This window comes from Teredinibacter franksiae, assembly GCF_014218805.1.
GTDB lineage: Bacteria > Pseudomonadota > Gammaproteobacteria > Pseudomonadales > Cellvibrionaceae > Teredinibacter > Teredinibacter franksiae.
In genome coordinates this window covers 692,057-749,727 of record NZ_JACJUV010000001.1, presented here as the reverse complement: position 1 = coordinate 749,727, position 57,671 = coordinate 692,057, and the positions used below count along the sequence as shown (strand labels likewise).

52 protein-coding genes are annotated in these 57,671 nt (G+C 47.9%); 45 read left to right on the top strand and 7 right to left on the bottom strand.

The window, feature by feature from the left end; translation table 11 throughout:
- The first annotated feature begins 379 nt into the window (after nucleotides 1-379).
- From fliE to H5336_RS02945, 6 genes are read left to right on the top strand one after another with little or no spacing between them, the layout of a single operon-like run.
- Nucleotides 380-751, top strand: coding sequence for a flagellar hook-basal body complex protein FliE (fliE, locus tag H5336_RS02970; RefSeq protein WP_185231275.1), 372 nt, complete (start codon nucleotides 380-382; stop codon nucleotides 749-751).
- A gap of 42 nt (nucleotides 752-793) precedes the next feature.
- The gene (fliF, locus tag H5336_RS02965; protein ID WP_185231274.1) at nucleotides 794-2,467 is read left to right on the top strand and encodes a flagellar basal-body MS-ring/collar protein FliF; all 1,674 of its coding nucleotides are present in this window, start codon (nucleotides 794-796) and stop codon (nucleotides 2,465-2,467) included.
- A gap of 2 nt (nucleotides 2,468-2,469) precedes the next feature.
- Complete coding sequence (fliG, locus tag H5336_RS02960) at nucleotides 2,470-3,504, top strand: flagellar motor switch protein FliG (RefSeq protein WP_185231273.1); 1,035 nt, start codon at nucleotides 2,470-2,472, stop codon at nucleotides 3,502-3,504.
- The gene (locus H5336_RS22830; protein WP_185231271.1) at nucleotides 3,501-4,406 is read left to right on the top strand and encodes a flagellar assembly protein FliH; all 906 of its coding nucleotides are present in this window, start codon (nucleotides 3,501-3,503) and stop codon (nucleotides 4,404-4,406) included. The genes fliG and H5336_RS22830 overlap by 4 nt, the downstream gene beginning before the upstream one ends.
- Entirely contained in the window at nucleotides 4,403-5,884 is a 1,482-nt protein-coding gene (gene fliI, locus H5336_RS02950) for a flagellar protein export ATPase FliI (RefSeq protein ID WP_313555972.1), read from the top strand. Before H5336_RS22830 ends, fliI begins: the two co-directional genes overlap by 4 nt.
- A complete protein-coding gene (locus H5336_RS02945) occupies nucleotides 5,884-6,333 on the top strand; it encodes a flagellar export protein FliJ (RefSeq protein ID WP_185231269.1) in 450 nt (149 codons plus the stop codon). Before fliI ends, H5336_RS02945 begins: the two co-directional genes overlap by 1 nt.
- Here the strand turns inward: H5336_RS02945 and H5336_RS02940 are convergent.
- Entirely contained in the window at nucleotides 6,326-8,056 is a 1,731-nt protein-coding gene (locus H5336_RS02940; protein WP_185231267.1) for a substrate-binding domain-containing protein, read from the bottom strand. The two genes, H5336_RS02945 and H5336_RS02940, sit on opposite strands and share 8 nt — an antisense overlap.
- A gap of 786 nt (nucleotides 8,057-8,842) precedes the next feature.
- Between H5336_RS02940 and H5336_RS02935 the strand changes: the two genes are divergently transcribed.
- From H5336_RS02935 to flhB, 20 genes are all read left to right on the top strand, one after another.
- Nucleotides 8,843-9,127, top strand: coding sequence for an STAS domain-containing protein (locus H5336_RS02935; RefSeq protein WP_185231265.1), 285 nt, complete (start codon nucleotides 8,843-8,845; stop codon nucleotides 9,125-9,127).
- A 290-nt stretch (nucleotides 9,128-9,417) separates the two neighbouring features.
- Nucleotides 9,418-9,780, top strand: a complete 363-nt coding sequence (locus H5336_RS02930; protein ID WP_185231263.1) for a response regulator — start codon at nucleotides 9,418-9,420, stop codon at nucleotides 9,778-9,780.
- A 76-nt stretch (nucleotides 9,781-9,856) separates the two neighbouring features.
- Nucleotides 9,857-12,367, top strand: coding sequence for a chemotaxis protein CheA (locus H5336_RS02925; RefSeq protein ID WP_185231261.1), 2,511 nt, complete (start codon nucleotides 9,857-9,859; stop codon nucleotides 12,365-12,367).
- A gap of 8 nt (nucleotides 12,368-12,375) precedes the next feature.
- Nucleotides 12,376-12,942, top strand: coding sequence for a chemotaxis protein CheW (locus H5336_RS02920; RefSeq protein WP_185231259.1), 567 nt, complete (start codon nucleotides 12,376-12,378; stop codon nucleotides 12,940-12,942).
- A gap of 24 nt (nucleotides 12,943-12,966) precedes the next feature.
- Nucleotides 12,967-15,702 carry a methyl-accepting chemotaxis protein gene (locus H5336_RS23330; protein ID WP_185231257.1) on the top strand — a complete coding sequence of 912 codons (2,736 nt, stop codon included), beginning with the start codon at nucleotides 12,967-12,969 and terminating at the stop codon, nucleotides 15,700-15,702.
- A 44-nt stretch (nucleotides 15,703-15,746) separates the two neighbouring features.
- A complete protein-coding gene (locus H5336_RS02910; RefSeq protein WP_221627973.1) occupies nucleotides 15,747-16,592 on the top strand; it encodes a CheR family methyltransferase in 846 nt (281 codons plus the stop codon).
- A gap of 39 nt (nucleotides 16,593-16,631) precedes the next feature.
- Entirely contained in the window at nucleotides 16,632-17,276 is a 645-nt protein-coding gene (gene cheD, locus H5336_RS02905) for a chemoreceptor glutamine deamidase CheD (RefSeq protein ID WP_185231255.1), read from the top strand.
- A gap of 79 nt (nucleotides 17,277-17,355) precedes the next feature.
- A complete protein-coding gene (locus H5336_RS02900) occupies nucleotides 17,356-18,420 on the top strand; it encodes a protein-glutamate methylesterase/protein-glutamine glutaminase (protein ID WP_185231253.1) in 1,065 nt (354 codons plus the stop codon).
- Nucleotides 18,421-18,656: 236 nt separating this feature from the next.
- Nucleotides 18,657-18,965, top strand: a complete 309-nt coding sequence (locus tag H5336_RS02895; protein WP_185231251.1) for an STAS domain-containing protein — start codon at nucleotides 18,657-18,659, stop codon at nucleotides 18,963-18,965.
- Nucleotides 18,966-19,073: 108 nt separating this feature from the next.
- Nucleotides 19,074-20,816: an ATP-binding SpoIIE family protein phosphatase gene (locus H5336_RS02890; protein WP_185231249.1), complete on the top strand. Its 1,743-nt coding sequence runs from the start codon at nucleotides 19,074-19,076 to the stop codon at nucleotides 20,814-20,816.
- A gap of 21 nt (nucleotides 20,817-20,837) precedes the next feature.
- Entirely contained in the window at nucleotides 20,838-21,182 is a 345-nt protein-coding gene (locus H5336_RS02885) for an Hpt domain-containing protein (RefSeq protein ID WP_185231247.1), read from the top strand.
- Nucleotides 21,183-21,265: 83 nt separating this feature from the next.
- Nucleotides 21,266-22,741, top strand: coding sequence for a flagellar hook-length control protein FliK (locus H5336_RS02880; protein ID WP_246439008.1), 1,476 nt, complete (start codon nucleotides 21,266-21,268; stop codon nucleotides 22,739-22,741).
- Between the two features lie 254 nt (nucleotides 22,742-22,995).
- Nucleotides 22,996-23,532: a flagellar basal body-associated FliL family protein gene (locus H5336_RS02875; protein ID WP_185231245.1), complete on the top strand. Its 537-nt coding sequence runs from the start codon at nucleotides 22,996-22,998 to the stop codon at nucleotides 23,530-23,532.
- A gap of 8 nt (nucleotides 23,533-23,540) precedes the next feature.
- Nucleotides 23,541-24,539, top strand: coding sequence for a flagellar motor switch protein FliM (gene fliM / locus H5336_RS02870; protein ID WP_185231243.1), 999 nt, complete (start codon nucleotides 23,541-23,543; stop codon nucleotides 24,537-24,539).
- Nucleotides 24,532-24,939 carry a flagellar motor switch protein FliN gene (gene fliN, locus H5336_RS02865; RefSeq protein ID WP_185231241.1) on the top strand — a complete coding sequence of 136 codons (408 nt, stop codon included), beginning with the start codon at nucleotides 24,532-24,534 and terminating at the stop codon, nucleotides 24,937-24,939. Before fliM ends, fliN begins: the two co-directional genes overlap by 8 nt.
- A 13-nt stretch (nucleotides 24,940-24,952) precedes the next feature.
- Entirely contained in the window at nucleotides 24,953-25,552 is a 600-nt protein-coding gene (fliO, locus tag H5336_RS02860) for a flagellar biosynthetic protein FliO (protein WP_185231239.1), read from the top strand.
- A complete protein-coding gene (fliP, locus tag H5336_RS02855) occupies nucleotides 25,542-26,393 on the top strand; it encodes a flagellar type III secretion system pore protein FliP (protein WP_246439007.1) in 852 nt (283 codons plus the stop codon). The genes fliO and fliP overlap by 11 nt, the downstream gene beginning before the upstream one ends.
- Before the next feature lie 8 nt (nucleotides 26,394-26,401).
- Nucleotides 26,402-26,671, top strand: a complete 270-nt coding sequence (gene fliQ, locus H5336_RS02850; protein ID WP_185231237.1) for a flagellar biosynthesis protein FliQ — start codon at nucleotides 26,402-26,404, stop codon at nucleotides 26,669-26,671.
- On the top strand, nucleotides 26,671-27,444 hold the full coding sequence (gene fliR / locus H5336_RS02845; protein ID WP_185231235.1) for a flagellar biosynthetic protein FliR: 774 nt from the start codon (nucleotides 26,671-26,673) through the stop codon (nucleotides 27,442-27,444). Before fliQ ends, fliR begins: the two co-directional genes overlap by 1 nt.
- A gap of 12 nt (nucleotides 27,445-27,456) precedes the next feature.
- Nucleotides 27,457-28,587, top strand: coding sequence for a flagellar biosynthesis protein FlhB (flhB, locus tag H5336_RS02840; RefSeq protein ID WP_185231233.1), 1,131 nt, complete (start codon nucleotides 27,457-27,459; stop codon nucleotides 28,585-28,587).
- Nucleotides 28,588-28,685: 98 nt separating this feature from the next.
- On the opposite strand, the gene H5336_RS02835 is transcribed toward flhB, so the two are convergent.
- Nucleotides 28,686-29,573, bottom strand: coding sequence for a LysR family transcriptional regulator (locus H5336_RS02835; protein WP_185231232.1), 888 nt, complete (start codon nucleotides 29,571-29,573; stop codon nucleotides 28,686-28,688).
- A 190-nt stretch (nucleotides 29,574-29,763) separates the two neighbouring features.
- Between H5336_RS02835 and H5336_RS02830 the strand changes: the two genes are divergently transcribed.
- Nucleotides 29,764-31,257, top strand: a complete 1,494-nt coding sequence (locus tag H5336_RS02830) for a DUF3360 family protein (RefSeq protein ID WP_185231230.1) — start codon at nucleotides 29,764-29,766, stop codon at nucleotides 31,255-31,257.
- Nucleotides 31,258-31,664: 407 nt separating this feature from the next.
- Here the strand turns inward: H5336_RS02830 and H5336_RS02825 are convergent, their stop codons facing one another.
- Nucleotides 31,665-32,855, bottom strand: coding sequence for a transglutaminase-like domain-containing protein (locus tag H5336_RS02825; RefSeq protein ID WP_185231227.1), 1,191 nt, complete (start codon nucleotides 32,853-32,855; stop codon nucleotides 31,665-31,667).
- A 344-nt stretch (nucleotides 32,856-33,199) separates the two neighbouring features.
- Between H5336_RS02825 and flhA the strand changes: the two genes are divergently transcribed.
- The 17 genes from flhA to H5336_RS02740 all read left to right on the top strand — a co-directional run bounded on the left by flhA (nucleotide 33,200) and on the right by H5336_RS02740 (nucleotide 50,881).
- Nucleotides 33,200-35,428 (top strand): flagellar biosynthesis protein FlhA, encoded by a 2,229-nt coding sequence (gene flhA / locus H5336_RS02820; RefSeq protein WP_185231225.1) that lies wholly within the window; start codon nucleotides 33,200-33,202, stop codon nucleotides 35,426-35,428.
- 69 nt (nucleotides 35,429-35,497) lie between these two features.
- Nucleotides 35,498-37,003, top strand: a complete 1,506-nt coding sequence (gene flhF, locus H5336_RS02815; protein WP_185231223.1) for a flagellar biosynthesis GTPase FlhF — start codon at nucleotides 35,498-35,500, stop codon at nucleotides 37,001-37,003.
- 79 nt (nucleotides 37,004-37,082) lie between these two features.
- Nucleotides 37,083-37,907 carry a MinD/ParA family protein gene (locus tag H5336_RS02810; RefSeq protein WP_185231221.1) on the top strand — a complete coding sequence of 275 codons (825 nt, stop codon included), beginning with the start codon at nucleotides 37,083-37,085 and terminating at the stop codon, nucleotides 37,905-37,907.
- Between the two features lie 58 nt (nucleotides 37,908-37,965).
- Entirely contained in the window at nucleotides 37,966-38,685 is a 720-nt protein-coding gene (locus H5336_RS02805) for an RNA polymerase sigma factor FliA (protein ID WP_313557690.1), read from the top strand.
- 146 nt (nucleotides 38,686-38,831) lie between these two features.
- Entirely contained in the window at nucleotides 38,832-39,218 is a 387-nt protein-coding gene (gene cheY, locus H5336_RS02800; RefSeq protein ID WP_185231217.1) for a chemotaxis response regulator CheY, read from the top strand.
- 8 nt (nucleotides 39,219-39,226) lie between these two features.
- Nucleotides 39,227-40,015: a protein phosphatase CheZ gene (locus tag H5336_RS02795; protein WP_185231215.1), complete on the top strand. Its 789-nt coding sequence runs from the start codon at nucleotides 39,227-39,229 to the stop codon at nucleotides 40,013-40,015.
- A gap of 61 nt (nucleotides 40,016-40,076) precedes the next feature.
- A complete protein-coding gene (locus tag H5336_RS02790; protein ID WP_185231213.1) occupies nucleotides 40,077-42,320 on the top strand; it encodes a chemotaxis protein CheA in 2,244 nt (747 codons plus the stop codon).
- Nucleotides 42,321-42,340: 20 nt separating this feature from the next.
- Complete coding sequence (locus H5336_RS02785; RefSeq protein ID WP_185231211.1) at nucleotides 42,341-43,483, top strand: protein-glutamate methylesterase/protein-glutamine glutaminase; 1,143 nt, start codon at nucleotides 42,341-42,343, stop codon at nucleotides 43,481-43,483.
- Between the two features lie 11 nt (nucleotides 43,484-43,494).
- Nucleotides 43,495-44,235: a flagellar motor protein gene (locus H5336_RS02780; protein WP_185231209.1), complete on the top strand. Its 741-nt coding sequence runs from the start codon at nucleotides 43,495-43,497 to the stop codon at nucleotides 44,233-44,235.
- 23 nt (nucleotides 44,236-44,258) lie between these two features.
- Nucleotides 44,259-45,149 (top strand): flagellar motor protein MotB, encoded by an 891-nt coding sequence (locus H5336_RS23325; RefSeq protein ID WP_185231207.1) that lies wholly within the window; start codon nucleotides 44,259-44,261, stop codon nucleotides 45,147-45,149.
- Between the two features lie 122 nt (nucleotides 45,150-45,271).
- Nucleotides 45,272-46,078 carry a ParA family protein gene (locus H5336_RS02770; RefSeq protein WP_185231206.1) on the top strand — a complete coding sequence of 269 codons (807 nt, stop codon included), beginning with the start codon at nucleotides 45,272-45,274 and terminating at the stop codon, nucleotides 46,076-46,078.
- The gene (locus H5336_RS02765; RefSeq protein ID WP_185231205.1) at nucleotides 46,075-47,031 is read left to right on the top strand and encodes a chemotaxis protein CheW; all 957 of its coding nucleotides are present in this window, start codon (nucleotides 46,075-46,077) and stop codon (nucleotides 47,029-47,031) included. Before H5336_RS02770 ends, H5336_RS02765 begins: the two co-directional genes overlap by 4 nt.
- A gap of 135 nt (nucleotides 47,032-47,166) precedes the next feature.
- On the top strand, nucleotides 47,167-47,652 hold the full coding sequence (locus tag H5336_RS02760; protein ID WP_185231204.1) for a chemotaxis protein CheW: 486 nt from the start codon (nucleotides 47,167-47,169) through the stop codon (nucleotides 47,650-47,652).
- Nucleotides 47,653-47,654: 2 nt separating this feature from the next.
- On the top strand, nucleotides 47,655-48,080 hold the full coding sequence (locus H5336_RS02755) for a DUF2802 domain-containing protein (protein WP_185231203.1): 426 nt from the start codon (nucleotides 47,655-47,657) through the stop codon (nucleotides 48,078-48,080).
- Entirely contained in the window at nucleotides 48,070-48,690 is a 621-nt protein-coding gene (locus H5336_RS02750; RefSeq protein WP_185231202.1) for a hypothetical protein, read from the top strand. Before H5336_RS02755 ends, H5336_RS02750 begins: the two co-directional genes overlap by 11 nt.
- Before the next feature lie 326 nt (nucleotides 48,691-49,016).
- A complete protein-coding gene (locus H5336_RS02745; RefSeq protein WP_185231201.1) occupies nucleotides 49,017-50,540 on the top strand; it encodes a methyl-accepting chemotaxis protein in 1,524 nt (507 codons plus the stop codon).
- Between the two features lie 23 nt (nucleotides 50,541-50,563).
- Nucleotides 50,564-50,881, top strand: coding sequence for a hypothetical protein (locus H5336_RS02740; RefSeq protein WP_246439006.1), 318 nt, complete (start codon nucleotides 50,564-50,566; stop codon nucleotides 50,879-50,881).
- Between the two features lie 139 nt (nucleotides 50,882-51,020).
- On the opposite strand, the gene H5336_RS02735 is transcribed toward H5336_RS02740, so the two are convergent.
- The 4 genes from H5336_RS02735 to H5336_RS02720 are packed head-to-tail and all read right to left on the bottom strand — an operon-like array spanning nucleotide 51,021 to nucleotide 54,524.
- A complete protein-coding gene (locus tag H5336_RS02735; protein ID WP_185231200.1) occupies nucleotides 51,021-51,785 on the bottom strand; it encodes a YciK family oxidoreductase in 765 nt (254 codons plus the stop codon).
- Nucleotides 51,786-51,808: 23 nt separating this feature from the next.
- Entirely contained in the window at nucleotides 51,809-52,471 is a 663-nt protein-coding gene (locus H5336_RS02730; protein ID WP_185231199.1) for an HAD family hydrolase, read from the bottom strand.
- Nucleotides 52,468-53,223: a bifunctional 2-polyprenyl-6-hydroxyphenol methylase/3-demethylubiquinol 3-O-methyltransferase UbiG gene (gene ubiG / locus H5336_RS02725; RefSeq protein ID WP_376766512.1), complete on the bottom strand. Its 756-nt coding sequence runs from the start codon at nucleotides 53,221-53,223 to the stop codon at nucleotides 52,468-52,470. The genes H5336_RS02730 and ubiG overlap by 4 nt, the downstream gene beginning before the upstream one ends.
- On the bottom strand, nucleotides 53,181-54,524 hold the full coding sequence (locus tag H5336_RS02720) for a TRZ/ATZ family hydrolase (RefSeq protein ID WP_185231197.1): 1,344 nt from the start codon (nucleotides 54,522-54,524) through the stop codon (nucleotides 53,181-53,183). The genes ubiG and H5336_RS02720 overlap by 43 nt, the downstream gene beginning before the upstream one ends.
- Before the next feature lie 486 nt (nucleotides 54,525-55,010).
- On the opposite strand from H5336_RS02720, the gene gyrA reads away from it, so the two are divergent.
- Nucleotides 55,011-57,593 carry a DNA gyrase subunit A gene (gene gyrA, locus H5336_RS02715; RefSeq protein WP_185231195.1) on the top strand — a complete coding sequence of 861 codons (2,583 nt, stop codon included), beginning with the start codon at nucleotides 55,011-55,013 and terminating at the stop codon, nucleotides 57,591-57,593.
- Nucleotides 57,594-57,671: the final 78 nt, after the last annotated feature.

The following is a 57,671-nucleotide window of genomic DNA, read 5'->3' as shown; positions in this document are numbered from 1 at the left end:
AGTCAGCTCATGGCGCAGGTAGTAAACTAAGGGTAAACCGGGAGCAAACCGGTGCAGCACTCGGTGTTTAAATCTATGCGCCTATTGCTAATGTGCTTGTTACTCGTATGGGCACAGGTATAGCCGAGATTGTTCTTAGCTGAATGGTTTCGGCTTTTCTACATTTATACATTCCCCTTACAGCTTTTCTTTATCAGAATACCCTTTATTGACTCCTCCAGAATTCCGGTGCCGGTGAAAGCGGTAATAAATTGCCGCTTTGGCAAACCTTGGCCCAGTTTGTGCTTTTTCTCTAACTGTAAAGTCGTTTCGCTTCCGCAAACGACAATAATCTGGCATTAAATCCTTAAGTAATACGTGGCAATTTAGAGATGCGATCATGAACGACCGAATGGACGTTAATCGACTGTTAGTGGAAATGCGAGCGATCAAGCAGCAAACCAGTGCGTTTGGTGGGCCGGATGGATTGGCTGCGAAGGATAGAATCACCGGCGGCGAGGGGTTGTATGAGTCGGGTAAGGTAAAGAGCCCCGAGTTTGGCGACATTATGTCTCAGGCCGTTAACAAGGTGAATGACGTTCAACAAGCTTCAAGTTCTATGGCTGAGGCCTATGTGCGGGGAGATCAGAATATTGACGTAACGGATGTAATGATTGCATCACAAAAAGCGGGAGTGGCCTTCGATGCGATGGTCCAGGTGCGCAATAAGCTAGTGGAGGCTTATCGCGACGTTATGAATATGCCCATCTAAATCGTTGATGGGTGCATAAAAATTAACATTGGACACTGAACTATGGCAAATGCAGCAGCCAGCGCCGGCGGTACTACTGAGCTGATTGAAGGCTTTAACAATCTAAACCTTGTCCGTCAGGCAGGTTTGATGATTGGCTTGGCGGCCAGTGTAGCCATCGGCTTTGCGGTAGTACTTTGGAGTCAGGGCGAAGACTATAAGCCCCTTTATGGAAGTCTCGACCGCCTCGATTCATCCGAAGTTGGTCAAATACTCGATTTTAATGAAATCCCCTACAAAATTGACGGCTCCACCGGTGCGCTTATGGTCGCAGTGGATAAAGTACATAAAGCACGATTGGTACTTGCTGAAAACGGTATTCAGGGAGATAAGTCAGTTGGTTTTGAATTGTTGGATCAAGAGCAGCCGCTTGGTACCAGTCAGTTTATGGAGGCCACGCGTTATCGACGCGGGTTAGAGGGGGAGTTGGCGCGTACTATTGGCAGTATTAATTCTGTGCGCGGTGCAAGAGTGCATTTAGCTATACCTAAACGAACGGTATTTATTCGCGACGGCAGAGAGCCCAGCGCTTCGGTGTTTTTAGACCTGTTTCCCGGCCGACCTATTCAGCCCAAGCAAGTTCGTGGCATTGCTAACTTAGTCGCCTCCAGTATTCCTGAGCTGGATGTGGAGAATGTCACTATTGTTGATCAAAAAGGAAGCTTACTTTCGGTTGGTGCCGAAGATGAGAAGCTTGTGGTTGCCGCTCAGCACATCGATTACACCCGTAAAATTGAAGGCGATGTTGTGTTGCGTATTCGGCGTTTGCTATCGCCAATTTTAGGTGATGCCAATTTTAAAACCGAAGTTGCTGCTGATATTGATTTTACTGAAATTGAGCAGGCTGAAGAGTCCTATAATCCTGATTTGCCGGCGATTCGTAGCGAGCAGTCGGTGGACGAACAACGCATTGGGGCGGCGGGAGGTGGGGGCATACCTGGGGCTCTTACCAATCAGCCCCCAGCCGCTGGCGCGGCGCCCGAAGTGGCTAACAACAGAAACGAAGGTGAGGACGCGCCACCACCCAGCAATCGCCGTACCCAGTCAACCAAGAATTACGAGCTGGACAGAACGGTTAGTTATACCAAACATGAAAAAGGACGATTGCGCCGGTTAACGGTAGCGGTGGTGATTGATGATAAAAAAGTGCTTGATGCCGCAACAGGCGAAGTGAATCCTGTTCGATGGACGGATGTTGAGTTGGAGAGGTTGTCTATACTTGTTCGAAACGCGGTGGGCTTTTCGGCCGCTCGTGGTGACAGTGTCAATATATTGAATGAGGCTTTTATTCCGCTGCCTAAAGTGGATGCGATGGAAGAGTTGCCCATCTGGGAATCCGACTGGTTTAAACAGGTAGCGAAACAAGCGGCGGGGGTATTGATAATATTGGTGCTTATAACAGGTTTGTTAAGGCCGGTATTAAAAAGTTTGGCAGGGGCAGGGGCGAAATCCAAAGCGGATGACGAAGCAAAAGAAATTGCCGCTCTGCAGGCCGCGGGAATTGACTCTTTCGATTCACTTTCGGATGAGACCGTAACGCTTACCGGTGGTGACGCATTAGCGCTGCCTAGCCCGGAAGAAAGCTATGAACAACAATTGAACGCGGTAAAAGGCTTGGTGGCAGAAGATGCCGGGCGTGTCGCCCAAGTTATCAAGCGTTGGATAAATGAGGAATAAGCGTGGCAAACCCTCCAGCGACTGATCAGGATGGCAAACCAACGGTTAGTTTAAACCGGGTAGATCAGGCGGCCATTTTATTGATGACCCTTGGCGAAAAAAGCGCCGCTGAAATATTACGGCACATGGGCCCAAAAGAAGTTCAGCGATTAGGTACCGCAATGGCGGCGCTGAATAATGTACAGCAATATGAAGTAGAAGTTGTGCTGAATAGCTTTATGGAAGAAGTGAGAACCCAAACAGGGCTAGGAATGGGGGCAGATAACTACATTCGTAACATGCTCGTTACGGCCTTGGGAGAAGATAAGGCCAATGGTTTAATCGATAGAATTTTGCTCGGCGGTAATACCACTGGGTTGGATACGCTCAAGTGGATGGAAGCACGCTCAGTTGCCGATATTATTCGTAATGAGCATCCCCAAATTCAGGCCATAGTGTTGGCCTATTTGGACGCAGACCAGTCGGCGGAGGTGTTGGCCCATTTTTCTGAGAAAGTACGCCTAGATGTGATGATGCGTGTAGCCGCATTGGATACTGTTCAGCCTGGGGCTTTGCAAGAACTAAATGACATTTTGGAAAAACAGTTTTCCGGTAATGCCGGGTCGCAAACAAAAGAAATGGGTGGCTTTAAAACGGCTGCAGAAATTGTCAATAATTTGGATAGCGCCATCGGTGGTGAGCTTATGGATTCTATTCGCGAAATTGATGATGATATGGGCAATCAAATTGCCGACCTCATGTTTGTATTTGAAAATCTTAAAGATGTGGACGACCGGGGTATTCAAGCGCTATTACGTGAAATATCGTCTGATGTGCTTATACTCGCGCTTAAAGGTGCCGATGAAGCCTTGCAGGATAAGATATTCGCTAACATGTCTAAACGAGCGGCAGAATTACTACGGGACGATCTTGATGCGAAAGGACCGGTTAAGGTTTCAGAGGTGGAAAGTTCGCAGAAAGAAATCCTTACGGTTGCCCGCCGAATGGCGGATGCTGGCGAAATTAACTTGGGCGGCGGTGGCGAAGAAATGCTGTGATTAATCGTGGTAGTAATGACGACAAAAATTTTACTGGCGACGCAGGTTCAGTGTCTACCTGGACACTGCCTAGTATTGGTAAAAACAAGAAAGTGGTTAAAAGCTCACAACGTGAAAAGAAGGACCAATCTAAAGAAAAAATTGAAAATGTTCCTCGCCACGCAAAGCCTAAGCCTTTAACCGCTGAGCAGCTTCAGAATATTGCTGACCAAGCTCAGCAGGAAGGCTACGCTGACGGTTTTAAAGAGGGTATGGAAAAGGGTTTGGCTCAGGGTGAAAAAAAGGGTCAAACCGCTGGCGAGCAGCGTGCTTATCGTGACACTCGTGAGGGGCTCGACAACGAAAAAAAGCGTATTACCGAAATTGCGAATAGGTTGATGGCGCCCATGCTTGATCAGGATACGCTACTGGAAAAACAGGTTGTTGATCTTGCCTTGAGGCTCACGCAAAAATTGGTGGCTGATACCATTCAGGCAGATCCAAATAAGCTGGGTGAATTGGTGGGGCGGGCGTTAGCTGCGCTTCCGGTGGGAGCCAAGAATGTAACCGTATTTGTAAACGAAGAAGACGCAAAATTACTCGATGACATAATGCCGCAGCAACATAGAAGCTGGCGATTATGTGACGACAATCGTTTGGCATCCGGAGGCTGTCGAGTTGAATCAGCCGAAAGCCTTGTGGATTTCTCTATCGAAAAACGATTCGAGTACTTTTTACAGGATGTTGAAGAAATGTCGGACATACCGCGGGGGGATGTTTCAACGAGTGTAGATGATCTCACTGAATCACACACTAGTCGTCCGCCGCCGACACCTAATAGCACGGCTCCGAACGCCTCTACAGAGGCCTCATTTAGCTCTCCAGCGTCATCATCCGAGAACATCTTGGATGACCCAGCGTGAATACGTTCTCGCCGTCAATATTCGATCGGCTAAAAAAGTATGACCGCGATCATTCCCTAGACTTAGTTCCCGAGGCGGAAGGTAGGCTTACACGCCTTGTTGGATTAACTTTAGAAGCCGTTGGCTTGAATGTGCCGGTGGGGCGACAGTGTAAAGTCGTTTTAAGTAATGGCCGCGAGTTGGAGGCCGAAGTGGTTGGCTTCCATAATGAAAAAACATTTTTGATGCCGGTGCAAAAACTCGAAGGCCTGCAGCCCGGTGCGCGGGTTGTGCCAATACATGCGCACAAAAATTTGTGTATGGGCGACCATCTGCGTGGTCGAATTCTTAATGGTATTGGTCAGCCGTTAGATGGCCTAGGGCCCGTAAATACCGATGCAAAGATAGACTTGGAACCCAGTACCATAAACCCCTTACACCGGCACCCCATCGATCAGCCGTTGGATGTGGGTATTCGAGCCATAAACAGTTTACTTACCGTTGGTAAAGGCCAGCGTATTGGCTTGTTCGCCGGTAGTGGCGTAGGTAAAAGTGTATTGCTTGGCATGATGACCCGGTTTACCACGGCCGATATCGTTGTTGTGGGTTTAATCGGTGAGCGTGGCCGAGAGGTAAAGGAGTTCGTTGATCATACCCTTGGGCCGCAGGGGCTTACCAAAGCCATTGTCGTGGCCGCGCCAGCCGATGATGCACCGCTCATGCGTTTACGCGCGTCGCAATTGTCCACGCGTATTGCCGAATATTACCGCGACCAAGGAAAGAACGTTCTCTTGTTAATGGATTCACTTACGCGGTTTGCTCAGGCACAACGTGAAATCTCATTGGCTATTGGTGAGCCACCGGCTACAAAAGGTTATCCCCCGAGTGTATTCGCCAAAATCCCTGAATTAGTTGAGCGTGCCGGTAATGCGGATAAAGGCGGTGGGTCTATTACCGCATTTTATACCGTCTTAACCGAAGGTGATGATTTACAGGACCCCATTGCCGACGCGTCGCGAGCCATTTTGGACGGTCATATTGTGCTTTCCCGTCAGTTGGCGGAAGAGGGGGTTTATCCGGCGATAGATGTTGAGGCTTCCGTCAGTCGTGTTATGCCAAATATTGTTGATGAAAACCATCTTTTACGAGCACAAAAATTCAAGCAGTTACTGAGCCGTTTTCGTACTAATCGAGATTTAATTGCCATTGGTGCCTATAGCCGCGGCAGTGACCCGGAGATTGATGAAGCCATTGAACGGCAGCCGCACCTCAAAAAATTTATCACACAAAAAATGACAGAAGCCGCACCCTACGATCAAAGCCGTGCGCTACTTGATGCAGTACTTCAGCCGCAAACAGCAAGCCCATCATCACCTCAATCACAATTTCAACCGCAACAACCGTCTGGACAAGCGCCCAATCACCCGCAAACCCAGCCTACAAATACGGCCCCCAACCCTCGTAAGGCTCAGAGACCGTTGGCGCAAGGTAGGCGGTGATGGCAGCCAAGCGCTCCAAGCGAATGGATATAGTGATTGAGCTGGCAAGACGAAAGCAGGACAGTGCAGCATTGGAGCTGCGAGATCAACAGAAAATACTGCAAGCATCCCAGCAGCGTTGGCATGAGCTAAAGGAATATTATCAGCACTACGAAAGTGCATTCGCAGGCAATAATTCAAAGATACGTGCTTCACAGCTAGGTCAGTCACGCACATTTTTGCAACAAATGTCTCAGGCAATAGAGGGGCAGGGGCTGGTAGTACAACAGGCTGAAAAACAGTTACTCCAGGCACAGGCCGAATGGCAAAAATGTTATTTAAAGCAGCAATCGCTTATTGATCTTCAGCAGCGCTATGTTGAAGAAGAGGGCGCTATGCTTGAGCGCAAGGAGCAAGCCCAGATTGAGGAGTGGGTTGCTCAGCGCAATGGTCATATCGGCCCTAATTAATTAAGGATAAACAGCAGCGGTAGTGAATTGCACGGCTATTTTCTTCGTGTAATATTTCACCCTGTAGGCTGTATTGATGAAAGTCACCTCCAGCGTTTTTTAATCGCGCGGCGGTGGTCATATCGCCAAGCTTAGACAAACTATTGGTTAATTCTTTACGTAGCTTGCTCTCGTCTTCTGGGTGAACTCGGTCAAATATTTCCATATTACGATAAATGTTTTTCTCCAGTTCCGTGGTAAATCCGAGTAGCTCCAACGCTAGATCGCTCCACTGCACGGAGCCTTTCTCCAAGTCCCATTCGAAACTCGGTAAGCTGTTGTTTAACCCCGTTACCCGGTGAATTTGAGGTGAGTCGGCCTCTGTGCGCTTAAGCTCTTCTTTTAGGGATGATATTTCCAACATTTTTGCGTAGGAAAAACTGATATTGTCGATAAAGCTGGTAAAACTCGAAAAGCTACTGTTGTGGTGTGCGTGTTTGCGCACCCCGACAAAACTGAGAACGCCCCACAGAGTATCTTCACAAAATACCGGGAAGTGAACCCAGGTATCATAAGGAGGCGAAAGACGGCTGCGTATCGCAGGAGGCGGAAATTCTTCGGGAAGGCAGCGATGGGTAACGTCCGTGCCATTGCCGGCTATACACAGTGTTTCTGTTGGCTCGAATATTTTGTGGGTGTAGAGATACGGGCGTCTCTTGCGGTCATAGATAACACAGGATAGTACCCCAAAGGCCATATATTCACTAAACAGTGGCGCAACACCCATAATTTTATCGAGGCGAGAGTCGACAATATCACGGGTCATTTCGAAGGCGTTGTTCAGTAGCGAGCTGGTGTAATTGGGGTTTGATAGCGAGCCGGTGGTACCATTTCGAGAGGATTCTTCTCTGGGAATATCGCGTACTTGTTCGGCAGGGCACAAAGTAGGCGCAATCGTAATAGCCTTAGTGGGTAGCGTACCGCCGTGCAACATACCTTCTAGCGAGGCAATACAACGGTGAGCGAGAAGGTCTAGGTTTTGGTCAATACAGGTAAGCTGTGGTGTGAGTACCTTCATCATCCGAATTGAATCGAATGTAACCACATCAAGATCTTCTGGTACGTGAATACCAGCGGCCTCTAATTGTTTGACGAAGCCCATAGCCGTGTGGCCAGCACCACAGAATACCCCGGTGCAATTTGAGGCGCTGTTAAAAAACTCTGCGCCAGCAGCCAAGCCGCCCGAAAAAATAGTGTCGGGCGCGCAGATCAGTTGCGCGGTTCCGCAGGGAAGATCGTGTAGCTTTAAAAGCTCGCAGAAGCGTTCGTAGCGTTTACGTAGGTCGTACTGGGTAATGTCGCCAATGAAGACCATGTTTCGGTGGCCCTTGGCGCGGAGATGGTCAAAAGCTAATTCTGCACCCAAATTATTGTCGCAGGTAACCACGGGAACTTCGAGTGGAAAGTAGTCGTGGGCGATAGCCACTACCGGAATACCACGATTTTGTATTTTCTCCACCAATTTTGGGTTGGCTGCATTACGTATCACAATAACCGCGCTGAATTGCTCCAGCCCAATAGCGAGATTAAAAGAACCAAAGCCATCTGTACGGATAGCGGTAAATTGATACTGCTTAAGTTCGCAAATATGACGTATTTGGTTGATGATCTCACCCATGTAATCCCCCTGCAGGTACGGGGTAAGAACGGCAATATGAATAGGGTGTTCTTGCTGAACTAACATGCGGGCTCCAAATGCTCTCTTTTACTGCAAATTGTTTTTTTTATCATTACGCGCACCGTGAGATCCCTAGGTAATAATGTGATGCAGTTACTACTATTGGCCAAGCCTGAAGGGCACCAATATTTCACTGCATTCACAGGGTGAACAGTGGCGCTTCATAGGGCCTTGTAAGGTCTTTAGACAGGGCCGACCTGTAATTTTGCATTGCGGCGCGTTAAAGCACAATACTGGCAATGTCTGGTCAATAAATCCAGCCATTTAAAACACACATTTGATCGAAGTCCGTTAAGAATTGTTAACGCAGGATGTGTTTCACTTTTGGGATTAAGCTTTTTAGAGTATCTCTATCAATCGCACACAAAGCCCACTCAGCGGCAAGATCGATTAATAGAGGTGCCCTTTATAACCAAATGAGCTTAATAAATGCGTCGTTAAGCATCAATAGATTTCTTGCGCTTAGATACTTGTCTTTCCAGCCATTATATATAGCCATCGTTTTACTGCTTAAGCGCGATGTTTTTAGGTCGAGGCTTTCCATTGCTGGCTACACCGCAGTGCGCTAACGCTGTGCATTAACGAGGCGGTCTAGGCATTGCTGTCAATCCCACATCCTGAATCGGTTTTTTATCCGGTAATCGGCTGTAAAAATCCGTGATTCCTCTGTCATGGCTTCAAATGTCGGCTAGCAACTTTTATATCTCGGTCTAGACTTAGTTTGTGCGCGGAATCGGCGTGCTTTAACAGGGACTATCTATAGAGAATATTGGAAAGCAGGAGGTAAGGACGATGGGTGCGACAGTTAGCTTTAATCTACCTCAGAATCTCACCATCGCCAATGTGCACGGACTACACGAAGAGTTCGAAGCTCTGGTTGATAAACAGGATTGTGATGCGGTTGTATTGAAAGCTGAAGATGTACAGCGAGCCGATACGGCAGGTTTGCAATTGCTTCTGGCATTTATGCAGGCGACCCGCGAGCGGCAAATTGCTGTGACCTGGGATCACCCTTCAGTTTCATTGTGTAACGCCGCAGATCTGCTTGGCCTGGGTAATGCCATAGGGATTCATTAGCGGCGTGCTAGGTGAATTCTGACATTGAGCGGGAAACCCGTGCGAGATGCTTTAGGAAAATGGGCGTAAATAGCCGATTCGTCGTTGTTATTCCGACTAATTGGGGCCTTTCGCCGCAGGCGGTGCATGTATTCAGTAATTTTTTGCGTTTAATTCGCAAAGATCTGTCTCTAAAAGCTGCCTGTATAGATCTCGTTTGCCTAGCCAAGATGGTCGTTAGGTGAATATTTCAGCTTCTCTGGCTGATAGGTTTTAAATGTCACACATTGTGTGAACGGGAGAAAGATTGTATGGCAAAAATACTCGCCGTTGATGATTCCGCCTCAATGAGGCAAATGGTTAGTTTTACTCTCAAAGGTGCGGGTCACGATGTCTGCGAGGCGGCCGATGGTGTGGAAGCTTTGGCGCTGGCAAAAGCTGGAGGAAGCGTTGATCTGGTGATATCTGACATCAATATGCCGAATATGGACGGGATTACGCTTATAAAAGAGTTGAGGTCACTTCCTACGTTTAAGTTTACCCCCATTCTTATGTTGACGACGGAATCCGGAGCCGACAAAAAATCTGAGGGCAAAGCCGCCGGTGCTACAGGCTGGATCGTAAAGCCGTTCAACCCGGATCAGCTGTTAGCCACCATCGGTAAAGTTATCTGACGACGGAGGCATTCGCGGGAAAAAGCCGGTATCGAAAGCCCGGTACAATGGAACAGATCCGAACCGGTAGCAAATTATGAGCATCGATTTAACCCAATTTCATCAGGTTTTCTACGAAGAAAGTTTTGAAGGGCTGGATGTAATGGAAGCCGCGCTGATGGAAGTCGATCCGAATAATATTGATTCGGAAACGATTAACGCCATATTCAGATCAGCTCATTCCATCAAAGGAGGGAGCGCTACCTTTGGATTTTCTTCTGTCTCTGAATTTACTCACGATCTGGAAACCATTTTGGACCAAGTTCGCTCGGGTAAGCGTGGACTCACCACCGAAGACGTAAATATTTTTTTGAAATCTGTCGATTGCATGCGTGAAATGTTACAGCTGCTGCAAGCCGGCGAACAGAGTAATACCGCTTTATCTGTTGAGTTGAAGGGAATATTTTCTCAGATGCTTTCGAGCGAGCTTATTACCGAGTTAACGGGAATATCTGTAGAAGAAACCGTTGATGCTGAAGGCGCCGATTCGTTTAAGCGCGACCATGGATTGGCGGCAGTGGTAGATAAGCCACCCTTAGATGCCGAAGATTATTTATGGAAAATTCAATTTGTTCCTGAAAAATCTGTTCTAAGAACCGGCAATGACGTTGTAAGAATTTTTAGGGAGCTTGAGGGTTTGGGGCATATCCAGACTTGTATTTGCTCTTGGAGTTTTGAAGGCCTGTCAAGCCTTGATCCTGAAGAATGCTATCTAAGCTGGGATTTAACCTTTCAATCTAGCGCTACCAAAAAAACTATAGAAGAAGTTTTTGAGTGGGTTGCTGACGAGTCAGAAATTGTAATTGAAAAAATACAGTCACACCAACGTTGGCTTATTTACTTTGAGCCGGACTGCAATATGCTGCGCAGCGGAAATGAACCCCTAAGATTATTTTCCGCTCTGAAGGAGATGGGTGAATTAACGGTTCAACCCATATTTAACGCTCTACCAAGTCTAAAGTTGTTGGACCATGAAGAATGCTACTTGTCTTGGGAATTGGTATTAGTTTCGGATTCAGCTGAAGAAGCGTCTATTCACGAAGTGTTTGAATGGGTAGCCGATGAAGCAAAGTTAAGCGTTGTCTACGACGGTGAAGCCAGTAACTCTGTTACAGAAAAAAGTAGCGATACTACCGATACTACCGATACTACCGATACTACCGATGATAGCACGGACATAAAATCATCCACGGTAGACGTGAATTTGCCGGAGGTGAATGTACCGAAAAAATCGGTTGGATCCGCTGAAAATGGTGTGGCGGTACCGAAAAAAATAGTGGCAGCTAAAAAGAGCACAACTGATACCGGTAGTATTCGCGTAGGCATTGACAAGGTCGATAACCTGATCAATATGGTTGGCGAGCTTGTTATTACTCAGTCGATGTTAGGCCAGCTAGGTTCCGATTTTGACGTGGAGCGTATCCCCAGTTTAATGGAAGGCCTCAGCCAGCTGGAACAAAACACGCGAGAACTACAGGAAAGCGTCATGCGTATACGCATGCTACCCATTAGTTTTGCCTTTAGCCGGTTTCCTCGCATGGTGCGTGACCTTGGGCAAAGCTTGGGTAAGCAGCTACACCTTGAAATGATCGGTGATCAAACCGAACTTGATAAAACCGTTATGGAGAAAATCGGAGACCCATTAGTTCATCTGGTGCGCAATGCGGTGGATCATGGCATAGAGACACCGGAGGAACGCTTGGCAGAGGGCAAGCCGGCGGTTGGCACGATCACGCTTAACGCTTATCACCAGGGCGGGAATGTTGTTATCGAAATTGCCGATGATGGACAGGGCCTTGATCGCGAAAAAATTGTAGCGAAGGCAGTAGAAAAGAATATTCTTTCGCTTACCGATGCCGGTCTTATCTCCGAAGAAGCGACTTACGACCTGATTTTCCAACCCGGATTTTCCACGGCCAAAAATGTCAGCGACGTTTCGGGTCGTGGTGTGGGTATGGACGTTGTGCGTCGTAATATTCAGTCCTTGAATGGCACCGTGGAGATTAGCTCCCATAAAGGCAAGGGTTCTACCATAACAATACGACTACCCTTAACACTGGCCATTCTTGATGGTCAGCTAGTAAGAGTTGGTGCCAATACCTATATCTTCCCGCTGGTGTCCATAGTTGAATCCCTGCAGTGTAGTCGCGAGCTTATTAGTCGGGTTGCCGGCGGTTGCGATGTTTTTAGGTTGCGAGACGATTATGTGCCCATTATTGAACTGCATAAAACCTTTTCGGTATCGCCGGGTAGCACTGATCTAGAACAGTTGCTTATGGTAGTGGTTGAGGCCGACGGGGAAAAGGTGGGCATCGTTGTTGATGAGTTACTCGCACAGCAACAGGTTGTAATCAAAAGTTTGGAGAAAAATTACAAGCGTATTGACGGTGTGTCCGGCGCGACTATTTTGGGTGATGGAACTGTGGCTTTCATTATTGATATTACTGGGGTGGTTAAGCTTGCCGGAGAAAAGTTTGGTATTGCACACCAGTTGACGCAAGACAAAAACTCAAAGGCCCGTATCGAAAAAGTACGGATGGTGGGTTAGGAGGATTTATGCAGGAACTTTCCACAGCGAAACAGAATATCAGTTCCGGTGGTGTTGGTAAGGAGGGTGTCGGTCTAAGTGCTGACATGAGCGATCAGTACCTGACATTTATTATGGCGGGTGAGGAGTATGGCGTAGACATTTTGTGTGTGCAAGAAATTAGGGGGTGGGAGTCGGCTACGCCAATACCCAACGCCCCAAGCCATATTAAAGGCGTTATTAACCTGCGAGGAACAATTGTACCGATTGTCGATCTTCGGCAGTGTTTTGGTCTGGACTCTATCGAGTATACGGCGGTAACCGTGGTTATTGTGCTGAAGGTCAATACACACGATGGAGACCGCATAATAGGTATTGTTGTAGATGCCGTTTCGGATGTGTATGCACTTTCAGAAAATGATATGCGAGCCACACCTGACCTCGGTAGTGCTGTTAATACCGAATTTATTCGAGGTTTGGTAACCGTCGAAGAAAAGTTGGTTATTCTCTTGGATATCGACAAATTACTAACGCTTGACGATGTGCCAAATATTTCCAATCTGGCTGAACAGTTGAATACCGTATCAAATGGATAAAACACAATTAATTGGGTGATGATTATGGCGAAAATATTGTCTCTACTTGGTCTGGGGCCATCGCGGAACTGTAAAGAGCTGGAAGCAAAAATGGAGGCTGTCAGCCGTTCTCAGGCAATTGTTGAGTTCGATATGGTCGGTAATATTTTAAGTGCGAATAATAATTTTTTGGCGGTAATGGGCTATAGACAAGATGAGGTGGTTGGCCAGCATCACCGTATTTTTGTCGGCGAAGAATACCGGGATAGCGCTGACTACCAGGCGTTTTGGTCCAGTTTGGCGCGTGGTGAGCACAGGGTGGAAGAGTTTAAGCGCGTTGGTAAAAACGGTAAAGATATCTGGATACAGGGCTCATATAATCCGTTACTCGATGATGCAGGAAGACCCTATAAAGTCGTAAAATTTGCAATCGATATTACCGATAGAAAACAACAGGAGATTGCAACCAAAAAGACTGCAGAACTGGCCAGCGCGCTGAAGTTGTGTCAGGCGAATGTTATGTTAGCCGATGAAAACCTTGATATCGTTTACCTTAATGATACCGTTCGCGAAATGATGCAGGGTAACGAAGAAGAAATTCAAGAAACGCTACCAACGTTTAAGGTGAGTAAGTTAGTTGGCACCAATGTGGATCAATTTCATCAGCATCCAGAAAAACAGCGGAAGATACTGGGTGAGCTACAAGAGCCGTATAGCGTCGACTTAAAGATTGGCAGCCTTACCTTCGGTCTAATTGCTTCACCTTGGTACGATGAGGCGGGCAGTCGTCTGGGAACACTGGTGGAGTGGGAAGATAAAACTGCACGTCTAGCTGACGAACATCAGCGAGCGTTTGAGGCCGCGGAGAATTTGCGTATCCGGCAATCCCTAGATGTATGTGATACGTCGGTGATGTTGGCGGATGAAAACATGAACATTATTTACATGAATGAAGCCGTTGAGAAGATGTTACGTAATCGTGAAACGACTCTTCAAAAATCAATACCAAAGTTCAATATGAGTACTTTGATTGGTACATGTGTAGATGATTTTCATGTGGACCCTCGCCATCAGAGAAATATACTAAAAGATTTACGTGAACCCTATCGTGCAGATCTTAGTATCTCAGAGCTTACCTTTAGTTTAACGGCTACGCCCTTATATGATGACGTAGGCGTGCGTCTAGGTACGGTTGTAGAGTGGGACGATAAAACGGACAGGCTAGAAAAAGAAAGGCATGAGGGCGCCGTATCCGCGGAGAACGCACGTGTACGTCAAGCGCTAGACAATGTGACAACGAACGTGATGATTGCCGACAATGATGCGAATATTATTTATCTGAACGATTCTGTTTTATCAATGATGAAAAACGCTGAAAGCGATATTCGTAAAGATATTCCCAGTTTTGACGCGTCTAAATTGCAGGACGTCAATATGGATATATTCCATAAAAATCCAGCTCACCAGCGGGGGCTTCTTGGCTCATTGCAGACAACCTACCACGGTAAGGCCGAAGTCGGTGGCCGCACGTTCACCGTTATTGCGAACCCCATCATTGTCGACGGTGAGCGTATTGGTTCAGTGGTTGAGTGGGCCGACCGTACGGCAGAAGTGGCGATGGAGCGCGAGATTGATTCGATTATAGACGCCGCCGGAGCAGGGGACTTTAGTAAGCAAATTGATTTAACCGGAAAGTCGGGTTTCTTTGAAAATCTATCTAAAGGCGTTAACTCGCTGATTAGCACCGCAGAAGTGGCGCTAAATGACGTTATTCGCATACTGGGCGCCATGGCTAGGGGAGATTTATCTGAGAGGATAACCCGTGATTATCAGGGTGCCTTTGGCACAATGAAGAACGATGCAAACACTACGGCGGACAAATTAACGGAAGTCATTACCAAAATCAGAACGGCCTCTTCTGCGATTAATTCTGCTGCCAATGAAATTGCACAGGGGAATGCTGACTTAAGCCAGCGTACTGAAGAGCAAGCATCTTCATTGGAGGAAACAGCTTCTAGTATGGAGCAGATGACATCGACAGTAAAACAAAGTGCCGATAACGCCATACAGGCCAGCAACCTTGCCATGGAAGCACAAACTAAAGCTCAAGTAGGTGGAAATGTGGTGAGCAGGGCTGTTCATTCAATGGAAGAGATTAGCGCGTCAAGCAAAAAGATCAGCGATATTATTGGCGTGATTGATGAAATTGCTTTCCAAACTAATCTACTGGCTTTAAATGCTGCGGTAGAAGCGGCAAGGGCAGGTGAACAGGGTAGAGGCTTTGCGGTAGTGGCCGGTGAAGTGAGAAATTTGGCTCAGCGTTCGGCGGGTGCGGCAAAAGAAATCAAAGATTTAATTCGCGATAGTGTGACTAAGGTACAGGATGGCACGTCGCAAGTGAATGAGTCAGGAAAAACCCTGACGGAAATTGTGGCTTCGGTGGAAAGCGTTACCACAATGATGAGAGAAATTGCCGACGCTTCCAGGGAGCAGACATCCGGTATTGAGCAGGTCAACACGGCTGTAACGCAAATGGATGAAATGACGCAGCAGAATGCGGCCTTGGTAGAGGAGGCGTCAGCTGCAGGTGAAGCAATGGCTGAACAAGCTAGAGCGTTAAACCAGGTGGTAGACTTTTTCTCTGTAGTGGCCCATAGGGAAGCCGCTGAAAAAGGCGGCTCTGGACCCGTGAATACCGATTATTCTACAGCCTCTTCAGCGCTAACCAACCGTTCCGCAAATTTGTCTAGTGGTCAGGATGATGAGTGGGAAGACTTTTAATGTGGGGTGCCCTTGAGTTTGTTCATAGTTTTGGGCGCGGGTAAATGACTTTTAAGTCAGCGAAAGGTTTTGATATGCGAGAGTTCCCCATGAGCGAGGGGAACTTTAAGCAAATTAAATCACTTGCTTACTCACTTACGGGTATTAGCTTATCGGACCATAAGCAAAACATGATCTATGGGCGCCTTGCGCGAAGGCTTAGGAAACTCGAGCTTAAGGATTTTGATCAGTATTGTACGATTATCAGCCAAGACCATGGTGGCGAGCAGCTTGAGTTCGTAAACGCAATAACCACCAATCTGACTTCTTTTTTTCGTGAGGGTCACCATTTTGATTTTGTTGAGCGTGAACTTCTGCCAAAACTGTTACGCGAAAAGGCCTCGACCAAACGACTGCGTATTTGGTCTGCCGGTTGTTCTACCGGCGAGGAGCCTTATTCCATCGCAATGGTGCTTAAATCGTGTGCTGCGCTATCGAGTTGGGATATAAAAATATTGGCTACCGACCTTGATTCAAACGTTATTGCTAAGGCCAGCGATGGAATATACCCGCTTGAACGGGTAGAAGGGGTACCGGCAAAGTATAAACGGTATATTTCGGTGAATACGGCGGATGATTTGGTGAAAATGAAGGATGCTGTAAAAAAAGTAATTACGTTTAAGCAGCTCAATCTCCTGCATGAATGGCCTATGAAAGGCCCTTTCGATTTTATTTTTTGCCGAAATGTGGTTATTTATTTTGACGTTAGCACGCAAGTAAAATTGTTCGATCGATTCGCCAATATTCTAATACCCAACGGACATTTATTTATAGGGCACTCGGAAAACTTACATAATATTACAGCGCGATTTGGCTCCCTAGGAAAAACTATTTATCGATTAAACTCGTGAAATATTCGGGGTACGGCTTAGCGGCTAGAGGGTTTTTATTTGAAGTTTTTTAACGATTACCGGCCATTGCCCTCTATTCGTGGTTTTGAACATATCAATCGTTATTGGGATAAACGCTTGAGTATCCCAGCGGCAAAAATTCTGCCAGGTGAATGTTACGTTAGTGGCAGTGGAGAAATGATTGTAACTGTACTGGGTTCCTGTGTAGCGGCCTGCATTCGGGATACTGTTATTGGTGTGGGTGGTATGAATCACTTTATGCTGCCGGTTCAAGCCGGTAATCGCGCAATTCCACGCCTTAGTTTAAATAACGTCGAACTGTGTTATGGCAACTGGGCAATGGAATATTTGATTAACGCCATATTGAAACAGGGCGGCAAGCGAGAAAGGCTGGAGGTAAAAGTTTTTGGCGGTGGGAAAGTTCTCGGCAGTATGACAAATATTGATATCGGTCAGCGAAACATAGATTTCGTGCTCGAATACCTTCGTAAGGACCGGCTTGCCATTGCGGCTCAGGATTTGGGTTGTAATCACCCTAGAAAGGTTCTGTATTTTCCTGATACTGGCGCTGTAAAACTTAAAAAATTGCGGGTCACCACCAACAACACCATTGAAGTACGCGAGAAGGCTTACCTCGAGTCTATGGTGAAAAAACCCAAATCTGGAGATATTGAAATTTTCTAAGGTGGCGCCTTGAAAGCCTAGTCGGAGATAAAACTGATATGATTGTGTGTACAGCGTGAATGTCCGGGAATAGCAATTAGTGAGCAAGCCTAAAACAGAAATTAAAGTCTTGATTATTGACGATTCGGCATTAATCAGGGCGCTATTAACAAAAGTTCTTGATGCACATCCACAGATTAAGGTTGTGGGTAGCGCTGTGGATCCTTTCGATGCACGCGAAAAAATAAAACAACTCATGCCCGATGTGTTAACGCTGGATATCGAAATGCCAAAGATGAATGGCATCGATTTCCTTAGGAATTTGATGCGTCTTCGGCCTATGCCGGTTGTTATGATTTCGACGCTAACGCAAGAGGGCGCGCCAGCCACGCTGGAAGCGCTGGAGCTGGGTGCGGTTGATTACGTGCCAAAACCGGTTAATGATGTTGATGCCGCACTTGCAGATTATCAAGGCATTATCATTGAAAAAGTGCTATGTGCCGCCAGTGCTAACGTAGGGGCTCAGTTTCGCCGTTCGGCGCTTTCCGACACCGAACCGCAAGCGGTGGTTGGCACCCTCGCGAGGCAGCTTAAACCTGGGTTTTTATGTGCATTGGGCGCTTCCACGGGCGGTACAGAAGCGATAAAAGCGGTTGTGTCTAGCCTGCCTGAAGATGCCCCCGCGATGGTGGTAACCCAGCATATACCGGCAACCTTTAGTGCTTCTTTCGCAAAGCGGGTGGACGCAAAATCGCGGGTTAGCGTGCACGAAGCTGAACACAATCAAAAACTTGAGCCGGGAAATGTGTATATTGCACCTGGACATTCGCACCTTAGGGTTGTCGCCCGTGGCGGACATTATTTCTGTCAACTAGGGAATGATGATGTTATTAACAGGCATCGACCTGCGGTAGAAGCGTTGTTCGATTCTGTTACGCGGGCGGCTGGTTGTAATTCCATGGGTGTATTATTAACGGGCATGGGTAACGATGGTGCCGAAGCGTTGTTACGCATGAAACAAGCTGGGGGTATAACGGTGGCTCAGGACGAAGATACCAGTGTGGTATGGGGTATGCCCGGAGTTGCGGTTAGGCTTAACGCCGCGCAAAAAGTTTTACCTCTTGGTAGAATTAGTAGGTACATTCTTTTGAATGCATACGAGTGATAGATTATTTGGGTGTTCCATAGGGGAAAGCCGCTAGAATGGTCTATTCTTTAAACGACAACGGAAACATTGTGAAACAGCGCCCGTCCTGATTATTCGGCAGGTGGTCCTCGAGAGTTTTGTGGTACCATGCGCCATCCCAATTTGGGGCAAGGGCTTGCTGTTTTTCAGCGTTTAACATGTGACTTATGGTCTTTGGCATTTATCAGGTGCCAAGAACAAAGAGACTTCTGACTATGGCTATAAAATCCGAAATCTCTGATAACGGAAAAACTCTGAAAATATCTATTGAAGGTAGATTTGACGCATCTTCATTAGATGATTTTCGACGTGCTTATGAAGACGTTGATTCAAACTCTCTGGAAACGTACTACGTTGATCTAGGGAAAACAGTTCATTTAGACAGTTCTGCACTGGGTATGCTTTTAGTGCTAAGGGATTTCGCTGGTGGCGATAATGCGCGCATAACCATCGATAATTGCAGCCCGGAAGTGAAAAAAATATTTGCTATATCCAGTTTTGAGCAACTTTTCACCATCCAATGATCTTTTCAGAAAGAGGCTTGGTAACCCGCGTTCCTGTGGACATCGAGCCGCTGACGTGGTTGGTTGAGCTGGGCGGTTCCTCCATCATTTGAAATCAAAGGGTGCTCGGTGGCTAGCGATAGAGAATCATGTCTTAATATCTTGATCGCTGAAGACTCAGCGCCCGACCGTCTTATTCTAGAAACAATCATTTCCAAAATTGGTCATTGGCCTGTTGTGGTTGCGGATGGCGTGGAAGCCGTGGCGGCTTTTAAAGAGCGTAAGCCAGATATAGTGTTGCTGGATGTGCTCATGCCGAATATGGGCGGTATCGAGGCCGCAAGGCAAATTCGTAAACTTGCTGGGGACGAATTTGTACCCATAATATTTCTCACATCACTTTCTGGTGATGAATCCCTTGTTGAATGCATTGAGGCTGGCGGTGACGATTTTTTACCAAAGCCGTATAACCAAGTTGTATTGCAATCCAAGATCAAAGCCTTTAGTCGAATGCGTGAAATGCATCAGGTTTTGGCACAACAGAAATCGCTCATTGAGGCGCATAACCAGCACTTGATACGTGAACAAACTGTAGCCAAACAGGTATACGACAAAATTGCCCATTCGGGCTGTTTAAATCTCGAGATTATTAATTCATACATGTCGCCGTTAGCGGTATTCAACGGCGATGTTCTTGTGGCGGAAGTTAGCCCAAATGGCAGTATTTTGATTTTACTGGGTGATTTTACCGGCCATGGTTTACCTGCAGCCATCGGCTCTATGCCTCTGGCGTCGACCTTTTACGGCATGGTACGTAAAGGCTTTTCGATGGCCGATATTGTTAAGGAAATCAATGCAAAGCTGCATGGCATATTGCCTGTGGGTTTTTTTTGTTGTGCAACCTGTATAGACATCAACCTAGAAAAGCGGCGTATGCGAATATGGAACGGTGGTTTACCCGAAAGCTTTCTCTACCGCGCTAAAACAAATAGCTATGAAGTGTTGAGTTCGCGCAATTTACCACTAGGGGTTTTGTCTGATCAAAACTTCAGAGCCGATTCCAAACGTGTACCATTAGAGCTGGGTGATCGATTTTATATGTGGTCCGATGGTGTATTTGAGGCACGTAACAACACCGGGGAAATGTTTGGTGAGGCACGGTTACACGATTTGATGAACCGTCGGTTGGGGGCTGCATCCTTATTTGATGAGATTCTTGGGCAGGTACACAATCATATTGGTGAATCGGATAAAGACGACGATATTTCACTAGTTGAAGTCCTCATTGATGACTTTCCCGTCAAGCGCCTCGATGAAAATACGCATACGGCTTCGAAAGGCCAGTTAGTAGACTGGTCGATGTCTTTTCAAGTTACGGAGTCGAGCCTGAGAGAGTTCGACCCACTGCCGCTTTTAGTTAACATTACCTCGGAAGTCCCGGGTCTCAAAGATCGCAGTACAACCCTGTATACGGTATTAGCGGAGCTCTATGCCAACGCACTAGAGCATGGTGTACTGGGGTTGTCTTCGGGGCTCAAGAAAGACCCAAAGGGTTTTGCTGAGTTCTATAAGCAAAAACGCGAGCGGTTACGGGCATTAAGTGATGGCTGGGTGCGTGTCAGTTTACAGCACACGGCAGAGGAACATGGAGGTTTGTTAAACATTCGGGTTACGGATAGTGGTAAGGGGTTTGATCCCGGTAACCGTAGTAATAAAGATGAACAAATGACGTCTAGAGAAGAAGGCAAGCCCGATTACTTTGGTAGGGGGCTGACATTGATGAAATCAATCTGCGAACGGCTTATTATTCATCCGCCGGGGAATGATATCGAAGTTGATTTTCGTTGGCATCTAGATGATGGTCATGACTGATTTAGGCTGCTGGAGAGGATAATGTCGGGTTCAGAAATTGACCTGGATTTACACATGCTAGAGGGTTTACGCGACCTGCTGGGTGAAAAGTTTACGCAATTGGTAGAAACCTATAATAGCGATTGTGAGCAGCGCCTAAGTAATGCCGGCAAGGCTATAGCCGTGCGCGAATTTAGCGTGATCAACCATGAAGCCCATGGCGTTAAAGGTAGTAGCCGCAATATAGGCGCTAATGGTTTAGCAAAGCTCTGTGGCGAACTGGAGTCGAAAGCAAAAGCGGAAGACGACGCAGACATAGAGCAACTTTTTTCCGCTATAGAGCAAGAATTTGCCGCCGTGAAACAAAAACTTAATAGCCTCCTCTAGACCCGCCGGGGCCTTCAGCTCTCTGGCATAACCTTTGCTGTCCCAACGGTATAACTAAGTTATACAGGCAGGCGGGCAGTCTTATGCACAATCTTTCCAATCTTATGGGTAGCCTTGAGCTTTCCGCCCATGAACCTCGGCACAATGATCTGCGAAGTTATGATTCATCGGCCAATCGTGAGGCGGAGTCATCATCAGCTAAATCCAGTTTTAAAGACGAGTTTCATAGGGAGGTAAAGCAAAATCGGCGCGAAGCTAGGGCCGATCAACGGGACCGGCAAAAAAGCACCGACAAGCCGTTAAAGTCGGATACCGTTGACCAAGCAAAATTTCAAGCGACATCGCCCCCTCCGTCAGTGGATGAAATACACGAGGATTACAAAGCTCCAGCAGTTGGCGGGCATGTGAAGAGGGATACCGTAAATGACGGTGTACAACCATCGCTGGAAGCCGGGCCAGCGTTAACGGATACGGTGATGGCAGAGGTTGACCCTTTGCGATTGCCTGGGTCGGTAGGAGATGACCTTGGTGTTACGGCTATTTTGGCGGGTGAAGTTTTAGCCGATGATCAGTCGCTACAACTCGAGGAAATAATTCCAGCCGTGGGTGTGGCCGCCGGTATGGAGTATGCGCCCTTAGAGCCGGTGGCCAGTTTGGGTAACGCGTTGTTGCGCGGTAGTAACCCATTATCTGTGGCTGGAAGCCAGCAGGTAGCCGACATCCCTTGGTTTATGCCCGCAGCAATTCAGGCTGGAGGCCTTGATAAAATTGGCCTGCGCCCACCGGGTTTTACTCAAGTGCTGGGAGTTCCTGATGCAGAGGTCAATGAGCTACAGCTTCGTACGGCGCTGACGGCTACCGATGTTTTCAGTAAAGCTGCACTTATAAGTGACGGACAATTGACGGATGGAGCTTCAGTGAAGGTCGACACCGAGGCAAAAACATCGTTAGTCACCTTAGACTCTCTGCTCGGAAGACCCTTAAAGTCAGAGTCCGCCCAACTTCAAGATTTAAAACCCGTTGTCGAAGCATTTGCAGACACCAAATTGTCACTGGAAGCGGCAAAGCCCACGGCAGCCGCTGGTTTTGGTCCGGCTGCTTTAACGGAATCGCAAAGCCTGACAAGCTCGCGTGTACAAATTCCCGTCAATATTACATTTGGCAAACCGCATTGGGCGGGCATGGTAGCCGAGCGCACGGCAATGATGGCCGCACAGAATATTCAAACCGCGGATCTTCAACTAGACCCACCTGAACTTGGGCCTCTTCAGGTGCGCGTGCACGTTCAGAATGACCAAGTCAGTGTGAGTTTTGTCTCGGCTCAGGGGAATGTTCGCGAAGCCTTAGATGCAACGGCTAACCGTTTGCGAGAGCTGTGTGATCAACAGGGTATGCACCTGGTTGATGTCGATGTCTCCGATCAAAAAGATCATGATCAGCAACACGCTGATATGGGTGGCCAGGCTCAATCTGCAGATGAAGAACCTGAAGAAAACCCTGAATCAACAGTCAATCAGGTGCACTTCACCGCCAGTACAGGCATTGACTATTACGCGTGATACGACCTGCTTCCTGTAGGCTTTCTATAGCTCCCTAGCCTAAATCACTATCGCTGAATACCGTTTAATTTTTTGTAGGGTGTGCTGCAGCCACCCTAGTTTCGGCCAGTGTTTCCCCCATGAGCTCATTTTCTCCTGTAATTTCCAGCTAATTCCTTTTTCAGCAACTACATTTATCCATAGGAGTGCGACAAGAGCTTGGCATATCTCTTGCTCACGTGGTTATAACCGGCTGAATAAGACGGAAGTTTGACATGGCAGAAGATGACGCAACGGAAAATGAAGATGACGAAGGCGCTGAGAAGCCGCCATCGGGCAGTAAAAAGAAGCTTATTTTACTGATTGTAATGGCCTTGGTGATTGCTGGAATCTCTGTAGGGGGCACCTTGGCGGCAATCAAAATTTTTAGCCCGCCTTCGGCGAACGTTGAGGCAGAAGGCGAGGACGCAGAGCCGATTCCCGCACGGCCATCGCCAGCCATTTACTACCCGTTAAAACCTGCCCTGGTGGTTAATTTTGATGTTAAAGGAAGGCAGCGTTACCTCCAGGCAGAACTCACCCTTATGATTCGGGAAAACGATGTGATATCAGCTATAGAGTTGCATATGCCTAAAATACGGAATGGACTCAATATGCTAATTGGCGGCCAGCTTTACGAAGAAATTCAAACGGCTGAGGGTAAGGAGTTACTACGCCAACAATGCCTGCAGGAATTACAAAAAATTATGCAGGAAGAAATTGGCAAGCCGGGTGTTGAGCAAGTGCTCTACACCAATTTTGTAATGCAGTAGGAGCCAGCGTGCAAGACTTACTCTCACAAGACGAAATTGATGCGTTACTACACGGCGTTGATGACGGTGATATTGATACCGATGGAGACCAGGATGTCGGTGGTATACGTGCCTACGATTTAACCAGTCAAGATCGTATTGTCCGTGGGCGAATGCCCACATTGGAAATGATAAACGAGCGGTTCGCGCGGTATACCCGCATTAGCATGTTCAACCTTTTGCGGCGCACGGCCGACGTATCGGTTGGCGGCATACAGATCCAAAAATTTGGTGAATATGTTCATACGCTCTATGTTCCAACCAGTTTGAATATGGTTAAGTTTCGTCCCTTGCGCGGAACGGCGTTGGTTATTCTTGATGCAAAACTGGTATTTAAACTGGTCGACAATTTTTTTGGTGGTGATGGCCGTCATGCCAAAATTGAAGGTCGAGAATTTACCCCGACAGAGTTGCGCGTAGTACAAATGGTACTAGAGCAGGTTTTTGTTGATTTGCGTGAAGCTTGGAAAGCGGTAAAAGTAATCGACTTCGAATATATTAATTCAGAAGTTAATCCCTCAATGGCCAATATTGTCAGCCCTAGTGAAGTTGTAGTGGTTAGTACCTTCCATGTTGAATTGGACGGTGGTGGCGGTGAACTGCATATCACCATGCCTTACTCCATGGTCGAACCTATACGCGAAGTACTCGACGCGGGATTACAATCCGATACCGATGAACGCGATGAACGTTGGGTGCGAGCCCTGCGACAGGATGTTATGCATGCCCGGGTAGACTTAGAGTGTGACGTTATTACCCGAGAGATTAGCCTGCGCGATATTGTCGATTTAAAAGAAGGCGATATTGTACCGATTACCATGCCGGAAATGCATATCGCTACGGCGAATGGCGTACCTGTTTTTGAAGCACTATTGGGGCAGAGTAACGAAAACCTTGCATTAAAAATATTGGGCCTGATCGACCGGCCGAAAACTCAACAACCTGAGGAAGGAGACGGTCATGAGTGAAGATGATGTAGACCAGGAGGGCATGGCTGATGAGTGGGCAGCGGCAATGGAGGAGCAGGATACGGTAGATGGTGCAGCAGAACCCGTAGAGTTGGATGAATTTGAGTCCGTCGCTTCGAGTCTCTCGCTACCGGCGGGTGCTCCAGACCTTGACGTTATTCTCGATATTCCTGTTAGCATTTCCATGGAAGTGGGGCGTACCTCCATTACCATTCGTAACTTACTGCAACTCAATCAAGGTTCGGTGATAGAGCTTGATCGATTGGCCGGTGAACCTCTAGACGTTTTGGTGAATGGCACTTTAATAGCGCACGGTGAAGTGGTCGTCGTTAACGAAAAATTTGGTATTCGTATGACGGATGTTATCAGTCCTTCCGAACGCATTAAAAAGCTTCGTTAGCAAGGGGTACAAAATGGCGGCACCTTTTAATTTAACACGCGATTGGTCGCTGAAAACACAGCGGTTTTTCTTTGGCGTGATGTTTATGTGCTTCAGTGTTTTTGTCTTACCACAGGTATTCGCTAACACTCCGGCGGAGGAAGCCCCTACGAAAACCGTAGGGAAACCGATTAACCAAGCACCCAATGCAGACTTGTCGAAGCCAACGAATAGCCGAAAAGTTTTGGCGCCAAGCCATGTAATAGGTCAAGTTGTGATTGGTTTGCTGGTGGTTACGACCTTGATATTTGTACTCGCCTGGTTTGCCAAACGTTTAGGGTATGCCAATTTTCAAGGTGGGGCGCATATTAAAGTTGTCGCCAGTATGCCGCTGGGTGGTCGGGAAAAAGCCGTGCTTATTGAAGTGCAGGGCGAGAAAATACTATTAGGGGTTGCACCGGGAAGAGTGAATTACCTTCAATCTATTATGCAGCAAGAGGGTTCGCCGGTCGCCGTTAACGATGAGCAAGTATCCACATTTAAACCGGAGCTAAAAAAAGGTCAAGAGTTTGCACGTTACCTTAAGTCAATACTGGAACCCGGTCGATCTGGGAGTAAGTCAAATGGTGAGTAACTCTCAGTATTGCTTTGGTAAGAAAAGCGCACGCCCATCTGCTATTTTTATTTTAGCGTTTATGTTGTTGTTTTCCTTGCCGGTGGCGCAGGCGCAAGACGAAAATGGGATTGAGCAGGCGGGCAAACTGTTGGCGCAGGGCGGGAATGGCTTTAAACCCATCGAAGGCTTGCCCGCTCTAACGGTTAAAACGAACAGTGACGGCAGTCAGGAATACACAGTAACGTTACAAATACTGTTTTTGATGACGGCCTTGACATTTTTGCCGGCGATATTGATGATGATGACGTCTTTTACGCGCATCATCATTGTATTTTCCATACTGCGGCAGGCTTTAGGTTTGCAGCAGTCTCCCTCAAATCAAATATTAATTGGCCTTTCGCTGTTCCTGTCGTTTTTTATCATGTCTCCGGTGTTAACAGAAGTAAACGAAAAAGCACTGCAGCCTTACGTTAATGAACAATTGTCGGCTACTCAGGCGCTGGAGAATACAAAAGCACCGTTTCGGGCCTTTATGCTCGCCAACACCCGCGAGTCGGATCTCGATCTTTTTTTTCAAATTGGTAGTATTCAGCCGGTTGCAACAGCCGAAGAAATTCCCTTTAGTGTGTTGATGCCGGCTTTTATTACCTCTGAGCTGAAAACAGCTTTTCAAATAGGGTTTATTGTATTTATACCTTTTTTGGTTATCGATATAGTTGTCGCCAGTGTGCTTATGGCTATGGGTATGATGATGTTATCACCACTCATTATTTCATTGCCCTTTAAAATCATGTTGTTTGTATTGGTCGATGGCTGGGGGCTGATTATCGGCACACTGGCCAGTAGTTTCGGTATATAGGAGGCGCTATGACGCCGGAAATTGCGTTGCAATTGTTTGGTGAGGCGTTTTACCTAACCATGTTGATGGTTGTGGTAATCGTTGGTCCAAGTTTGGCCGTAGGTTTAATCGTGAGTACATTTCAGGCGGCGACTCAAATTAACGAGCAAACGTTAAGTTTTTTGCCGCGTTTATTGGTGACTCTCGCCACTATCATGATGACCGGTCCCTGGTTGCTGCAAAAGCTCATGGATTTATTTAATCGGCTAATGATGCAGGTGCCAGAGGTTATCGGCTAATGGATTTGAGTGAGGCGCAGTTAGCGGCCTTTATTCAGCAGTATTTTTTACCCTTTGTTCGTATTGGTGCCATGTTTATGGTGATGCCGATAGTCGGCTCCCGTATTGTTAGCCCCCGTGTTCGGCTCGCGCTCGCAGTGTTGACCTGTGTGGTGGTGGTACCAATATTGCCACCCCTGCCGAAAACCGAACTTTTGAGTTTTGCAAGTTTTGGTTTTATTGTGCAAGAGGCTCTGGTGGGGCTTGTGGCGGGCTTTACCTTTCAAATTATATTTCAGATGTTTGTTCTCTCCGGCCAATATATGGCAATGAAAATGGGGCTGGGTTTCGCGTCTATGAACGACCCCACTAATGGCGTCCAAACAACGGTGCTCTCCCAGTTTTTTCTAATGATGGTCACCTTAATGTTTGTCTCCGTCGATGGCCATTTAGTGTTAATAGGGTTGCTGGTAAAAAGCTTTCAGTCCCTACCGCCGGGGAGCTACTTGTTACAGATAGACGTATTTTGGCGAGTAGTATCCCTGGGAAGCTGGATGTTTTCAGCAGCGCTGGTGTTGGCTCTACCGGTATTGACTTCCTTGTTGTTTGTGAATATGGCTTTTGGCGTTATGAGCCGTGCAGCGCCGCAACTGAATATATTTGCGGTGGGTTTTCCTTTCACATTGATGTGCGGGCTGTTGTTGATATGGGTTGGGTTGTCCAATTTCATTGATTTTTTTCACAGTGCCATTGAATTTGGTTTTCAAGCGCTACGTGAAAACCTTCGACTATAGGGCGCAATTTAAATGGCAGAAGATAGTGCACAAGAAAAAACGGAAGAGGCGACGCCGAGACGCTTAGAGAAAGCGCGCGAAGAAGGCCAGGTTCCCCGCTCGAAGGAGTTGACTACCACGGCGGTACTCTTGGGCGGCACAATGGGTATTGTTGTTTTTGGTGCTCTTCTCGCAGAAAAAATTAAATCGATCATACGTTTTAATTTTCAATTGGATCGAGAAGTTCTATTTGACGACCAACAAATGCTGAAACACCTAGGCTATTCATTTATGGAGGCGCTGATGGGGCTTCTGCCTTTTTTCGCCGTCGTATTGGTGGCTGCCATTGCTGGGCCTGTTGCGCTGGGGGGGTGGTTATTCAGTAGTAAGTCATTAGCGCCTAAATTGAACAGAATGGACCCTCTCAAGGGTCTTGCTCGAATGTTCTCGCTCAAATCGCTAGTGGAGCTCGTTAAATCAATTGGCAAGGTGGGTGTTGTAGTGGCGGCAGCATTTATACTGTTGAAAGTGATGCAGGATTCCTTGTTGGGGCTGGCGGATGAGCCCGTTGAGCAGGGCATAGTGCATTCAGTCACGTTAAGCTTATGGGCCGCGGTATTCCTATCTTCAGCGACTATTCTTATAGCCCTGATAGATATTCCCTTCCAGATATTTGATCACTCCAAAAAAATGAAGATGTCTCGCCAAGACGTGAAAGACGAGATGAAGGATACCGAAGGCAAGCCCGAGGTCAAAAGTAAAATACGTCAAATGCAGCAGCAAATGGCGCAGGCGCGAATGATGTCAGAGGTTCCAGAAGCCGACGTGGTAATAACCAACCCAACCCATTTCTCTGTTGCGTTAAAGTACGACCCCGATTCAATGGCAACGCCCATATTGGTGGCCAAAGGAATAGACCATATCGCTATAAAAATTCGGGAAGTTGCGCGGGAACACAAAATAGAATTTGTGGAAGCGCCAGTACTGGCTCGCGCCATATACCACACTACTGAGCTTGACGATGAAATTCCTGCTGGTCTGTACGTGGCCATTGCGCAGGTTTTGGCGTATGTGTTCCAGCTACGTGAATTCCGACACGGCCAGGGAGAAAGGCCACAATACCCTCGGCGCCTCGATATACCCAAGGATATGAGTAATTATTAACGTTTGAGCTCTCTAGGAGATCATTCCACTCACGCCCTCTTATTTAGCGATAGCGGCTATCAAATTAATTGATAGTGCAGAATTAGGCGGGGAAGGGCTTATTCTGATATTTTCCGCGCGGTATTGAGAATAGCGGTTCGGTTGGGGTTTTCATCTTCGTTTTTGCGCCAAATAAAGGTGAAATCACGCTTCATGGACAACTCCGGCACATTCAGTATTGTAACCTGTTGGCTCTCCACTAACGGTTTTACTGAACGATAGCTGAGGCAGCTCAAGTAGTGGCTCTCGGATACCATCGCAAGCATTACGTTCACATACTCGTATTCTCTGTGCACTCGTAGCTGTGCAATATGCTCATGTATGCAAGAGTCGAAAATTTCACGGGTGCCGGCGCCTTGCTCTCGTAGTATCCATTGCGCCATTTCGAGTTGAGCCAAACGCGTTTCGGCTTGCTGGGAGTAAGGGTGGTTGGCGCTGGCAAAAATCACCAGTTCATCTTGGCACCATACCGCCCTCTCGATTCGATCGTCATCGCAATGACCTTCAATAATACCTAAATCGTAGTGGTAATCTAAGAGTCCTGAAATTACGTGCTCTGTGTTTTCAACCTGTAGGGTTAAATTCAGTCGTGGGAAACTATTATCCATCTCACTGATCAAGGCGGGTACTAAGTGTTCTGCGGGTGTTTGGCTCGCGCCAAGGTTTAGCCTGCCGCAAATCACCTCCATAGTGCTCATACCCATATCAATCGCATAACAACTGGCTACCAATTCATGTACGCGTGGGCGAAGCCACTGTCCCCAGCTGGTTAACTCCATGCGTCTTCCCTGTCGGATAAATAATGGATGGCCGAGCATAGATTCCAGTTGAGCCAACGACATGCTGGCGGCAGATTGAGACATGTGTAGTTCTTTTGCGGCAACAGACACGCTTCGGTGTTCGGCGACGAGTTGAAATATTTGCATTTGCCTTAGGCTAAATTTCACATCAAGTTTCCTGATATCAACAATAGAGAATTCGAGTTTGTGTTATTTATTTATACCCGTATCTTAGATGAGGTAACAGGTGGTTTAAAGAATTAGTTATCTTTCTTGGTTGCATTCACTTTTAGTCAATTATATTGCTTAGAGCTCGGTTTTTATATCATTAATGGACGTTAGTCTGGAGAGAAATTTTATGGCTGAAGTGGTAATTGGACCTTCAGATGGATTTGATGATGAGCCTCAGGTTTCGGAGTATCAGCGAAGACGAAAACCTAAAGCCAGTTTTCGTACGCGAGCAGAGTACCTCGATCACGAACTGGTAATCATGAACCCAAGGCGGTGGAAGCTTAACCTTCCTGGGCGAGATTTTAGTTTTGAGTGGGAGGATTTTGTGCCTGCGATTGCTGGCACCATTGGTATTACGGTGATGTTTTCGGCGGTGATGTCAGCTTATGCGCGTGCGTTTGGTCTAGATCAGGCATTCGTCATTGAAAATGTACGCCTTGAATTACTGGTATCGGCTTTTTTGTTTGTGATTCTAACTTCTGGGTTTTTTAATCCTCGAGCTAACCTCGCCGGTAACCATGGCCCAATGATACCGCTTATTGGTGTTATTGCCGCTTCCGGAGGTCACCCGCTGGCACTGGGAATTATGATCGCCGTATTTGGCTTGCTGTTGAGTATTAGTCGCGGTGGTTCGCGTCTGGTTAATTTGAGTTCCAGCGGTGTATCAGGTGGGTTATTGATTTATCTCGGTGCTATGGGTGTTGTTTCACAGCTTGGGCAATTCAAACAATGGGCGCTTGACCAAGGTGTTGGAGCTGTATTTTTTGTTGTACTCATCGTAACCACCGTCGTATATGCATGGCTGGCCAAAATTGGAAAGCGGTGGTTGTCCATACCTTTGTGCTCCGCGCTGGCACTGGTAATTTCGATTCTACTCGGGGCATCATTTGAGTTTACCACTGCACCCGGTATGCCAAGTTTAGATCCGTTTTATTGGTGGGGTGAAAACACCGGCTGGAAATTGGGGCTGCCCAATGTCGGGCATTTTATTGCGGTCACCCCTTTTGCAATTTTAGCGGTCGCAATGTGGTCGCCGGATTTTCTTGGTCATCGTGTTTTTCAGGAATTAAATTATCCCAAAGAGGCCAAAAATGTACTGATGGATGTGGACGATACCATGACGTCCTGTTCCTTTCGGCAAGCGGTCGCGTCGGTTATTGGTGGCGGGAACGTTACATCGTCGTGGGGAACTTACATGATTCCCACTGCAATAGCCAAACGGCCCATACCTGCGGGAGCAATTATTACCGGTGTTTTATGTATTTTATTGGCGTTGTCGGGGTATCCAATGGATATCACTGTTTGGAAGCCGGTCATGTGCATTGCGTTACTCGTAGGAGTATTTATGCCGTTGTTGGAAGCGGGTATTCAAATGGTAAAAAACACCCTAGGAGCCGAGACAGCGGGTATTTGTATTCTTGCATCGGCCGTTGTTAACCCTGTGTTCGGATGGTCGTTGACGATGCTGTTAGATAATAACGGTCTTATTGGTGATCATAAGCGCAAAGCTCGTTTGAGTTTTCAGGATCGTCTAGTAATCCCGCTTAGTGCGTTTTTAATTTGCACTCTGTCCATGGCTGTTGTGGGTATGCTGCCCGGTATTCCTGCACTACTTAAGTAATGGGTACCGCTAATGTGATTTGCAGGACAATAGTATTTATACCGCGTAGATTTTTGATTAGCTGAAGTTTGCGTTCCCCTCAGTGTTAGAAAAGGAGATTATTATGGAATATGCATTATTAATATCATCTTCTGTAGCGACAATTGTCGTGGTTTTTTTGAAACGTTATCCTAGCCTCGATCCAGTGCCGATGTTGGGAAATTTTTTTGGGATGCCTACTGGCGTAATACGAGAGGCTCAAGGAGTCATCGCTTACCGAAAAGCATTGGCGTTAAAGCCTTGCGGGTGCTGTGATGAACTCGTTAGGATAAACGATAGTGTGTGCCCTAGCTGTAAGCTTGAAATCTCACTAGGGCGTAGGGGCTAGAAGGGTTCTTCGAGAGATGCTGATGATGAATCAGCATCTTTCACAGCCCCGCGTGATAGCGTTTAAGATACTCCAGTTTTGCCTGATATCGATTTAAATCATTTTTGCTGGCGGCATATGCCTGAGCTTTTATAACAGCGTCAATGCTTTTTTCAAATCGACCCGACTGGTGGTAAGCGTAGGCCAAGCTTAAATAGAATTTTGGTTCGCTCTGTTTTATACGAATAGCTTTTTTTAATGAAATAATGGCGCGGTCATAATTACCCAGTGCAATATCGGTTTGAGCAAGCTTGCTTAGGTAGTAGGGGTTTTTCTTGCTGTAGCGCGCTACGCGTTTTGCCAGCTTATTGGCTTTCTCTATATTATTGGTTTGTATATAAAGAATATAGATGTTGTTAATAACCGATAGATTACGCTTGTCGTATTTCAATGCCTTTTCGTAGGCGATTTCGGCAAGATCCAAGTGCCCATTTATTTTGTAGGTAACACCAAGGTTTGACCAGGCAGAAGAGGTTTTTTTGTAAGTCTCTGTAGCCTTGCGCATGTACGCGATAGCTTTAAGGTACTCACGTTCTTCCATGTATTGCATGCCGATATTGTTGTAGTACTCGGCCAGCGCTTGTTTATCTGTTAATGGCTGGCTTTTCAGTAATTGCGTTTTGCGGGCAGAATACGCATTGGTGAATTCAACGGTAATGGTATTACCTGGTATAAGTACGGCGACATTGACGTGTCCCGGTACTAGATAAAAATCATCGCGATTTAGCCACTCACGGGGTACTTCCACAGACTGAAAATGTGCTCTAAGACCGAGGTGACGGGCTGCCGCCAGATACAGGCTAGCATGGGACAAACAATTGCCCGTGCCACTGTCGAAGGTTTGCTGTGCTGTTTTAGTTTCGTTGATATCGTAGGTGATACCTAAAAACATGGGTTGAAAAAGCAGTCGTTGTAGTTCTACCGCTTTTTCTCGCTTTGTATGCAAAGGCGCGATAACACGATCCAAAATGGATTTAACTTCGTCGTTAATACTCAGTAGCTCGGTATCGTCAACGGTTGGAACCAGTGATAAATCTAAGGTTGTGCGGGCGGGAGTAAAAACACCCACAGTTTCTAGAGCCGATCCCTCCACGGAGCTTTCTGGCGTTTCTATTGGTGCGGCTGAAGAGGGCAGGCTGAGGACAGAAATTGACAGCATTACCCCCATATACAGGTAACTGGCCATATTCATATCTCACCTCTTGAGTATGTGTGTGAATAAACGCTGTATGCTCCGAGCTGTACGCGATTGATTCCTATTACCACGAGCCGGCGGTTTACTTGATACTTTTGTAAAACCAACCTCTTAACCTTAGGTAAAGCAAGGGGCAAGCTAGGGCTTTTATTCATTCTAACACCAGAGCAGGTGAAGGTTGCGAAAATGCCGTGGTCTTTTGACACGCTTTTGGTATAGCTAAGCCGGTGTTATTCCATATGATGCTTTAAAAGAGGAACGCTTCTTGCCATGACAGTAAGGAAACACGATGGCGACATTTTATTGTCACTTCCTCCTTACAACAGCGGTAGTACTGGTTAATGGCTGAACCTTTTTTCTCGCATTTGAAGTCTCTCCCCGGAAGTGTAACGGGCCAGGGAATGGTGGACGGCATACGTGGTGCGGGTCGAGGCAATTTGTCCGTCCCCATTCTTTTGTTGATGCTGCTGGGCATGATGACCCTTCCGTTGCCAGCTTTCCTGTTAGATGTTTTCTTCTCGTTTAATATTGCGCTTTCTATTGTGGTGCTATTGGTTGGGGTGTATAGCCTGCGTCCATTAGACTTTGCTGTTTTTCCGACCATTTTGTTGGTGTCTACCCTTATGCGTTTGGCGCTTAATGTGGCGTCCACGCGCGTGGTGCTGCTGAAGGGGCATGAAGGTGGTGATGCCGCCGGGAAAGTTATCCAATCCTTTGGTGAAGTGGTCATTGGCGGTAACTATGCGGTTGGTTTAGTCGTATTCATTATTCTTATCATTATTAACTTTGTGGTGGTAACCAAAGGTGCTGGTCGGGTTTCTGAAGTAAGTGCGCGATTTACGCTCGACGCAATGCCCGGTAAGCAAATGGCGATAGATGCTGATTTAAATGCGGGCGTAATCGATCAGGAGGAAGCCCGTACCCGGCGCACGGATGTGGCTTCAGAGGCCGATTTCTACGGTGCAATGGACGGTGCCAGTAAATTTGTACGTGGCGATGCGGTAGCCGGAATTCTTATTCTCATCATCAACATTATTGGTGGCCTAATTGTTGGTATGACGCAGCACGCGTTGGAATTTCAAGATGCGCTACAAAAATATGTACTGCTTACCATTGGTGATGGCCTAGTGGCACAAATCCCTTCGCTGTTACTGTCTACGGCTACTGCGATTATGGTAACGCGGGTGAACAGCTCTGAGGATATGAATCGTCAGGTGTTATCGCAAATGTTCGCATCGCCCAAAGCGATGGCAGTAGCGGCCGTCATCCTGTTTATTATGGGCTCCATTCCCGGAATGCCCCACCTGTCGTTTATAAGTCTCGCGGCGGTTTGCGGTTTAATTGCTTACTTCATTCATTTTAAGCAACAGCAGGCTGAGGTTGTGGAGGTGGGGGGGTTTCAACGGGGTTCGCCTGGGCCCATTCCCTCGCGGGGCGATATTCCTCCCTCAATTACACAGCAAGGTCTACCCTCGCCGGACGGCACGCCTCCCGCAGAGCCTGCGGAGGTCAGCTGGGATGACGTGACGCCAGTGGATATTATTGGCTTAGAAGTAGGTTATCGGCTAATTCCATTAGTGGATAAAAATCAAAATGGCGAGTTACTTGGGCGCATCAAAGGTGTACGTAAAAAGCTGTCTCAAGACCTGGGTTTTCTGATTCCTGCTGTCCATATTCGCGACAATCTCGATCTAATGCCTAGCGCCTACCGTATTAATCTAATGGGTGTTGCCGTGGGTGAGGGCGAGGTGTATCCCGATCGTTCGTTGGCCATAAACCCCGGTCAGGTTTTTGGCAAGCTGGAGGGCACTCATACGAAAGACCCGGCTTTTGGTTTAGATGCCGTGTGGGTTGATGAAAACCAAAAAGACAAAGCCCAAACCCTAGGCTACACGGTGGTCGATGCCAGTACGGTAGCGGCCACCCACTTAAACCAGATTATTCAAAACCACACGCACGAGCTGATCGGTCACGAAGACGTACAGAAATGGTTAGATTTACTCGCAGAAAAATCGCCAAAACTGGTGGAAGAGTTGGTTCCCAATACCATATCCATTAATCAATTACTCAAAGTCTTACAAACGTTGCTACGTGAGCAGGTTGCGGTGCGAGACATGCGCACCATTGCTGAGGCATTGGCGGCCCACGGCAACAAAAACCTCGATACCGCTTCACTCACTGCCATTGCGCGCGCTTCAGTTGCTCGTCAAATAGTGCAGAGCATTGTTGGTTCGGACCCAGAGCTTCCTGTGATTACCCTCGACCCTGCACTGGAACAGTTGTTGCTACAGTCGGTACAGCAAGCACAAAAAACTGGCGCCGACGATGGTGCATTTCTGGAGCCTCAGTTGGCTGAACGTATCAACAATGCGTTGGTAGCCGCGGCGAAAAAACAGGAAGCCAGTGGAAAACCGCAGGTATTACTGGTAGCGGGGCAGGTACGGTCGATGATGGCCCAGTTCGTTCGGTTCAACATTCCAGATATGCGCGTTCTTGCTTACAACGAAGTACCCGATACCAAACAGATTACGATAGAAGCCAGTGTGGGCGGCGAAGTGCTTAACGCCTGAGGTGGTCTATAGGGAGCCCCTAATGAAGTCTAAGCGGTTCCTTAGGTAAAAAATAACGGAGAGTGAGTCATGCAACCGACAACCAATAAACTCGTTAAACGATTTGTAGCGCCCTCTATGCGAAGGGCCCTGGATTTGGTGCGCGATGAGCTAGGGCCGGAGGCGGTAATTCTCTCCAGTCAAAAAACAGCCGAAGGGGTTGAAGTGATTACCTCCCTTGAGCCGGATTTACCGACACGCGGTATAGGTGTGCGCCGGGAATTTGGCGGTCACTTTGATACCGATGTGGATACCGCCATGAACAGTGATTCTGCATGGCAAATGCAAGCGGGTGTAGATGAGGCGGCCGCCCAATTTGGTGGTCGTGTAGAAATGAACGATCCTAAGGCCGGTATTCCTGTAAAAGGCGAAGAGCTGGCGCGCGAAATAGAGCGGGCGCGTGAGCGTATGATGGATGCCAAGCGCCATGCCAAGGAAAGCGAACGTCCTATTGGCGAAAGCCTCGCGGCACAAGAGCAAAAGGTTCATGCCTTTAAGCAACACCAAGAGCAGGCGAATACGGAGCCAGCCTCTAGATTATCGGCCGCGGGTTCTGCGCCAGCACAGGCTTCATCCACGCAGGCTAGCTCAGAACGTGTTGCACCCGTGCATCGAGAAAATGACGTGCGCATGGAAAATTTACAGGGTGAAATTGCCGATATGCGCATGATTCTCGAACAGCAATTGTGGAAGATGGCGCAGCAGGACAACCCAATAGGGGTGCCCTCACAAATAAAACTGCCGATGCAGGCCAACGTACTGTCGGAGCATATGGCCCGCTTAGGGCTACCAGAGACTATTAGTCAGCGACTGATGCGCGAAGCCGGGTCTCAAAAGCAGGTAAGCAAAGCTTGGCGTGCTTGCATGAGCCAGCTGGCAAATGAAATACCGGTATTTAACGGAGATCTTGTCAACAGCGGCGGTATCTTCGCGTTTGTTGGCCAGACCGGTGTAGGTAAAACCACCACCATCGCTAAATTGGCCGCACGTTACGTGCTTGAGCACGGGCCAGGAAAGGTGGCACTGGTTACAACAGATACCTACCGAGTTGGCGCCTTTGACCAATTACGTTCTCTTGGGCGCATATTGAACGTACCGGTTCGCGCCGTGGATGGGCAAAACAGCCTAGTAACGCTATTAACCACGCTGCGGGAATTCCCACTGATTCTCATCGATACCGCCGGCTTCCGTCATGGAGACCCGTTACTTAAAGACCAGCTGCGCAAGCTCGATTCCTGCCCATCCATTAAACGTGTGCTGGTCATGGCCTGCAACAGTCAGCTGCAAACCATGAAGGCCTCCACCCACGCATACGCTTCTTCAGGCGGGATAGACGCCTGTGTACTGAGTAAGCTTGATGAATCGGCAAGCCTTGGTGAGGTTATAAGCGTGGTGCTTGAGCAACGAATTCCCATTGTGTACACCACGGATGGGCAGGAAATCCCAAAGGACATTACCATTGCTAATGGACACAAACTGGTTGCGGCCGCTGTTGCCTTACTGAAGATCGCCACAGCCGTGCCGGCGGCGGGGTAGTGTGATTTTGAACCGGGAGCAGAGCAGAAATCGTCATCTATACTTGGTTGGATCACACCATAAACCGGAACACAGCCCTATGAGTGCAAATCGACCCGTAAAAGTAATTGCTGTCACTGGCGGTAAGGGCGGGGTGGGTAAAACTAACCTATCCATTAACCTCAGTATAGCTTTGGCAGAATTGCGTCGCCGGGTGGTGCTATTGGATGCCGACCTGGGTTTGGCTAATGTCGATGTGCTCCTTGGGTTAAAGGCGCAATACAACCTAGCTGATGTGCTGGATGGTAGCAAGAGATTGCAGGATGTCATGCTGAATGGCCCTGCGGGCATAAAAGTTGTACCCGCATCCTCCGGGGTACAGCAAATGACGAGCCTATCTCCTCAGGAGCACGCGGCCTTAATTTATGCGTTTAACGAGCTAGCGGATCAGCTAGATGTATTAATGATAGATACCGCTGCCGGCATTTCCGATACGGTGCTGAGTTTTGTACAGGCGGCGCAGGAAGTCATTATTGTTGTGTGCGATGAGCCTTCCTCCATAACCGATGCCTATGCGCTAATGAAATTGTTGAATGCGGACCACGGTGTATTTCGCTTTCGAGTCATCGCCAATATGACACGCAGTAATCAAGAAGGCATTAACTTATTTAATAAGCTCAATGGTGTGTGCGAACGCTTCCTTGATGCTTCCCTACAATATCTAGGGAGCGTACCTTTCGATGAAAATGTACGTAAGTCGGTGCAAAAGCGGCAGTCGTTGCTTGAGTTTGCGCCGCGCAGTAAAGCGGCATCGGCCATTCGCGTATTGGCTCAGAAAATAGATCAGTGGCCGGTACAGGCTACGCCCAGAGGGCATTTAGAGTTTTTCTTGGAGCGCCTGCTTACCGCAGACGTTAGCGTATAAAGCAGTATTAAAAAAGTTGTAGCTATCCCCTATGTCAGTCACTGCGGCAGATAATTTGATGGTGTATGAGCAAACGCAGGAAGCGGACATTCAAATCAAAGTAGAAGATTACCTATATCTGGTAAATCGCATCGCGCACCACATTATGGCTCGAATGCCCTCCAGTGTTCAGGTTGACGACCTAACGCAGGCGGGCATGGTTGGCCTGCTTGAAGCGGCGCAAAAGTATGACCCCAGCAAAGGCGCCAGTTTTGAAACCTACGCAGGTATTCGTATTCGTGGGGCCATTGTAGATGAAATGCGTAAAGGTGACTGGGCTCCACGCTCAGTTCACCGTAATGCGCGCAGGGTAAGCGAAGCCATTGGAAGCCTAGAAGCCCGGCTCGGTCGAGATGCCCGCGATAGCGAAATAGCCGAGGAAATGGCGATATCGCTGGACGAATACCACGATATTTTACGCGATAGTACCTCAACCCGCTTGTTCAGTTTGGAAGAAACCTTTGAGGAAGATGAAGGGCGCTTGAGTAAGCCGAGGCAAAGCGAAGGGCTGGTGGGGCCAGCAGAAGGGGTGCACAAGCACGCGCTGCGCACCGCTTTAGCCGAGGCCATTCGCACATTGCCAGAGAGAGAGCAACTAGTGCTGTCGCTTTATTACGACCAAGAATTAAATTTGAAAGAAATAGGGCTAGTACTGGGGGTGTCGGAATCCCGTGTTAGTCAAATACACAGCCAGGCGGCTTTGCGCCTGCGTTCGAAACTCTCAGGATGGCGCAAATAGTTACGCGCACGGTAAAAACTGGCCGACTCGCAAACTGCGACTAGACTTAATCTGAGGTTCTAAAAAAAGTCCCGCACGAGTTCATATTGCATAGTGCTCGCCGGTGGCGGGACAGTCAGAAACCCTGACGGGAAACGGAGGATACATTGGATAAAAATATGAAAATCCTAATCGTTGACGATTTCTCAACGATGCGGCGCATCATAAAAAACCTGCTTCGGGATCTTGGGTTTACCAATACTCAAGAAGCCGACGACGGGTCAACGGCCTTGCCAATGTTGCGCAGCGGAGATTTCGATTTTCTGGTGACCGACTGGAACATGCCTGGTATGACAGGTATTGATCTGTTGAAGGAGGTGAGGGCCGATGAAAAGCTCGTCAGCCTTCCAGTGCTGATGGTTACGGCCGAAGCTAAACGGGACCAAATTATCGAAGCCGCTCAGGCTGGTGTAAATGGTTATGTTGTTAAGCCCTTCACCGCGCAAGTGCTTAAAGAAAAAATCGACAAAATATTCGAGCGCGTAGAAGGCTAAATTAGCTGATGGAAACCGCACACACTCACGATGAAGAGTTTATGGCGCAGTTGCAGGATTGCGCTACTCATCTGGTAGAAAAACTTCAAAGCGATAACTACAGCGAAGCCTCTGAGTTAATACACAGTCTGATGGAGGCTCGCGATCGCCATGTTTTTAATAGTGTGGGTCAGCTCACCCGAGCGCTACACGAAGCGATTGTTAATTTCCATGTCGATGCAGACCTCGACTCCGAACCACCGTCAGTAAATAACTCAGAAATTCGTGATGCCACCTCCCGTTTGCACTATGTCATCGACATGACACAAAAAGCAGCGGATAAAACCATGGATAAGGTGGAAGCCGTTGCGCCTATGGCGTTGAACTTGGGTATCGAGGCTACACGCTTGCGTGAAGAATGGCACAAGCTGAAGCGTGGTGAAGTTTCCAAGGAAGAATTTAAGAAGCTCTATAGTCGCATGGGTGAGTTTTTAGACCAGATGGATGACGGCACCCGTCAATTAAATAGCTCCCTGCAAGACATTATCTTAGAGCAGGGTTTTCAGGATCTCACCGGTCAGGTTTTACGAAAAGTGATAACCCTGGTAACCGACGTAGAAAACGAATTGGTTAACCTGATGCGCATTGCAGGCCAGGTGGAACAGGTGACCGGTTTGGCTGAAAGCACGGATAAAGAAAAAGTGAAAAATGTCGATAAAAGTTTGGCAGAAGGCCCACAAATTCATGCGGACAAACGTGCAGACGTTGTGTCTGGGCAGGACGAAGTCGATGACCTTCTTTCAAGTTTAGGTTTTTAGCGACGGAATTGGAAAGAGTAATGCCAAACGAGGCAGGCCGTCGACATAATAGGAGCATTTAATGGCATTTGGCGATGACGAAGACATTCTCCAGGATTTCCTCGTAGAAGCTGGCGAAATCATCGAACTGTTGTCTGAGCAATTGGTTGACCTCGAGCAGAGACCCGATGATAAGGATTTACTGAATGCCATTTTTCGTGGATTTCATACGGTAAAAGGCGGTGCCGGTTTTTTACAGCTCAACGCAATGGTAGATTGTTGTCACGTTACCGAAAATCTGTTTGATATTCTTCGTAATGGACAGCGCAATGTAACGCCGGAATTAATGGATGTGGTACTTCAAGCACTCGATGCTGTAAATGCGCAGTTTGCTCAGGTATCTGCTCGCGAAGATCCGGTACCGGCCGAGCCGGAGTTAATTCTCATGCTCGAACGTTTAGTCGCCGGTGAAGATATTGGAGCAGATGAAGTTGCCGAGATAGAAGAGTCTCCAGCGGCGTCAGCCCCAACGAAGGCTTCCGCTGCAGGTGGGGGAGCAGAAATCGATCTTAGCGATGATGAATTTGAAGGCTTTCTCGATGCGATAAGTGACGAATCTGAAGCGCCGCCGACAGTGCCGGCCGCACCCGCTCCAAGTGCTGCTTCGAATGAAATTACAGAAGATGAATTCGAAGCACTGCTAGACCAGCTACACGGTACGGGTAACGTGCCCAGTGCCGCACCAGCTTCCGTGCCGAAACCCGAGGTAGAATCAAAGGATTCAAAAAATTCAAATGAAATTTCGTCGGATGAATTTGAAGACCTACTAGACCAGTTACACGGTTCGGGTAAAGGGCCTACCTCCGGAGAAAAGAGTTCAGCAGGCGCTGTGGGCGCGCAATCTGACGTGATAACAGACGATGAATTCGAAAACCTATTGGATCAGCTACACGGTAAGGGCAAAGGCCCGATCGTTCATGAAGCACCGAAACCTGCCGCTACGGAAAAGCCAAAAGCGGCGCCGGCGATAAAAAAACTGGTTCCTACTCCTTCTTCTACACCTACGCAAACACCAGCACCTGTAGCTAAAGCCGAAAAAGAACCGCCTAAACCTGCGGCCAAAGGCCGGGAAGCGGCTGCTCAGACGGCGCCGGTGGCGGAAACCACCGTGCGTGTTGATACTCAACGTTTAGACGACATCATGAATATGGTGGGCGAACTGGTACTTGTGCGTAATCGGTTAGTTAGGTTGGGCGTGGAGTCAGCTGACGAAGCAATGCAAAAAGCTGTTGCGAACCTAGATGTTGTGACCGCAGACCTACAAACATCGGTGATGAAAACACGGATGCAGCCAATCAAAAAAGTGTTTGGCCGTTTTCCTCGCGTTGTTCGCGATCTCGCACGTAACCTGAAAAAAGAAATAAATCTTGAACTCGAGGGTGAAGATACCGACTTAGATAAAAACCTGGTAGAGGCCTTGGCTGATCCACTGGTTCACCTCGTTCGAAATTCTGTTGACCACGGTATAGAGCTGCCGGCTATTCGGGAGAGTAAAAACAAACCTCGCGTCGGTAAAGTAGTGCTTGCAGCCGAGCAGGAGGGTGACCATATTTTACTTTCCATCACCGACGATGGTGCTGGAATGGACCCCGACAAATTACGCGAGAAATCCGTAGAAAAAGGACTGTACGACACCGATGCGGCTGCACGTCTTAGCGATACAGAAGCGTTCAACCTGATTTTTGCACCGGGATTTTCCACCAAAAAAGAAATTTCGGACGTGTCCGGGCGTGGCGTTGGTATGGACGTGGTGAAAACCAAAATTACCCAGCTCAACGGCTCTATAGAAATTCAATCCAAGGTCGACGAAGGCACGGTTATTCGCATTAAAGTGCCGTTAACGCTCGCTATTATGCCGACACTGATGGTTATGATCGGTCAGCAAACGTTTGCTTTACCGTTGGTGAGTGTAAACGAAATATTTCATATGGATCTCACCAAAAGTAATATTGTTGACGGTCAAGAATGCATTACCATTCGCGAGAAAGCGGTTCCGATATTCCATTTAAAACGCTGGCTGGTGAAGAAAAATAGTACGTTCGAAGCTCCGAACGAAGGTCACGTTGTGATTGTTTCTGTTGGAACACAGCGCGTGGGCTTTGTCGTAGACCAGCTCATAGGACAGGAAGAAGTTGTGATAAAACCCTTAGGTAAGATGCTGCACGGCACGCCAGGAATGGCCGGGGCTACCATCACTGGCGATGGCACCATCGCTTTAATTCTGGATGTTCCCAGTATGCTCAAGCGCTATGCTAGTAATGTGTAGCCCTAACTAAAGGAGGCTTTGTGCCATACAAGGTTCTCATCGTAGACGATTCCAGTTTTTTTCAGCATAGGTTGAAAGAGATCATTAGTGAGAGCCCCGAACTCGAAGTGGTTGGGATAGCGGCCAATGGACAAGAAGCGATAGAAAAGGCCCAAAAACTCTTGCCCGATGTTATTTCGATGGATTACGAAATGCCGTATTTAGATGGCGTCTCGGCTGTTCGTGCCATTATGGCCGAGCGTCCAGTTCCCATCGTAATGTTTTCATCGCTAACCTATGAAGGCGCAAAAATTACGTTACAGGCGCTCGAAGCCGGCGCGGTAGATTTCATCCCAAAGAATTTTGCCGAAGTGTCCAGTAGTTCTAGCGCACTGAAGCGAAAACTACATGAAACACTCATTACTTTTGCTAGTAAGGCTAACCTGCAGCCGGTACGATCGACGGACGAACTAGCGGCCGAAGCTGGGCTTCGTTCACAGCGAGCCAAGCAGAAAACCTCGGAATTACGTGAGCGCATGGCCGAAAAGTCTGCCGCTCGTGCAGCATCTGCTCCGCCATCAGCACCGGTTAAAACCATTTTTCCTAGGCAAAATTTGAAGGGAAAAGTAAAGCTGGTTGTTATTGGTACTTCAACAGGCGGCCCGGTTGCATTGTCCGATATTGTTACTAACCTGCCCGTTGATTTCCCTGCCCCCATTTTAATTGTGCAGCATATGCCGGAAAACTTTACCCGTGCTTTCGCTGAGCGTCTCGATAGGTTGTGCGCGTTAAAAATTAAGGAAGCGGAAACCGGCGATAGATTAATCGCTGGCCAGGTGCTGATTGCGCCGGGTGGCAAACAAATGATTTTAGACCGTGGTGGCCAGAGAATAAAAATTATCGATGGCGACGATAGGGTGAACTATAAGCCCTGTGTGGATATAACCTTCGCCTCGCTTGCCAATAGCTTTAATGGAAAAGTACTTGCCATCATATTAACGGGCATGGGTGCAGATGGTTGCGATGGCACTCGCCTACTTAAGAGTAAGGGCGCATCGGTGTGGAGCCAGGATGAGCAGACCAGCGTGGTGTACGGTATGCCGCAAGCGGTTGCCAATGCTAAGTTATCGGATGATGTTTTACCGCTGCCACAATTCAGCGTTCGCCTGCAATCTGATTTGTAGCGAGAACTGCCATGGATATTCTCAGTATTATCGGTGTCATCCTCGGCTTTGCTGCATTGCTAGGGGGTAATTTTTTAGAAGGCGGAACGTGGGGCTCCCTCGCCAACGGTCCTGCGGCCGTCATCGTTATTGGTGGTACTTTTGGCGCCGCCATACTGCAAACGCCGCTTAACGGATTGCGACGCGCAATGGGGTTATTCAAGTGGATATTTCGGCCACCGAGACAAAAATTCCAACAGGGTATTAAGCGCGTTGTCGGTTGGGCCAAATCGGCACGCAAAGAAGGTTTGTTAGGGCTAGAAAATATTGCCGAACGAGAGAAAGATGCTTTCTCCAAAAAAGGTCTACAGCTTTTGGTCGATGGCAGCGAGCCAGACGTCATACGTCACGTGATGGAAACAGATCTAATCGTGGCTGAACAGCGCGATCATGATGCTGTTCAATTTTACGAGAGCATGGGTGGCTACGCGCCAACCATCGGTATTATTGGTGCGGTAATGGGGCTTATCCATGTGATGCAGCACCTAGCAGACCCGGCAGAGCTCGGTCCAGGAATCGCGGTGGCTTTTGTGGCGACTATCTATGGTGTGGCTTTTGCCAACCTGTTACTGCTTCCCATCGCGAATAAGCTTAAGGCCTGCATTAAAGAGCAGTCCCAATTTCGCGAGTTATTGATCGAAGGCATTATTGCCATTGCCGATGGTGAAAACCCACGTGCGATTGAGATGAAACTGAGCGGGTATCTCCACTGACAGTACCTCAGGAGGGGAGATAAATGTTAAAACGCCGAATTTCAATAGAAACCAAAATCAATCATGAGCGTTGGCTGGTTTCGTATAGCGATTTCATTACGCTACTGTTTGCTTTTTTTGTGGTGATGTATTCGGTATCTCAGGTTAACGAGAAAAAATACCGAGTGTTATCCGACACTTTACAATCGGCTTTCTCTCAAAGCCGTCAATCGCCGGTTGGTGAAGAAGACGCCGGGTTCGATACGTTAGCGCCATTAACCCAGGTAGAAACCGAGCTAACAGAGCTGTTACAGGGCTCACTAAAAGAGGGCGCGCTTTCGGTATGGGGAAATGAAGATTGGGTTGAGATAGAGCTGAATGCCAATGTACTGTTTAGCAGCGCAAGTGCTGACCCTAGCGCAGAGGCGATAGCCATATTTTCTCAGCTTGCCAATACACTTTCGCCGTTCGAGAACGCCATTGCGGTTAGCGGTCATACCGACAACATTCCAATTCGCAACGCAAATTTCGATAATAATTGGGCGCTTTCTTCAGCCAGAGCCGTAGCGGTGGTAAACCTTCTTGCCTTTGGGGGTGTAGACCCTACGCGATTGTCGGCAATAGGCTACGGTGAATATCAGCCGGTAGCGGATAACGCCACAGCCGAGGGTAGAGCGAGCAATCGCAGAGTTATTTTAAGGGTAGCGAGGAGCCAAGTGCTGGCGCCACGAGAAGATGCAGAGGAGCTTATGGCTGCTTCGGGAATGCCGAGTGAGGTAGATGCTACAGCAGAGCCGGAGTTGCCCACGCCGCCCGCTGAAGGGGATATAGCGCCGAACAATCAACAAGCCGATGATGTGGTGAAGCCGATTAAATTACCCAGTGGTGGTTTGTTGTTTACCAGCGACGCCAAGGGGAGGGGAACGCCGGAGTGAAAATGCTGTGGGCACGGGAATTGCTCTTACGATAAAGGGTGTGCTTAATGCCATAGAAGCGGCAATAAATTTCCGCAATGGTATTTGTACGAGTGTCAGCTTAAATGTGAGACAGTTATTCAGTGCAAGTCTGGACAGTTGCCAACCAAAAGGGTGGAGTCGGTAAAACCACCACTACTGTAGCCCTCGGCGGCTTAGCTGCTGAGTCGGGCAAACGCGTACTATTAATTGACCTTGACCCCCACGGTTCTCTATCCTGCTATTTTCGACAAAACCCGGATACCCTTACCGATTCGGCTTTTACTCTTTTTGATAATCGAAAAAATATCAGTCATAACCTCGTAGAAAAAATAATTATACCGACCCCGTTCGCTGGGTTAAGCCTACTACCGGCTTCAACGTTGCTGGCGACGCTTGAACGAAAAACCATTGGTGACGGTATGGGGCTAGTCATATCCAAAAGCTTGTCGGCCATCTTTAACGATTTTGACCTAGCCATAGTTGACTGCCCCCCGCAGCTAGGCGTTTTAATGGTAAATGCCATAGCCGCTTGCAGTCGCTTAATTATTCCGGTGCAGACGGAATTTTTAGCGATAAAAGGATTGGAAAGAATATTACACACGTTAAATATGATGAGCCGATCGCGGCAACAGCTACTGAAATATCACATTATCGGCACCATGTATGACCGAAGAACCCAAGCGAGCGTAACCAGTTTACGTACCATTCGTAACAATTTTGGTGATGATGTATGGTCAGGAAAAATTCCCGTAGATACCCGCTTGCGCGATGCGAGTAAAGCCGGAGTGCCGCCGCATTTATTCGACAACGGAACACGTGGTGTAGCGGCCTACAAATCGCTTTACCAGTTTTTAAACGATCAGAACATGCCGGAAATGGCGAGTATTGATGCTCACGGTGCCGTATGACCCGCAATAAACATAATGACCCATTACTCGATTATTTTTCTGATTTACTCACGGAATCAGATCTGGGTATTAAGTCCGATATCGCTCCCCTCCAGGCGCCGCCACATCCTGTTAAACAGGAAGAACCCCACGCAAACAACCAACAGCAGCTGTCAGCGGAGCATGCTCCTTCGTTAAAGCCTGCGCCTCAAAAGAAAAGTGTAATTGCCAAAACGGTTAGTTCAGAGCCCGATACAGACCTTGCCAAGCTTGAAGTGCTTAAGCGCACGCAATTACAGGCGCTGTTGTCGCAGCAGGTGACTACCGCTGCCCCAGAGCAGGCCCAGCCAAAGACAGAACAAAAGACAGAACAAAAAAAATCGGAGGTCACCGAGGAGGACAAAGCGGAAGCGCTACTGCGCGAAAAAATTGGCCAAACCGCGGTCGACGTTGTCGAGGAAAGTACGGTAGATCATGCCTTTGAACAGAGCATTAACTCGGTGTTGGAATGGGGCAAAGACGGTCGGCCTCAATGGGCGCAAGAGCGTTTTGATGTGCTGTTGTTTGATGTTTCCGGGTTAACCCTAGCCGTGCCGTTGGTAGCATTGGGGCAAATAGTCAAGATAGGCGAAGAGTTGACGCCCATCTTTGGTCAAACCGATTGGTTTATGGGGCTGTTGAACTCACCACAAGGGCAAATAAAAACGGTGAATACGGCATTGTTTGTTATGCCTGAAAAGTATTCGGATAGTTTTCTAGATTCGGCCAAATACGTTATCTCCATCGATGGTTTACCCTGGGGATTGGCCGTGGATGTTGTCAATCAACCGATTTCGATCAATCCTGATGAAGTTAAGTGGCGAACGTCACGTACTAGCCGCCCTTGGCTGGCAGGAACGGTTAAATCGGCCATGTGTGCGCTCATTGATATCCCGCAGATGGGCGCGATGCTAACCGCTTGCGATAAAGCTTAATAACGGTGCCCGCAATTAAAAAACTGATTGATTAGCTGGCATAGAAGCTGCAATTAACTATATTAAAAGGTAGATCTGACGCCGTGTGGTTGAATTTTGACACCTGCCCGGCGGAAAAATTAAGGAATACTATCTATGGCAGCGAATTCGAGTATTAATAAATCAAGTGAAGATCCTGTACTACAGTGGGTGACATTTAAACTGGCGGGTGAAACCTACGGTGTAAATGTTATGCAGGTGCAGGAAGTTCTGCGTTATACCGAGATCGCGCCAGTACCCGGTGCGCCAAGTTATGTTATTGGCATTATCAACCTTCGTGGCAATGTTGTTACCGTCATTGACACCCGCGAGCGCTTTGCGCTGCCGCCTGGAGAAGTAACGGACAATACACGTATTGTCATTATCGAGGCCGATGCCCATGTGGTGGGTATTCTGGTCGATAGCGTGGCAGAAGTGGTTTATCTGCGTCAGTCCGAAATTGAAACCGCGCCAAACGTCGGAAATGAAGAAAGTGCCAAGTTTATTCAAGGGGTTTGTCACAAAAACAACGAACTGCTTATTCTTATTGAACTCGACAAATTATTGACGGATGACGAGTGGGCAGAGATTGAAGGTGTATAAGTGTGGAATATCTGACTCTGTGGTTCACTGAAAATTTAATGGGCTCTGGCGTGCCTGTATTGTTTTTAATAGCCACTGTGGGTATTGCCCTTGCCTTACTGCTTATGCAAATTTTCGCTCAGCGTCGAATGATCGTACGCTTAGGTGACAATATTCAAGCGCTGGAGAAAAAAATATTTTTGATTAGTTCGGGCTCACTCGGGTTCGGTCAGCGCGTGCTAGCGCTGGAGAAAAAAATCCGCAGCCTACAGGACCAGCAACAGGATATCCGTCAGCAGGATTTGGAGTTTTCCTATTCTCAAGCTCAAAAACTGATAGAGCAGGGGCTGGATTCCCGCGCAGTGGCAGCCAGTAGTGGTCTGTCCGTTTCCGAAGTTGATCTTATGCAAATGCTATACGGCCGGGCTAGTCAGCACCATGTTGCGTAGCCGTCTGTACCTCTTTTTTGGGGTCGCCTTACTTCTTTCTGGCTGCTCTTTCTATAATAAAACGGCCTATATTGATGACGAAGGCCGATTGCCCGAATCATTTTTTAACGACCTTCATCGCAGTAAAACGTCGCAGAGCTGGGTGTTGTCCCAGTTAGGTGATCCTGAGAGTGTTCAGCAGGGGCCAGATTCGAAACAAATATTTAACTATCGATTAAGTCGTACAGACCACAAGCATGCTGATTTTTTGGTCGTAATGCGTATTGATGGTAAGCACAGCGAAGTAGAGTACCTGCATATTTTATTTGAGAAGCAATTGTTGAGAAAACATTGGCGCGACGACTACTCGCAAGCTCAAACCTCCCGCTACTTTGGCAATAGCCAAGCTCTCGTTTCAACAGCCGACCTCCATCAGGCTTATATTCAGGCCACACCGCAAACAGATGCGAGTGCAATTCTTCCTGCTGAGGACGCTGCCAAGGCGGTCGATAGTAAAAATGGTCCACAGTCTTCGCAAACAGCAACGCAAGCGCAAACTGAAGACGGGGAAAAATCCCTTTTACAGTATTTCAAGGTATGGCCGTGGAGTACGGATTCCGAAATCGAATAAATCGGCAGGCAAAGTGTTGAATTGGGCTAGGGCCCTTTGTTCCGCGAATTCACATGAATCACGGCTATTTAGGTGTTGTTATATAAATTGTTCATAAAAAATGCTGGACTCTTATTTTTTTTATGCTTGTTCATGCTAGATTTTTAGCTATCAAGAATATTTTAGTTTTGTTTGTCCGTTTGGTTGGCGTTAAAAGTTCTACTGTTGTTTAATGCGCGCGTTCTTATTAGGAGTATCTAAAGTTTTTTTGGAGCCTCACAGAACCCATCAAAATTTAACTTGGCCTCTGCTGTTTTACACAAAGCGCCAATATTAAAGGTGTTTTCATGAACTTCTCTCTGAAGTTAAAAATATTGCTCAGCGTAACAGTTACCTGTGTGTTTGCGGTTATCGTTAGCACCTTTGTTAGTGTCCGTTCCGGTATCGAAACGCTTGAGTCGGCCATTCTTGAAGATACTCAAACGCTTGCACAAGTGCTTGGACATGCGAGTGAGGGCGCGATTAGTTTTGAAGATGTTACGACGGTGGAGGCATCGCTTGCAGCGTTAAAGGTAAGCCCGCGAGTATTTGCCGCAAGGGTGTATGTCGACGACAAACCATTTGCTTCCTACATTCTAAACGAAAGTCAAAGCCGCTTGCCGTCCTCTCCTAACCCTGTAGGCATAGAAACTGTTGATGGGGGGGTGGTGATGACTGAAGAAATACTCTCCCAGGGAAATCGTATTGGTTTAATTTCCATGCACATTGATTTTGCCGAGGTTGAAGAAACGATTGACAGCATGGTAATTGATGCCATTTGGGTAGTGTTACTGGTTAGCTTGGTTTCTGCGGGTATCGCCTACATGGTTCAAGCGGGCATCGTTAAACCGGTTAACCGTATTGTTTTAGCCCTACGCGATATATCTGAAGGCGAGGGCGATCTAACACGAAGGCTACCCGAAGATGGGCGCGATGAAGTTTCTGAATTAGCCCGATGCTTCAACTCCTTTATTGAACAGTTGCAATCCATTATTGGCAACGTTGTAACCATAGCCGGTTCTGTTGACAAAGAGTCATCCCGTTTGGTGAGTATGTCTCAAGAAAATGAGTGTGCTAGTCGAGCACAGCAAACGGACATTCAGCAGGTTGTGGAGTCGGTAAACGAGATGTCCAGCGCTATTCAGGACGTTACTCGCAGTGTAAACGAGGCTGCTGTAAGTGCCTCCGAGGCAGATTCGGCCGCTGAAAGTGGCAAAGGTATTGTTGATGGCACCAAGCAGCAAATTCAAAACCTTTCTCACGACATTAAAAGTTCTTCACAGGTGATAGAGACCTTACAGCAAGAAACCGTCGGTATTGGTTCGGTGCTGGATGTTATTCGTGGAATTGCCGAGCAAACCAATCTACTTGCGCTAAACGCGGCAATTGAAGCTGCACGCGCCGGTGAACAGGGGCGTGGGTTTGCCGTAGTGGCAGATGAAGTACGCACACTGGCATCCAAAACGCAAAGCTCTACCACCGAAATTCAGGAAATGATTGAGCGCTTGCAGGCTGGCGCGCACAAGGCTGTGGAAATGATGAGCGCCGGAACAGAAGCGGCGGATCGCACAGTTGAAAAAGCCGGGCAGGCGTCTGAGGCGCTGGACAATATTACCAATATTGTAAGCAGCATACGTGATAGAACAAATCAAATTGCCGCAACTACAGAGCAGCAAAGCGCTGCGGCCATGCAAATAGATCAAAATGTTAACAGTGTATCGAGCGTTGCTGCTCGTACCGCTGAAAGTTCCAGCAGTATGTCTGCTAATAGCGCCGCCGTTTCCAGCAGTGCCGCAGAAATGATGGAACTTGTAGGACGATTTCGAATTTAATTAATATATGTTGAGGTACTCAAATGAAACAACACCCTAAGTCTTTACGCGCATTCTTATGTTTGGCGTCGGTGCTAGTTGCTGCAGTCATTTCGAATAGCAGCATGGCCTGCGAAGAGCCCGCAAAACCAAGCGATTTTCCCGACCCTGCAAATGCTGTTTCTGCGCAAATGGTAAAAGCCAAAAACGAAGTAACCGCATATGTGAACGCGATGCAAAAATATGTATCCTGCAGTAACTACAATACGGCTAAACAGCGCAATGTGATAAAAGACCTAGAGACCTACGCCGAAAGTTTTAATCAGGTCATCCGTGAATATAAAGAACTCAAGAAGAGTTAATGGAATTAGAGTTAATGGAATTAGAGTTAATGGAATTAGAGTTAATGGAATTAGAGTTAATGGAATTAGAGGTGGCCTAAAATCAACCCCAGATTTGCTTGCGCCGATCCGGGGTTGAATTTATAGAGGTCTTATCATTCTATTTCGGTTGCGCATCAAATTGCTGACCTGAAATACCTTCGCTGTCCTTCCCCATTAAAAACAAATACCGGTTAATAATGTCTTCAGGTGCTTTCAGCGTTGAAGGGTCTTCTGCTGGGTAAGCCGTGGCGCGCATGCGCGTGCGGGTTGCACCAGGGTTGATAGAGTTAACGCGTATATTGTCTTTGCCGTCGAATTCGTCGGCCAGTGTTTGCATAAGGTTTTCGACCGCGCCTTTGGAGACCGCATAAGCGCCCCAATAAGCCCGCCCATGCAGGCCAACGCCAGAACCGGTAAAAATAATACTCGCACTACTCGATTTTAGCAGTAGGGGAGTAAGCGCTTTAGTGAGCACAAACGGCGCGGTAACGTTTACCTGCAGTATTTTTTGCCATTGCTCCAAAGGGTAATTGGAAATGGGCGTTCTTGGGCCCAGTTCGCTGGCATTGTGCAGAAGGCCATCGATTTGGCCGAATTCATCCCCGAGCACATTGGCCACTTCAATAATATCTTGTTCAGCAGCACCCTCGAAGTTAATGGGTATGATCGCAGGCATGGGGTGGCCCGCCACTTCAATTTCATCGTAAACCGCTTCCAGTTTGGCCAGGGTTCTACCCATAAGCACAACGGTTGCCCCGGCGGCCGCGAATGCGAGTGAGGCGGCTTTGCCAATACCGTCGCCGGCACCGGTAACCACAATAATTTTATCGCGTAATAAATCGGCGGGTGGCTGGTACTCCACCAGCTTTTTAGCGTTTGTCATGCATTTTTCCTTGCTGGAACGAGCTACAAGTATGTTTTAAGGATAGGCCAAATCTCTTTGGCCTTGTTCACAGAATGGCTAGCATTCCAGCTTTCGTGATGATCATTGTCATTTATATAGCCATAACCAACCGCGATGGTTGGCATGCCAGCATTGATACCACACTGAATATCCCGCAGATGGTCGCCAATATAGAGGGCATCCTCCGGGCAGCAGTTGGCTTGCTGGCAAGCGAGCAGCAGTGATTCTGGCGCGGGTTTTCGTTCTCCGACATGCTCCGGGCATATAACCGCAATGGGGTCACTGGCAAAACGAAAAGCCGCCATGAGGGGTTCGGTATAGGCCCATGGCTTATTGGTTACAACTCCCCAGCTAATACCCGCCTGTGACAGTTGTTGGAGTAGTGCTTCTATACCGGCAAAGGGCTTGGTGCTGGCGGCCAAATCCTGCAAGTAGAAGCTCAGCAGTGATGAGCGTAGCCTGTCAAAGCCGGGCTCATCCGGTTGCAGTTTGAAGGCGAGCTTGAGCATGGCGTTGGCGCCGTCAGATACCACCTTACGGATGGCGTGATACTTAAGTGGCGCTCTACCTTCGGCCGTCAGCAACTTATTTAGCGCATGGGCTAAATCGGGTGCGGTGTCTAGAAGTGTGCCATCTAGGTCAAAAAATACAGCTTTTAAGGTCATGGCTTGCGGGCATGCACTAAGTAATTCACATCAACATCATCGGGGTTAAGACGATATTTTTTGGTGATAGGGTTGTAGGTAATACCGCACATATCGTTTACCACCAGCCCGGCATCACGTACCCAATCACATAATTCCGAGGGGCGAATAAATTTGCTGTATTCATGGGTACCCTTAGGTAATAGTTTCAGTAGGTATTCTGCACCTAAAATCGCAAAACCGTAGGCCTTAGGGTTGCGGTTAATGGTCGAGAAAAAAATATCGCCACCACTTTTTGCAAGTGCTGCGCAGGCTTTAATAGTGCTGGCTGGGTCTGGCACATGCTCAAGCATTTCTAAGCAGGTGATAATATCAAATGCACCGGCTTGGGTTTCGGCAACGGCTTCGGCCGTGGATTGTATATAGTTTACGGAAGCGCCAGATTCTAATGCATGCAGTTTTGCCACTTCGAGGGGTGCCTGGCCCATGTCTATACCGGTAACCTCGGCGCCGCGTTGGTACAGTGCTTCGCACAAAATTCCACCGCCACAGCCAATATCCACGACTTTTTTTTCTGCAACCTTTGCGCGTTCATCAATGTAGTTGGCTCGCAGAGGGTTAATGTCATGCAGCGGTTTGAACTCGCCATTCATGTCCCACCAGCGGCTTGCCATTCTTTCGAATTTGGCAATTTCGGATGGGTCTACGTTTTGGTGCGCGGTATTTACGGTCATGCGGTTTGTCCACGGGAAGTCTGAATAGTGTTTTGCCATTTAAGTGCTACGTTTTTTATTTCTTCAGGCCCAATTTTTGTGGCGAGGGTAAAGTTGTTCAATAATTGCTCTCCGGCAACCCAAACATTGGATACCCGACTGCCGGAGCCGGTGTAAACCAGTTGACTGAGCGGGTGATAGAGCGGCAGTGCAGGTAACGATGAAAAGTCGATAGCAATAATATCGGCCTGCTTGCCCACTTCAAGGGAGCCTGTCCTGTGCTCAATACCCATGGCTTTGGCACCGTTTATAGTGGCCATCTCCAGCGCTGTTTGGGCATCTACAGCCCCTGGGTCACCCGCGGCATGCTTGCCCAGCAGCGCAGCGGTTTGCAGCTCGGCAAACATATCCAGGTCGTTATTGCTGGCCGCACCGTCGGTGCCCAACGCAACATTTATACCTTCCGCCAGTAATCGTGCGCTAGGGCAGGTGCCGCTGGCAAGTTTCATGTTGGATTGTGGGCAGTGAATAACGTGCGCACCGTTTGTTTTTAGTATATCTAAATCGGTTTTGTCTAGCTGGGTCATGTGCACGCACTGGGTCAGCGGTGAAATAAGCCCGAGTTCGTTTAACCGCTCTAGGGGTCTTTTCTTCGAGTTTTCTAAGCAAGCCGAAATTTCTGAAGCATTTTCGTGCAGATGTATTTGCACCGGTGCCTGCAACTCTTCGGCGTAAGTGGCAATGCGGCGCAGGGCTGCATCGGATACCGTATAAGGTGCATGTGGCCCAAAGCCAATCTCCACACGTGGGTGTGAGCGGTATTTATCCCGCAACTGCAAGCCTTTATGGATAGCGTCGTCGGCATCACGCGACCAATTATTGGCGAAGTCGAGTACCGGAAAAGTAATTTGACAGCGCATGCCGGTATCGCGGGCGATTCTTGCGGCTGTTTCGGGGAAAAAGTACATATCGGAAAAGCAGGTTGTACCCGAGAGCAGCATTTCTGCAATGGCGAGTCGAGTACCGTCCGCGACAAAATCTTCATTTACCCAGCGTGTCTCCGCTGGCCAGATGTGCTGCTTTAGCCAAGTATCGAGTGGCAAGTCATCCGCATAACCGCGCAATAAGCTCATGGCTGCGTGACCGTGGCAGTTAATCAGCCCAGGCATTAGCAATTGTTCTCCCAGGTCAATGTGCTTTTCTACGGCATATTGTTCGTTCACATTGTCCGTGGGTGTAATGCCGAGAATAGTGTCGTCTTTAATAAGCAGGCTGCAGTTGTGAAAAACTCGGCCTTTGGGTACAACGGGGACGATCCAGGATGCATTGAGGGAGAGGTCTGCTGAGGGCTTGCTGGTCATAATATGTGCGAACTGCCTATCGTTTGTTGCTTGAACAGGAGTTTCTGTTCGGTTAGCCCCCGGTTATTGCGAGGACTTTGGTAGCCAGAAGTCGTGTAATTTCCGGTGTTTAGTGTTGAAAAGTCTCGTAATGAATTGCGCTTAGTTATGCGCGCCTTAGCACAGCGCTGGCGCCGGGAGCATAACAGTACGCGCTCGACCCCAGTAATATTTGGCGATAATGCCCTGTAATCTAAGGTAATTCACTCTAATTCCCCATAACGTATACCCATAAAAGCTGTTACAGCGCACACAGAATACCGGTGGATTAATTGGACACGGCGGGGGGCTGCCAGTATACCCGCAAAATTATGGTCTGTGACGACGGCTGGGTGTGCTTATCATATTGATTTTATGGTAGTATTCGCCGTTTATTTGAGCGTAGTTTCCTCTCTACGGGGCAACCAACAACAATAAGGCAATTCCCGCTTAGCGGGTGAGACATACATGGGCGATATTGCAAAAGAAATCCTTCCCGTAAGCATCGAAGACGAACTCAAGCAATCCTACCTCGACTACGCAATGAGCGTAATTGTTGGGCGGGCTTTGCCAGATGTCCGCGATGGTCTTAAACCGGTACACCGTCGAGTACTATTCGCGATGAGCGAACTCAACAACGACTGGAACAAACCCTATAAAAAGTCTGCACGTGTAGTGGGCGACGTAATCGGTAAGTATCACCCCCACGGTGATTCTGCGGTATACGACACCATTGTACGTATGGCTCAGCCGTTTTCGCTGCGTTATACGCTGGTAGATGGTCAGGGTAACTTCGGCTCCGTTGACGGTGATAGCGCTGCAGCCATGCGATACACCGAAATTCGCATGAAGAAGATTGCACACGATCTGCTTGCGGACCTGGATAAAGAAACGGTCGATTTCGTACCCAACTACGATGGTACCGAACACATTCCGGCGGTTATGCCTACGCGAGTACCTAATCTGTTGGTTAACGGCTCCTCGGGTATTGCCGTGGGTATGGCCACCAATATCCCACCGCATAATTTGCGAGAGGTTGTATCGGGGTGTCTTGGCCTAATTGATAACCCCGATTTAACCATCGATGAATTGATGGAATATATCCCCGGGCCAGATTTCCCAACGGGGGGTATTATTAATGGTAGGGCCGGTATTCTTCAGGCGTATCGAACCGGGCGTGGGCGCATTTATGTGCGCGCTAAGGCCGATGTCGAAACCGACGCAAAAACTGGCCGCGACACCATCATCATCAACGAAATACCTTATCAGGTTAACAAAGCCCGGCTTATCGAAAAAATTGCCGAGCTGGTAAAAGATAAGAAGCTAGAAGGTATTTCTGAAATACGCGACGAGTCCGACAAAGACGGTTTGCGCGTAGTGATTGAAATTAAACGCGGCGAAATGGGCGATGTTGTGTTGAACAACCTGTTCGCTCAAACCCAGTTGCAAAGTGTATTCGGCATCAACGTTGTAGCGCTGGTTAACGATCAGCCTCGGGTGCTTAACCTCAAGGAAATGCTTGAATACTTTGTCAAGCATCGCCGCGAAGTGGTTACACGTCGTACCGTATACCTGCTGCGTAAAGCGCGTGAGCGTGGTCATGTGCTAGAAGGTTTAGCCGTTGCTATTGCTAACATTGACGAAGTTATTACCTTAATCAAGGCCTCTTCAAGCCCTGCCGAAGCGCGAGAAGCGTTGCTGGCGCGAGGCTGGCCGACCGGTGCCATTAGCCAGTTTTTGGAGCGCGCAGGAGAAGACGCCTGTAAGCCCGACGACTTAGGTGAAGAATATGGGAAGCGTGGAGAGGGGGAATACTACCTTTCGCCTCGCCAAGTAAAAGCCATTCTAGATCTCCAACTGCATCGTCTTACCGGTATGGAGCACGATAAGCTACTGGCCGAATACGAAGAAAAGCTTTTACTTATTACCGGATACCTCGAAATTCTTGGCAACCCGCTTCGCTTGATGGAAGTTATCCGCGAAGAGCTGGAAGCCATTAAAGAGGAATACGGCGATGAACGTCGTACTGAAATTCAGCACTCCCAGCTAGACCTCACCGTTGAAGACCTGATTACAGAAGAAGATCGCGTAGTTACCATCTCCCACGGTGGCTATGCTAAAACCCAACCGTTGGACGCCTACCAAGCACAGCGTAGAGGCGGTATGGGTAAGGCAGCAACATCGGTAAAAGATGAAGATTTTGTTGAGCATATGCTCATTGCCAGTACTCACGCTTACCTGTTGTGCTTCACTAATGCCGGTAAAGTATTTTGGTTGAAAGTATTCCAAATTCCCGTTGCCGGGCGTCAATCCCGTGGTCGGCCTATGGTGAATTTGTTGCCGCTTGATGAAGGTGAACGTATTACCTCAATTTTGCCGGTACGCGAGTTCGATGATGACCAATTTATTGTAATGGCAACCTCCAACGGAACCGTAAAGAAAACACCATTGTCTCAGTTCGCTCGCCCTCGCTCCGTTGGCTTGCGTGCAATTGATCTGGTAGAAGGTGACCACCTAGTGGGTACAGCTATTACCGATGGTCAAAAAGACATTATGCTGCTTAGTTCCAGTGGTAAAGGCGTTCGTTTTGCCGAGGCTCAGGTTCGTTCAATGGGTCGTGTTTCTCGGGGTGTACGCGGTATTCGCATGTCGGAAGAGCACCATGTAATCGCCATGCTTATTCCTGCTGAAGACGGTAAAGTACTCACCGTTAGCGCCCATGGTTACGGCAAACGCACCAATGTTGCCGACTTCCCAACCAAGGGGCGTGGTGCGCAAGGTGTAATTGCTATGCAAACCAGTGATCGCAATGGCGAATTGGTGGGGGCAACGCAAATTTTTGACGGCGATGAAATCATGTTGATTTCGGATCAGGGAACACTGGTACGAACCCGCGGCGATGAAATATCGGTACTCGGACGAAACACCCAAGGCGTTCGCTTAATTCGAGTGAAAGAGGGTGAGCATATCGTCGGAGTTGCGCGTATCGCCGAGCAGCTGGATGATGTCGTCGCAGACGACGACTCCGAAGCTGGCGACGAAGGCGAATAGTCCAACAACCCAAGGCGCAATGTGCGCCCTGAGTTGATTGCACATTGCCAGCGTCACAAGCTAAAACAGCTTATGGTG

Excerpts from the sequence above, each read along its gene's own strand:
- flhB (WP_185231233.1), top strand. The coding sequence starts at position 27,457 with ATGGCAGAAGATAGTGCACAAGAAAAAACGGAAGAGGCGACGCCGAGA.
- H5336_RS02795 (WP_185231215.1), top strand. The coding sequence starts at position 39,227 with ATGGAAACCGCACACACTCACGATGAAGAGTTTATGGCGCAGTTGCAG.
- H5336_RS02895 (WP_185231251.1), top strand. The coding sequence starts at position 18,657 with ATGGCTATAAAATCCGAAATCTCTGATAACGGAAAAACTCTGAAAATA.
- H5336_RS02720 (WP_185231197.1), bottom strand. The coding sequence starts at position 54,524 with ATGACCAGCAAGCCCTCAGCAGACCTCTCCCTCAATGCATCCTGGATC.
- fliE (WP_185231275.1), top strand. The coding sequence starts at position 380 with ATGAACGACCGAATGGACGTTAATCGACTGTTAGTGGAAATGCGAGCG.
- H5336_RS02740 (WP_246439006.1), top strand. The coding sequence starts at position 50,564 with ATGAAACAACACCCTAAGTCTTTACGCGCATTCTTATGTTTGGCGTCG.
- H5336_RS02930 (WP_185231263.1), top strand. The coding sequence starts at position 9,418 with ATGGCAAAAATACTCGCCGTTGATGATTCCGCCTCAATGAGGCAAATG.
- fliF (WP_185231274.1), top strand. The coding sequence starts at position 794 with ATGGCAAATGCAGCAGCCAGCGCCGGCGGTACTACTGAGCTGATTGAA.
- H5336_RS02780 (WP_185231209.1), top strand. The coding sequence starts at position 43,495 with ATGGATATTCTCAGTATTATCGGTGTCATCCTCGGCTTTGCTGCATTG.
- H5336_RS02945 (WP_185231269.1), top strand. The coding sequence starts at position 5,884 with ATGGCAGCCAAGCGCTCCAAGCGAATGGATATAGTGATTGAGCTGGCA.
- H5336_RS02805 (WP_313557690.1), top strand. The coding sequence starts at position 37,966 with ATGGTGTATGAGCAAACGCAGGAAGCGGACATTCAAATCAAAGTAGAA.
- H5336_RS02730 (WP_185231199.1), bottom strand. The coding sequence starts at position 52,471 with ATGACCTTAAAAGCTGTATTTTTTGACCTAGATGGCACACTTCTAGAC.
- H5336_RS23325 (WP_185231207.1), top strand. The coding sequence starts at position 44,259 with ATGTTAAAACGCCGAATTTCAATAGAAACCAAAATCAATCATGAGCGT.
- flhF (WP_185231223.1), top strand. The coding sequence starts at position 35,498 with ATGCAACCGACAACCAATAAACTCGTTAAACGATTTGTAGCGCCCTCT.
- H5336_RS02925 (WP_185231261.1), top strand. The coding sequence starts at position 9,857 with ATGAGCATCGATTTAACCCAATTTCATCAGGTTTTCTACGAAGAAAGT.
- H5336_RS02760 (WP_185231204.1), top strand. The coding sequence starts at position 47,167 with ATGGCAGCGAATTCGAGTATTAATAAATCAAGTGAAGATCCTGTACTA.
- H5336_RS02810 (WP_185231221.1), top strand. The coding sequence starts at position 37,083 with ATGAGTGCAAATCGACCCGTAAAAGTAATTGCTGTCACTGGCGGTAAG.
- H5336_RS02940 (WP_185231267.1), bottom strand. The coding sequence starts at position 8,056 with ATGTTAGTTCAGCAAGAACACCCTATTCATATTGCCGTTCTTACCCCG.
- H5336_RS02935 (WP_185231265.1), top strand. The coding sequence starts at position 8,843 with ATGGGTGCGACAGTTAGCTTTAATCTACCTCAGAATCTCACCATCGCC.
- H5336_RS02750 (WP_185231202.1), top strand. The coding sequence starts at position 48,070 with ATGTTGCGTAGCCGTCTGTACCTCTTTTTTGGGGTCGCCTTACTTCTT.
- fliR (WP_185231235.1), top strand. The coding sequence starts at position 26,671 with ATGGATTTGAGTGAGGCGCAGTTAGCGGCCTTTATTCAGCAGTATTTT.
- H5336_RS02745 (WP_185231201.1), top strand. The coding sequence starts at position 49,017 with ATGAACTTCTCTCTGAAGTTAAAAATATTGCTCAGCGTAACAGTTACC.
- H5336_RS02910 (WP_221627973.1), top strand. The coding sequence starts at position 15,747 with ATGACTTTTAAGTCAGCGAAAGGTTTTGATATGCGAGAGTTCCCCATG.
- fliQ (WP_185231237.1), top strand. The coding sequence starts at position 26,402 with ATGACGCCGGAAATTGCGTTGCAATTGTTTGGTGAGGCGTTTTACCTA.
- H5336_RS02920 (WP_185231259.1), top strand. The coding sequence starts at position 12,376 with ATGCAGGAACTTTCCACAGCGAAACAGAATATCAGTTCCGGTGGTGTT.
- H5336_RS02830 (WP_185231230.1), top strand. The coding sequence starts at position 29,764 with ATGGCTGAAGTGGTAATTGGACCTTCAGATGGATTTGATGATGAGCCT.
- H5336_RS02880 (WP_246439008.1), top strand. The coding sequence starts at position 21,266 with ATGCACAATCTTTCCAATCTTATGGGTAGCCTTGAGCTTTCCGCCCAT.
- H5336_RS02790 (WP_185231213.1), top strand. The coding sequence starts at position 40,077 with ATGGCATTTGGCGATGACGAAGACATTCTCCAGGATTTCCTCGTAGAA.
- fliP (WP_246439007.1), top strand. The coding sequence starts at position 25,542 with ATGGTGAGTAACTCTCAGTATTGCTTTGGTAAGAAAAGCGCACGCCCA.
- H5336_RS02765 (WP_185231205.1), top strand. The coding sequence starts at position 46,075 with ATGACCCGCAATAAACATAATGACCCATTACTCGATTATTTTTCTGAT.
- flhA (WP_185231225.1), top strand. The coding sequence starts at position 33,200 with ATGGCTGAACCTTTTTTCTCGCATTTGAAGTCTCTCCCCGGAAGTGTA.
- H5336_RS02875 (WP_185231245.1), top strand. The coding sequence starts at position 22,996 with ATGGCAGAAGATGACGCAACGGAAAATGAAGATGACGAAGGCGCTGAG.
- H5336_RS02885 (WP_185231247.1), top strand. The coding sequence starts at position 20,838 with ATGTCGGGTTCAGAAATTGACCTGGATTTACACATGCTAGAGGGTTTA.
- ubiG (WP_376766512.1), bottom strand. The coding sequence starts at position 53,223 with ATGGCAAAACACTATTCAGACTTCCCGTGGACAAACCGCATGACCGTA.
- fliO (WP_185231239.1), top strand. The coding sequence starts at position 24,953 with ATGGCGGCACCTTTTAATTTAACACGCGATTGGTCGCTGAAAACACAG.
- H5336_RS02735 (WP_185231200.1), bottom strand. The coding sequence starts at position 51,785 with ATGACAAACGCTAAAAAGCTGGTGGAGTACCAGCCACCCGCCGATTTA.
- H5336_RS02825 (WP_185231227.1), bottom strand. The coding sequence starts at position 32,855 with ATGAATATGGCCAGTTACCTGTATATGGGGGTAATGCTGTCAATTTCT.
- fliN (WP_185231241.1), top strand. The coding sequence starts at position 24,532 with ATGAGTGAAGATGATGTAGACCAGGAGGGCATGGCTGATGAGTGGGCA.
- gyrA (WP_185231195.1), top strand. The coding sequence starts at position 55,011 with ATGGGCGATATTGCAAAAGAAATCCTTCCCGTAAGCATCGAAGACGAA.
- H5336_RS23330 (WP_185231257.1), top strand. The coding sequence starts at position 12,967 with ATGGCGAAAATATTGTCTCTACTTGGTCTGGGGCCATCGCGGAACTGT.